This window comes from Hallerella sp. (assembly GCF_022776125.1).
GTDB classification, from domain to species: domain Bacteria; phylum Fibrobacterota; class Fibrobacteria; order Fibrobacterales; family Fibrobacteraceae; genus Hallerella; species Hallerella succinigenes.
Genome location: NZ_JALFIA010000056.1, coordinates 1 through 55,643, shown reverse-complemented (window position 1 = coordinate 55,643; position 55,643 = coordinate 1). Strand labels below are relative to the sequence as shown.

Sequence of the window (55,643 nt, the reverse complement as noted above, 5' to 3'; positions counted from 1 at the left end):
GCAAATGCCGGAGCGCGGGGTGTCGATGCCGAGCTTCTGCATGGTTTCCTTGAAGATTTCACGGTCTTCGCCGCGTTCGATAGCATCGAGGTTTACACCGATGACCTTCACGCCGTACTTGTCCAGCACGCCGGCCTTGCTGAGTGCTGAGGCGAGGTTCAGGCCAGTCTGACCGCCCAAGTTCGGGAGGAGAGCCTGCGGGCGTTCCTTTTCGATAATCTGAGTGAGGCGGGCGACGTTCAGCGGTTCGATGTAGGTGGCATCGGCCATGACCGGGTCGGTCATGATGGTAGCCGGGTTGGAGTTCACGAGCACGATCTTGTAACCCTGTTCGCGCAGAGCCTTACAGGCCTGGGTGCCAGAGTAGTCGAATTCGCAAGCCTGGCCGATTACGATCGGGCCAGAACCGATGATAAGGACTTTGTCGATGCCTTCAATCTTCATATTTCTTGTCTCCATTAGTTAAAATCCTGCACGCAAAAAAAATGTCGAACCCAAAGGCCCGACATTCAAAAAACAACAATCAAAGGTTTTGCAAATGGAAGAAATAGAAACGACCGCGGTGGAATGTTTGCCACCGGTGAACTTGCGCATGGTATTCGTCATCGCGTTCATTTACTTCTCAATCTCGCAAAAGCTTAAACTTGGCACAATATAGACAAAAATGTGGGAATTTTAAATGGTAAAAACCCAAAGTTGACAGAAATGATCTTTTTGTAGAAAAAAAGGCTTTTCGGCGGAAACCGAAAAGCCCACGAGGAAATTGGGATATCAGCTTACTGAATCACAATTCGCTTCATCAAGGAGACTGAACCTGTCGAAACGCGGACCACGTAGAGACCGTTAGCAACGCCCTGCAGCGAAACGGAGCCGTTCACATTTAGAGCCTTCAACACCGGACGGCCCTGCATATCGAAAAGTTCCACCTTCGCGCGGTCTGTGCCGTTCACATAAAGATTCTTGTTTGCAAAGCTCATGCCAAGGTTCGAACGCTTGGAAACTTTCTGGATTGGAGAAAGGTCATCCGGACAGCCGACAGCGGCGATTTTCGTAACGTAGACGCCACTTCCGTTGCTGTTAAAGGTAAGTTGTGTCGGAGCAGCCGCAGAATCACGCACCGCTTGCAAGTCCACAGTCGCTTCGCTCCAAGAGCCGACTTCAGCTGCACGACCATACTGCAAGCTGAACCACGGAGAGTTCACGCCCACATTCACATAGTTCGTTTCTGTCTTGCCACGCATCGTAATGAGCAGGTTTTCGCACTTGGCAAGCACATTCTTCGACACAGCGTCATCCGGAAGCGTGTAAATTGCATGCTGGTAGCCGCAAGATTCTTCGCTCTGATCGCAACCCGCAAGCGGAACATCCATATAGCCCGTCACTCCATCGAGAGCGGTCGAAACAAAGCTAGGCAAGCCCGCAGCCACGTCGCCATTCCAGCTACCCACCGATTCAGCGCCAGCCGTTGTATAATCCACAATCACATAGGTCGCTTTGCCAAAGGTACTGCCGCTTTCCCATTCCACCGGATCCACACTTCCGGCAGCGGTCACGGTCGAAGCGTCGTGCGCCTTCAAGGAAGCGACGAGGCTATCGTAAGCCGGCTTCTTTGCAAAGCTTGAGTCAAAAATCAAACCGTTGTACTTACTCTGATCCTTGAGCCAGCTGTACTTGTCGCTAAAGCCCCAAATCACAAAGGCTTCCATGTTTTCCGCTTCTAGGAATAGGTCCATGAACTGGCGGTACAGATGGCCCTGAGCCGCATAATCCGCATCGGAAATCGCCGTTCCCAGTGCAAATCCAATATCGAGTTCCGTAATCTGCATGGTCATGCCGATGCTCTTTAGCTTAGAAGCAAGCGTGCGAAGGTTCGACGGCGTCGAAGTATGCGTATTCTGGATATGGGTCTGCGTGCCGATACCCGTGATGTAAATGCCTGCATTCTTTAAACGGACCGCAATTGAGTCATAGGCGAACTGCGCCTTGGTGCCCGTGCCCATGCCCCATTCGAGAGCGTAATCGTTGTAATAGAGCTTTGCATCCGGATCCGCCTTGTGCGCCCAGACAAAAGCGGAGTCGATAAAGTCACGGCCTATGTACTGGTACCAAACGGAACCTTCCGAACGCCAGCCATGCGTGCCGTTATCATTAATCGCTTCGTTCACCACGTCCCATTCGCGGATCTTGCCTTTGTAATGACCAACGACGCTGTCGATGTGGGTTTTCAAAACGCTCAAAAGCGTATCGCGTGCGCTGCCGCCCGCGCTTTCAACCTGCTGCGCCAAAGTGCTGACCCAACTCGGCACCTGGCTATGCCAGGCAAGAGCATGACCGCGAACCTGCATACCGTTCGCCGCCGCATAAGCCATGAGCTTATCGCCCTTGGTAAAGCTAAAGCTACCACGGCTCGGTTCCGTCGCATCGAACTTCATTTCGTTTTCTGCAACGACAATGTTGAAGTTCGCCTTGTGCGTCGATTCATAAATCGTCGCATCACTGCCAAGACTGTTGTTGAACCATTCCGAGTTCAAAATGGAGCCGACAAAACGTCCACGCGCAGCGGCAAGTTCGCTCAGAGTACTGTCTGCTGCAAAAGCATCCGTTCCACAAAGAAGAGCCGATCCCAAAACGGCCGCTTTCCAAAAGTTCATTTTTCTCATCACCTAATCCTTTTCAAGTTTTTGTCTTTGAAGGTAATGATAAAATTATTTTGGAAGTTTGATTTTTCCTAGAGCCCTCACCGACTTTTTGTTGTAAAAAAGAACAACGATTCTCCCTGGGTCAAATCCATAGCCGCTAGACTCCAGACATCACGCGTTCCTGTGCGGTAATTCACCGTAATTTGTGCCAAATCTTTTGACCGCAAAACACTTTGCGGAACAGTTCAGAAGTTTTCCGCTTCCGTCGCATCATTATTCGACGGATTCCGCTTTTTTCACCGCAGATTCGACGTCCATATCGACGTAATCCTGTGCACTGAACCAGCGACCGCTCTTCTTATCTTCAAGCAGGACACCGACAAGTGCTCCCGGAATAACCGATTCAACAGCATTCGGCGCCTTTGGACCGCCGAGATCCGTGCGGAGCCAACCCGGATCCATCACGTTCATCATCACATCGGTTCCGTTCAATTTGCAAGCAAAATCCTTCACAAACTTGGTCAAGGCGGCCTTTGCACAAGCATAAGCGGCGAGTTCCGGTTCATTTGCAATACCGCTCGTCGTAAGCTGCATACGACCAAAACCGTTCTGAATCATCTTCGGCAAAAAGTGATAAGCAATCTGGATCGGAGCATAAAAATTCACCGCCATTGCCTGGTGGAAATCTTCAAGCGTATTCGACGTATAATCGACAAAATATTGGCTCATCAAACCGGCATTGTTAAAAACCAATTCCACGTTCAAACTCGTCGAATCGATTTCCGAAAGCATAGCCGCCACAGACTTGGCATCTTCCAAAACGCATTCTACCGAAAGAGCCTGTATGCCCATTTCGCGGACAATTTTTGCGGTTTCTTCAGAATGCTTGCGACAACGGCTCTGCAAAATCAAATTTGCACCGAGCGAAGCCATTTTTTTTGCAATTTCACGACCTACACCACGCGAAGCGCCTGTAATCAAGCACCAACGATTCTGAACATTCAACATAAAATCTCCTCTATATTCTCGAAATTTTACTCTATACCTAAATAAATTCCGGAACGAAAATGTGCAAATCCTATTTCAACTTCCCCGTTTACAAAAATATCCACCGTTTTTAGGGCATCCTCAATTTCCAGCATTCCATTTTCTATTAACCCACAGGAAACCGCCATCAGCGCAAGCCAGATTACCGAAAGCGGCTACGATCTCGGAGCCTAGACGCACATTTCCGTCAAAGATTATCTTGCAAGCGATAAAGAATCCTCTTCGAGCAGCGAATCCAGCAGTTCCGTCGAAATCGTTTCAACCTTGCCTTCTCCGGCAGCGATGTGTACGTCGACAAGGTGAACCTGCTTTATTCCAGCGATCATGCGACTTATGGATCTGCGTTCAGCGATAACGAGCCTTATGTTCTCGGCTTTACTCCGCATTTTGGAGCTCATTCAAAAGAACCTTATGCTGATGGAGCATTAAACGTTTTAGAATTTTTCAACCAAGGCGTCAAAACATTGGCCGCGCACCTTGTAATTCTTAAAAAGTCCAAAGCTTGCGCAAGCCGGGGAAAGAAGCACTGCGGAACCTTTTCCAAGAGAGCAGGCGTCTGCAAAGGCTTCATCGAGGCCCGGGAAAATCTGCTTTGGCACCGAAACACCGGCGAGCTTTAACGATTCGAGCATGCGTTTTGCCGTTGCTCCGATCAAAGAAATTTTCTTCAAATTCGGAAGCGTCGCAAGGAGATTTGAAAGTTCCGTAAAGTCCGCATTTTTTTCCGATCCGCCAAGGATCAAAGAGAACGGGCGTTTCATGCTCCTGACCGCAGCCATCGTCGCATCCGGGCGGGTCGCGTAAGAGTCATTGTAAAATTCAATGCCGCGTTTTTCGCCCTTGAATTCCATGCGGAACTGCAAAGCTTCATAAGACTTAAGCGACTGCAAGGCAGTGGCAACATCCGCGCCAAGAGCCTTCACAGCAAGGAGCGCCGCCGCCATATTTTCAAGCTGATAAGCACCGCGGATTTTGCAATCCGAAAGTTTGAGCGTATAACCGTCGATCGAAAGAGAATCCGGGGTAAAGACCGCATCCGCATCCTTGGAGCCGTAAGAAAGTTTCTGCGCTCCGCTTTCACGAGCAATCGCAGCAGAAGGCGCCGCATCCTGGATGTACACGCAGTAATCGGTCCGTTTTTGCCAACGCACCAGATTTGCCTTTGCGTCGCGATATTCTTCCACGGACTTGTGCCAGTCCAAGTGTTCCGTCGAAACGCGCAGTACAATGCCCACATGCGGTGACGTCGGAAGCGTCATCAGCTGGAACGACGAAAGTTCGAGAATCGAAACACGGTCTGCGGAATCATCCTCCAAAAGATCGAGAGCCGGCACGCCAAAGTTTCCGCCGATGACGCAAGGAATTTTGCAAGCATTCAAAGCATGGCGAATCATGCTGACCGTACTGCCTTTGCCAAGCGTACCCGTTACACCAACGACCGACCTCGAATTCGTTTCCGCAAGGAAGATTTCGATTTGGCTCGTGATCACGCCACCGTTCATCTGGAAGTGGAAAAGTTCCTGCTGCATCGGGTAAACGCCTGCAGAACGCACGACAGTCACGCAGTTATTGAGACCTTCCATATACTTTTCACCGTCAAAGGTTTGCACCTTTGCATCGGACGGAAGTTCAGGAAGTTCCACCGGATTTTTGTCCATCACTACAATGTCCTTGATGCCGTTTCGCAGCAGGTAATTCAAAGTGCTCTTGCCTTCGACACCAAATCCGAGGATGCCCACCGGGCCTATCAAATTCTGTTTCATACATTCCTCTTTATTTTTTCGCCGGTTTCACAATCGCCGTCGCAAACGGAGCGTCCTTAAACGCTTCGCGCAAAAGTTCCACTATACGTTCTTCCGAAAAAGCCTTTACCTGCGCCTCGGTTTCCACCATCGAATAGACAGTTCCCAAATGCAAGCTCTGATCGGCGAGGCGCATTAAACGTTTTTCACAGCTGTCCGCAGCAATGCGAAGGCCACCGATTACATTCATCTTGGTGCGTTCGAGTTCACCCTTTTCAAATCCGTTCTGCAAAAAGTTTTGAAATTCCTTCTGTGCAATGGAAAGGGCTACGTTCATTTTATGCGGAGCGGTCGCAAGCGAAACGCCCCAGCCAAGTGTATCCTTGAAAACGTCCGTCATCGAATAGACGGAATAAGCGAGGCCGCGTTCTTCACGCACCTTTTGGAAAAGGCGCGAACCCATGTCGGCACCAAAAGCGACATTGAAAAGACCGAGTGCTCTTAAAAAATCCATATTCCCGTCTGCAAAGTCAAAGCTCGTTCCCCAAAAAAGATTTGACTGGCTCAGTTCCTTTTTGGTCTTTGTCTTTTGAAGGGCGTTCGCCTTGTACGGATTTGCAAAAGGTTTCTTGGCAGATTTTTTCGCTTCAAAATATTGCTGCACCAGTTCTACGAATTTTTCGTGATCGACTTTACCGGCTGCGCACACCGTGAGCGGCAAATCTTCCAGAACCTGTCGTTCATATTCAAGCAGGTCGGTTCGCGTTAAACCTTTTACGGTCTTGACCGTTCCCGCAATCGGAAATTCCAAGCCGCAGCCCTTGTAATGGATCGCGTTGAAGAGGTCTCCCACGCATTCCTCGGCAATATCGTCGTAGCTGTGCACTTCTTCGATGATGACTTTGCGTTCCTTTTCAATTTCTTTCGAATCGAAACGCGGGTGCATTAGCATGTCAGAGATGACGTCCAAGGCAAGAGGCACATCTTCGCGAACCACTTGGGCGTAAAAGCCCGTTTCCTGTCGCGTCGTATAAGCTTCGAGGTTTCCGCCGCGGTCTTCGATTGTGTGCGCAATTTCAAAAGCGGAACGCTTCTCCGTTCCCTTAAAAACGAGATGTTCGTAAAAATGCGCAAGCCCGTTCGTTTCCGCTGTTTCATGGCGAGAACCGCGGGGAATCCAAGCTCCCACATTCGCCGAATAGGCGCCGGGCATATAATCCGTGAGAACGGTAATCCCGTTATCGAGTTCCGTTCTCAAAATCTTTTGACGAAGCATGCACCAAATGTAGAAAAGGTTCCAGCAAAAAAATCCGTCCGAATCTTGAATTTTCCGAACAGCAACGTCTTCAAAAGGAAATTCCAAAAATACTGACGTCCGCCTTCATCGTGCCAGGCATCCATGTAAACCGTTGAAAGGAATCCCGGAATATCAAAACACAGGACGTTCAAATCTAAAGCGACTAAAAAAGAAAACGGACTGAATTGCTCCAATCCGTCAAAAAGCTTTTTTATTCGGAAAAATTATTGGACACGAATTTTGTGCATTTCCGATTTTTCACCGGAACGAATCTGCACCATATAAACGCCATTCGGGATTTTCGAAAGAGAAACCGTCGAAGTTCCTGCAGCCACATGCGTATTCCAAACTTCATGACCTGTCAAATTAAACAGCTTGACTTGTGCCGCACCCGAAACCTTCAAGTTCAACTGTTTGCCTTGCATCACGACCGCCGAAGAAAGCGCCTTCGGAGCCTTGGAAATCGAAACCGGCAAAGCTCCCGAAGCAAAGTTCGGCATGTTTCCAGAAACAAGAAGACCGTTCAAGATTTCCATCGACTTTTGGAAGTATTTCAAATTGGCATCGCTGTTTGTCGTCGAAACGGCTTCATTCCAATATTCATCGAGCTTCGACTGAAAAGCCGTGCTTGCCGAAAGGGAGGTCATTACCGTAGCCACAAAGGTATTGTTATGATCAGCGCCCATCGTACCGCTCACAGAAATCGAACCTGCCACATTCGAAGCGGACTGCGTACTTGCCCAAGTTCCCATTTTTTGTAGCAATGCCTGGGCACGCGAATCGCTGAACCAGTACCAAGCCTGTCCCAAACGCCACGGAGTACGGGAAGCATCATAGCCGTACATGCTTTCCAAATCGGCACCACTTGCATTTGTCCAGTTGTCAAAAAGGCCGGTTGTATGCGATGCGGAATTCGCTTCGAGAAGCGCATAGTTCGCATCCATCGCCGTCGTATTCCAAAATTCCGCACCATCCGTATCGACCGCCGCGAACAGGTAATAATACGCCGGAGAAATATAACTCGGATTCTTTTTGTCGTTCCAGTTGTCGCCTGGCTTATGCAAACCGTTCGTTTCAAATTCATAAGTGCGCACATTCTGCAAAAGCGTTTTCGCTTCCGACAAGTACGTCTCATCGCCAAATTGGTAAGAAGCCATGATCAAGGCGGCCGCCACATCGACTTCCGCATCGGTCGCCGCGTATTCGCCCCAAACCTGAGTCGGGTCCGCATTGCCGATTTTCCAGTTCATCAAACCGTTCTTGTCTTCCGCCGCCTTGTAAAGCGCCCAGAGCTTATCGAATTCCGCCTGGTAATTCTTTTCGTTATTGCTGAAGTAAACCATCATCAGCATGCCGTAGCCAATCCCTTCCGAGAAGCACTGGTTATCACCCGGATCGGCACGGATACAGGCGTAGTCTCCGTTTTCACGGTAAAAGGTCGTGTAGTAATAATCAAAAGCAGTCTGCAACTGGGTCGCCGCAGTCGCCTTGTCCGTTAGCGTCGCTGCATTTGCGTTCCCATAATCCAAATTCTGCGGAAACGGGAAATGGACTGTCGCATGGGAAAGTCCAACGGCGACAAGTCCAGTTACTGCAAAATGGGAAATTTTCATAAAACCTCTCTAGAAATAGTTTCTTTTGTAAAGTAATTCTTAAACCATAAAATCGGTTTTCTAAATCGGCGAATTCTGCATTATTTTGCGGAATCTCACACTATTTTCGGTAAAATCTTTCCGTTTTCCCTATCCAAACCTCATTTGAAAACTCTATATTTTGAAGCGATGTTGAAAGAGTGAATGGAAAAACTCGTTTCAAACAAGTTTTCGTTTGAAACTGTCATGTTTTGGGCAATTTCATGTATTTGGGGCTTTGCACTTTTATCATTTGTCCGCTACGATGGAGAAGAATTTATCCAGGTCATTGTCGCCGAAAGCGACGAAAAAGCCCTTGCCAAAGTAGAAGCCTTCCGTAATTCCATTGCATCCATTTCTTTTTATCCACTGCGCCAATCCTCCATTCGAAACCCACGGTAAAATTCTAAGATGATTGTCACCTTACTCGGATCCACAGGACTCGTCGGCAAGGAAGTTCTCCAGTTTTTGGAAGCATCTTCCTTTGTCGAAAAAATTATTCTCCCCGTCCGCAAAATCGGAAAAGGTCCCGTCGGCGCTAAAAGCTATCCCGTCGAAATGGACTTCGAAAACTTAAAGCTCCACAAGAACATTTTTCTTTCGGATGCGGTCATCTGTTGCCTTGGAACGACCTTGAAAAAGGCGGGATCGAAAAAAGCCCGCGAGCATGTCGATTTACAGATTCCGCTCGCCGCAGCGGCAATTTCCAAGGTTCAAAAGGTGAAACATTTTTTGGTCGTCAGTGCGCAAGGGGCAAATCCCCATTCACCATTCCACTACAACCGAACCAAAGGCCTTTTGGAAGAAGGTTTAAGCATGCTCGGATTTCCTTCTCTCACGATCGTTCGACCGTCTTTACTGCTCGGAAAACGCTCCGAATATCGTGCAGCGGAAAATTTCTTGCAAAAGATTTCCGAGAAGCATCTGCACTTCTTCCCGGAATTTTGGAGACCGGTCCACGCCAAAGCGGTAGCTGCAACACTCATCGCTTCGCTCGAATATCCGCCGACCGGAAAGCACGTCATCTTCAACCGCACCATTGCACGGAGCGACGCTTTTTAACTTTTCAGTTTTAGAATTTCTTCAGGATATTGCACCAAAAACGCGTTCTGTCAAATCCGCCATTCGGGACAAGAACTCGCGTTTCTCCAATTGCGTGCAGAATCGTTCCCGTTAAAGTAATGCCGTATTCTGGGAAGTTCTGGGATAAAGAAGCGTCCCAGTACCAGCCTCCCTTTACCACATAAGGAACTTCCGTTCGCAGGTTCCACCGAGCGTCGGAGCGGTAACCCCAAGTGTGTTTCACCTGGAAATGATCCCAGAGGTTCCAATTTGCCCCAATCGTAAGCCATTCTTCAACCGGATTTACTTCAAAGCGTTCTTCATCGCCGTCAATCCGTTCAAAGCCTGCACGTGCCGAAAGGGTAAACATTTTCTTATAGTAAAAAGCCGCTTCCGCTTCGCCAGAAATCGCCTTAATCCAAGAATCGATACGACCCACATCGCCTGTGCGGTAAGAGAATCTCTGTTTTCCGTAATACGTATTCGCCGAATCTACAGAAAATGATTCCACGTCAAACGTTTCTGCACCTTTTTCAAACCAGCCAGAGAAATTCATGCCGAGGCCAAAATATTCAAATCGATTTCTCAAATCGAGATAGGCTCTATGCAACTGCATCACGCCATCGACGCGCAAATGAATCGTATCCGAGTTAAAATATTCGTAATCATCGCTCAAAGGATTCAACGTGGAAGCCACGTGATTCTTGAAACCGATATTCGTCTGCACACTAGCAAACTCCGGAAATTCCAAGTTCACACTATCCTTGCTCGCGAATTCACGACCGCTCGTTCCGACATAGCCTGCAAGGCTCAATCGATCCGTGGGGCGCAAAGAATATTCGAGATACGGGAATACGACGTAATCCTCCTTCAATCCTACAGGCATCGCCCCACTATCATCCACCGCGCGGAAAGCGACTCCCAAGCCTAAATTCCAAAGCTTTTTCTTTTGCGCAATAGTATCTTCACCGAGCTTGATCGAGCCGTTTACCTCTTTGCGGTTTCCCATCTGTTCGCCAGCAAGAATCGTATATTCCGCATTTTCAAAAACCATATTCGCATGCACATACTTGGAATCAAAACGCGCTTCCGCTCTCGGCTTATATTCCACCGGAAGCCAACGACCGCTTTCCGCAAAAATCCACAGGTATTCATGCCCAGCAAGGAGCGATACGTCAAACGACCCCACCGAATAGCCAACGCCCGCATAAGCGGTACTCTGGTAAGGCAGGTTTTCGCCAAAAATGGAGTAATCCACCCGTTTCACCATCTTTCTTCGAACTTTCCCATTCGAACTCGAATAATGGTCTACCTGAAAATAACGAGCCGTTGTCCAAATTCCGCTATAAGACTTCGAGCGGAATCCCGCTTCGAGCATCGGCGTTCCGTTAATGCAACAGGATCCCCAACCGCCATAACGCGGGTCCTGGTACATCATGTCGCCCGTTTCGTTTCCGACCGACATCCAAACACTTGGTTCACGCGGCGTCCACGAGGGTATCCCTGAAACACGGTTGTACAAAAGACGGTCTCGCACCTTCGTCGGGCTCCATTCTTCGCTTTCGGAATGAATGCCGCCCATTTGCGAACTGCGGTCATAAACAAAGGTTGGCGAGGCGGTCAAGAAGGTTCCGTCATAACGCGTATCCTGCATGCCTTCGGTTTCGGGTGCGACATCTGCAAAAGCGGAAACCACCGTCAGAGTGCCGAGCATCATCCAAAATTTCATTTGCTTGATCATGCGAGTCTCCTACCAAAGATTCCGTTGCAGATAAAATCCAAACCACGCTGTTTCCGAATTTTCAGGCGCCGTCCAGATCGTTTCAAAATAAATCTTCGCACCCGCACGCCAGGCATCCCAAGTCACGATTGGCAAATTCAAACGAGCATAGAATCCAAATTCCGATTCATTATCCGCAAGCGACGAATTCGCCACATCTCCGTTTTCATCATCGGCACGCATCCACACACAGCTAAAGCCTGCGCCCAAAGCCACCGGTTTCACGAACGGCAACGGATAATCCAAGCCAACACGTCCGCTGAACTGATGAATGCCTACATAGTCTACATCGCCCTTCGTCGTCAAATACGAATAACCGAATTGTACAACGCCGATCCATTTGCGAAAATACGTGTAATCCAATTCTAAAAGACCGTAATAGGAATCGTCCAAATTCCGATTGGCGTCATCCAGCAAATGCAAGGCGCCTCCTTCGATAGCAAGCGTGGCATGGTCAAATTCGACACTCGTCGAATCTTCTCCAGCCCAAAGCGTTGCCAAAGCAAACATCACAGTGATGAGAATTTTTTTCATGATTTTCTCCGAAGGGATGCTGCAAAGAAGTGATCGAGTCCAAAGGCATTCTGGCCGATGCGAATCTCTTCTTTCTTTTCGAAATCGGGATGCTTTTCTAGGAACTTCTGCACAACCTTATCGGTCTCGGCACGGTCCGGGCTACAGGTAGCGTAAACGAGTTCGCCACCCTTTTTCACCGCCGCACTCGAAGCTTCCAAGATTTCAAACTGGAGCTTCGGCAGTTCCTTCAAATCGCTTTGCGTCAAACGGTACTTGACTTCTGGACGGCGGGAAAGAACGCCCAGGTTGCTGCACGGGACGTCGAGCAACACTCTATCAAACTTGTCCACAAATTCACACTTTGTCGCATCGACCGTCTGCACTTCTACATTCGAAAGCTTCAATCTACGCGTCAAATCGGCCATCGGGCGTAAACGTTCTTCTGAAACATCCGAAGCTAAAATCTTCGCCGTCGGATTGTCTTCGGCAAGAAGCGCAGACTTTCCGCCCGGAGCCGCACAAGCATCCCAGACGGTCATATTTTCTTCCACGTTCAACAGGCGCGCGACTTCGTAAGCCGCCGGATTCTGCACAGAGAAGAGCCCTTTTTCAAAGAAATCGCTTTTCAAAAGTTCAACCAGGTGCGGTTCATTCGCGCCTTCGATGACTTCCAAATAACGGTCCTTGTAAATGCGGCCCGAAAGCATCAACTTTTCTTTCAGCTCCGATGCCGAAATCCTGCACGTGTTTACGCGAATCCACTGGCTCGGACGTTCGACCGTTTCCTTTGCAAATTCTTCTGCATGGGCAGATCCGTAGCAGTCGAGCAGCCGACGGACAATCCATTCCGGAAGGGAATATTCAATGCTGATTCGTTGCACGTTCTGCGCCGGAAGTGTAGGTAAGCCCTCTCGTTCGAGACCGCGCAACACACCATTCACAAGCTTCACAGAACCTTCGCCCAGGCTTGCACGCCGAGCAAGCTCCGCACTCGAATCCACCGCAGCATGGCTCGGCACATTCATAAAGAAGATCTGGTAAATGCCCATCTCCAGAACGCACTGTACTTCCACGCTCGGCATCCGATGGACATTCTTTTTGATTGCATGCTGCAGGCGCAAATGGCGTCTGCACACGCCCAAGGCGAGTTCTTTCGCAAACGGCGAAAGAGCATGCTCCCGCAACATGGTTCCGTTCTTGATCCAATCGATCAGAGCATAAAGCGCCGAAAGGCGTTCCTTTAAGCCATCGTCTTGAAGCACAGGTTATCCTTATCCTTCTTTTGAATTCCGCGAAGGAAGTCCGCTGCCGGCATTGCGCGCTTTCCTTCAAGCTGAATTTCTGTCACTTCGAGCACCCCGTTCGAGGTTCCCACATAGAGCTTTTCTTTGTCGCCGCGGGCTTCGCCCGGATTTAGCCAGGTGCTGTGATGCGGAATCGTTTTGCGGAAGTAAGCAGTCTTTCCGTTGAACAAACAGAACCCACCCGGCCACGGATAAAAGGCGCGGATGCGGTTGTGAATTTCGAGAGCCGACATATTAAAGTCGATTTTGCCGTCGTCCTTTTTGAGCTTCGGTGCGGGAGACGCTTTTTCGTGTTCCTGCGGCGAAAGCTCTTCGACATTGCCGTATGCAATACGGTCAAGAGCCTTGTCCAAAGCTTCCGAACCCGGTTCCACCATCTTGTTCAGCACATCTTCCGAAGTGTCAAAAAGATCAATCGAGAATTCACGCTGTTCAAGAAGCGGACCGTGATCCATTTTTTCATCGAGCAAGAAAACACTCACGCCGGTCTTTTCGTCACCCTTCGCAATCGCCCACTGTACAGGTGCCGCGCCACGGTATTTCGGAAGCAGGCTACCATGCACATTCACCGCACCGAACTTGGAGCATCCTAGCACTCGTTTTGGCAAAATGGAAAAAGCGACGACCACAAAAAGATCCGCCTTATAACGTTCTAAATCCAGCGCAAAAGATTCTTCCTTCACCGAAACCGGCTGCAAAACAGGAAGTCCGAGTTCCAAAGCCTTATTCTTTACAGGAGGAGCCGTCAAAACACGGCCACGTCCCACCGGGCGATCGGGTTGCGTCACCACAGCCACCAATTCATGCGGACCTTTACTCAAATGATCCAAAAAATGCGCCGCGAAATCCGGCGTACCCATAAAAACAATTCTCATGATCGTAAAAATAGAAAACCGCCCCAACAAATTTCGGAACGGCTTTACGGAAGAGCTTCGATTACGCCTTGTAAAAAGCGCTCATCAATTTGCGCATTCCATCATGATCGGCGATGGCGCTCATTTCACGAATGCTGTGCATCGAAAGAATCGCTTCGCCCAAATCGACCGTCGGGATTCCGAGTTCCGCAGAAAGGTGCGGTCCCACGGTACTGCCGCACGGCATGTCGTTACGGCTCACAAAAATCTGTAACGGAATCTGATTTTGCTGGCAGAGCATTTTCACCACCGCATTAGACTCGGCTTCGCTCGCATAACGTTTTTTCGCATTCGTCTTCAGCACAATTCCCTTGCCGAGAATCGGGGAATGATTCGGTTCCATCTTTTCCACGTAAGCGGGATGCGTCGCATGGGCCACATCCAACGAAAGCAGAATCGAATCGGAAAGTTTTCCCAAAAATTCCCCATGAGAAATTCCACCGCTTGCCGCCACCCGTTCAAGCATCGCTTCCGCAAAATTTCCAGCCGCACCGGTGCGCGTTTCCGAACCGATCTCCTCATTGTCAAAGAAGAGCGCTCCTCGCACCTGTTCCGAAGCATCCGTCTGCGAAACGAGCCCGTCAAAAATCGCTTCACAAGAAAGCAAATTGTCCAAGCGGCCCGAGTAAATCCATTCCTTTGAAAGACCTCCAAGAGCAGCGGGCTGTGCGTCAAAAAATTGCAGTTCAAAATCGATAACCTTTGCACCGATTTCTTCTTCAAGGCTCGTCACAAACAATTTAGAAGCGGAACCGCTCAAGCAGGCGTTCAAATGGTTCTGCGGATTCACCTGAAATCCGGTCTCATTCACACCGCGATTCAAATGAATCGCGAGTTCCGGCACGCGGCAAAGCGCACTCATCCGCACAAGCTTCTTTTCAAGCTTGTCCCGATTTTGCACCATGGCAATGCCTGCAATTCCCAAATCCCGATCGAACCAGGTATTGATCAAAGCGCCGCCGTAAACTTCCGGATGAATCAAATGAAATCCCGCTACATTTTTATCGGGATTCGGCGTAATTTTCAAGGCGGGAAAATCCGTATGCGCCGACGTCAATCGAAAACGCGTTTTCGCCGTCCACTTACACGGCGTGCGGAACGCAAAAATCGCCGCACCGCGCCGCACAAAATAAGCACTGTTCAAAGCAAGCTCCCACGGCTCGGCTTCCAAAAGTTCTACAAATCCCTGCAATTGCAGTTGCTTTGCCAAATTTGCCGCCGCGTGCCAAGGCGTTACAGAATCGTTCAAATAATTCAACAGATCCATGAATCTTCCTTTCTTGCTGATTTCTCTTTGAAATTAAAATTATTATTGTGCCTATGAATGATATTTTTTGCGTAGAACGTCCTTTCTCCGAATGGGAAATTCACGGTTTTGCAAACCGAAAAGCCCATCTCTACTCCAAACTGACAAGCACTCACCGCTACAGCAAGGAAAACATTTCGGAATTCGACGTTGGCGATGTACTTGTAGCCGACGCGCAGTCAAGCGGACGCGGCAGGCACGAACGCACCTGGCTTTCGCCGGAAGGGAAAAATCTCTACTTCAATATTCTCTTCTCGCTTGAAGGCTTTTTGCCCCTGCAGTATCCGCAGCTGATGCAGATCACCGCCATTTCTCTCGCCCAGTTTTTTAGGGCGATCGGGGTGAACGCCAGCGTCAAATGGCCAAACGACATCCTTTGCGAAAAGAAAAAATTCTGTGGAATGATTTCCGAAATCCTTGTAAAAGACGGCAAAAAAATTTTGACGATAGGCATCGGAATCGACGTGAATGCAACAGCAGAAGATCTAGAAGAAATCGAACGTCCCGTGACAAGCCTTCGACTGATTTTGGGCAAGGCCCTAAACCGCGAAATTTTACTGCAAAAAATTCTTCAAAAGCTTGAAGAATCAATTGAAATCACCCGTGTACAAGGCATCGCGCCGTGGATTGCGGAATGGCGTAAAATGGACCAGTTCATCGGGCATTCCGCAAGAATAGTCGAAGGGAAAGAAGTCGTCGAAGGGACTATCCTCGACATCAACGAAGACGGGAGTCTTCTCTTTCGCAAAAACGATGGTTCTATCGTCAGCCGTTACACGGGCGACCTAGAAATTTAAGCGAGCCTGCCACCTTAACGGCCCTGCTTATTCTTAAAATAAAAGTTCCCGGCGAGTGCAAACGCAAGCAGAAGAATAAAAACGTTCAGCGCCTTATTCGCCGATTCTTCCGGAATAAAACCGAACTCAATTCCCAGCACATCGATCAGGGAGAGAAGAGCGATCCAAATCGCCGTGCGCTGGCAAACTTTGCGCTTATCATCGTAACGCATTGACATCGCCTCCTAAAAGAATCCACACAATCAGTCCAAGCATCACAAGAACACTAATGCCCACATTCGCCAAAAAGAAGTCCCGGTTCATCGCATCCAGATCATCGGATTTGCGAAACAGGTGAATGTAAAGGATCGCTGCCGCCATCAAAGCGAACACGCTCCACCAGGCGATTCCCATCTGCCAATAAACGCCAAAAATAACGCACAGTGCAAGCATCGCCAAATGGCTCGCGAGAGCGATTTTCAAAGCCTTTGCTCGGCCAAAACGCGCTGGCACCGAATGCAATCCCTGCCTCTTATCGATTTCTTCATCCTGCGTCGCGTAAATTATGTCAAAGCCACCCATCCAAAGCATCAGAATGAACATCAAAAAAATCGGAAACGCAGCGAATTCCCCACGTACCGCAATCCAAGCGCCCAAAGGACTCATGCCAATCGCAAAACCCAGATACCAATGGCAAAGCCAAGAAAATCGCTTCCAGTACGAATAAAAAGCTAGAGCGCAAAGCACCGGGAACGAGAAAATTCCCGCCAGCGGATTCAAAAGCCAAGCGAGCAAGCAAAAGAGAGCCGCATTCACCGCAATAAAACCGATGACCGCTTTTTTCGAAAGAGCGCCCGTCACCAAATGACGCTTGGATGTCCGCGGATTTTCCGCATCGAACTTCGCATCGACAAGACGGTTAAACGACATGGAACTATTGCGCGCCGTCACCATGCAGCCGACAATCAGCAGTACAAACTTTGTAATTTGAAGCACATCCATGCCGCGAAAACCGTTTGCCGCAACCCACATCGAACCGATTGCAAAAGGCATCGCAAAAAGCGAGTGGCTAAAACGCACCATGCGACCGTATTCCCCAATCTTTGAAAGAACACTCATCCTTTAGAACCCCATTCAGGAACAATTGTATTCGGAACATTCAAATGATTCAAAATCTTTGCGACCACCGTATCCGCCAAATCTTCGATCGTCTGCGGCTTCGCATAAAAATGCGGACTCGCAGGAATCACTATAGCTCCGGCTAGAGTCAGCTGTTCCATATTCTTCAAATGGATCAAATTGTACGGCATTTCCCGCGGAACAACGACCAGTTTGCGTCGTTCTTTTAAGCACACGTCCGCAGCACGGGTCAGCAGATTATCCGCAATACCGTTCGCCATTTTCCCGAGCGTTCCCATGGAACACGGAACCACGGCCATCCCCGCAAACGCAGAACTTCCACTGGCACAGCTCGCAAAAAAATTCTCTACGTCTAAAATCTCGTCGGCTTTTAAAAGAGCCGCCGTCTGCCCTTCATAATCTGCGACTTCTTTCCCGGCATCCGTTATCAACAGCGAAACGAAATGCCCAGCCTTTTGCAAATAAAACAGCGTCCTTGCCGCATAAACTGCGCCAGAAGCCCCCGTCACGCCTAGCAGATAATGGCTCATGCCAAAACCTTTTTCTGAAGCAATACACGGTACGCAACGCCAAAGAAGCAAGGCTTTACCGACACAACTTCAAATCCATTTTTTTCTGCGACAACGCAAAAATCCTTCACCGATAAAAAGCGCAAAATGGAATTGACTAAATATTCATACGCATCCCGTTTACCGCTAAAAACTGCACCCAGCAACGGAATAAAAAGAGGCGCAAGCCGCTTGTAAAAGAAACGGTTAAAAGCCTGTCGCGGAGAAAAGAATTCAAGCACCATCAGATGACCGCCCGGAGCGAGGACTCGGCAAGATTCCACAAGTCCCCCTTTCGCATCCGGCAAGTTGCGCATACCAAAGCCGTTCAACACCACATCAAACGTGTTGTCCAAAAAAGGCATCTGCATCGCATCGAGCTGCACAGGCTTGGCAGAAGTCCTCTTTCCCTTCGAATGTTGAAGCATTCCAAACGAAAAATCGCCAAGGATCGCCTGAATCGGCTTTCCCACAATGCGTTCAAATTCCACGGCAAAATCTCCCGTGCCACCGCAAAGATCCAAAAGACGTTTACCGGCACCGCATTTTTTCAGTTCACGGCAACACGCCTTTCTCCATAAAATGTCTTGAAAGCAGCTCAGCGTATGATTCAAAAAATCATAGCGTTTCGAAATATCGTCGAACATTTTACGCACAGGAGAAAACATGCAAAGAATCTAGAAAAATTCCGTGCATCGATTTCTACAGGCTTCGACTGTCTTAGTCAAATTGCGCGATGTAAGAGGCGCCGCTCTGCGGCATCACCAAGCGCGGGTTATCCGTAGAGCCGTCTTCCCAAGCAACGAACTTACCCGTTCCCGAAGGAACTGCGGTCAAGAGCATTGCATTTCCACCGAAGAACGTTCCGGTGTAACTCGAAAGACTCGGAAGCGTAAAGCCGTCGAGAGTCACGTAACCGTTTCCCGTCGCAGCGATTGTCACTTCCACATCGCTCGAAAGCCCAAATTCTTCACGGTATTCGTTACGTATCACTTCGTCGCGTTCTAGGCCCCATTCCTTGATGCAGGAGCCCGAATTGCTAAAGCGTCCACCACAAGAATTCGTATGCCAACGCTCGCTCTGCTTAAAGACTCCTTGGTCAGCGGTACGCTGGTCCTCGTCAATCGACTCCGTCATCGATTCAATGATATTCGAGAGGTTCGTCCCGTTTACATAGTTTTGGAAAAGAACCGCCGATCGGTTGATGAACATCCGCTTAAAGTCCGGATTTTCGATCAATTTCACATAAAATGTGTGGAAGCAATCCGCACTCGGCTTATTATAGCACTCGCCCAAAGCATAGCCTCCCTGCTTCACCCAGTCAAACATATTCGTCTCTTGGGTAAAACCGGGAACAGGCCACATCCAATCAAAGCCATGGTCCAAATCATAGATCATAAACTTCCAGAGCGTATTCGGGCTCTTCCACGCTCTCACGTTATTGTTTGGCCAGTCGCCGTTATGCGAGTACATTTCCGCAGCCATATAACTTGCATAATTCGTCACATCCATCAAGGTTTTCAAATATTCATAAGCGGTATTGCCTTCGCCGGCAAACGACGTTTCCGAAACATAGGCAAGCAAAGCCTTGTACTCATCGACAGTGCCGTTGCTTGCTTCGATCGACTTATTCAAATGTTTAATGACCGTCACCGTCGATGCATCGATGCCATAGTTTGTTTCCACGAAGTTCTTGTTATAGCGTTCGCGCATATCATGAACGCCCCAATAGACGCCATCATAAAAGACGATTACCTGACGGCTTCTTTGGTAATCCACGCCGGCACCTTCAAGCATCGCTCCACCGGCAGCATCTGCAATGTAATCGCTGACAAAACGGTTTCCATTGTTGCGCAAATTGAAAGCCTTGAACTTGCTGTTCGCATCTTTACGCGTTTCAAACAGCGGATACTTGAGCCAGCCATCCTGATATTCTTCACGCATCGTAATCGCCACAGACTTCTTCTTTTCCAAACGGCTGTAACCGCCCATCAGAGAAATTCCCGCATCGATTTCCCAAGCCTTCGAATCGCTTGCGCTTCCATTTGCAAAGTATTCCACATGCACCGGGAATTCCACATCGGCATAAAGACTCGTTTCATTTGGATCCACCGAATTCGGAGAAGAACCGTTTGTGCTGCCTGCTGACGCGTAGAGGTAATGGTTCTTAAAGAACTGAGAATCCACGCTGATCGAGACAACCGGCATGTTATGGATTTCTTCATTGATAAAGTACGTGTTCGTCACAATCTTATTCGTGATCAAACCGTCCTTGAAAGCAGCGCAACGGACCACAGTCGAATTTTTCAAGACGACCGCTTCCAACATCGCAGCAGTCGAAGCCGTCGGTTCCGAACCATTGAATGTGCAACGCACCGTAGATCCGTCATCCGTTGTCGGCGGCGTAATCACCACGGAATCCGAGTAGAATCCAGCATTCTGACCAAAAGCAGGCAAAGAAACAAACCCCGCAGAACCTGTGCTGTTCGCATTATCCGCTTCCGGAGTCGACTTTGCAAAATAGAGCCAACCCGAAGAAGTCTTGCCCCAACTAATGCCCGCTTCCAAAGCCGGGTAACTCGCGGAATCCAAAATGCCACAGTTTTCGCTCACCAAGAAAAGCGTACCGCCCTTATCTTCGAGTTTCCAGTCGGTATGAGCACGATAGTGCAGCGAGTCGGAATCCACACCTTCCGGTGGATTTGCCAAACCACGATCCGAAGCAAAAATAATACGGTAGCCATTGGCCGGAATCGTATCGTTTCCAGCGACCCACTTACGCGGACGTGCCTTACTTTCAACAAGAGCAAGGCCATTCAAAGCAACCGGTTCCGAACTCGAGTTGTAAAGTTCAACCCAACCCGGATCCTTGCCTCGGTCATCATACCAGTTCACGTTGCCCGGCATGATTTCATTAATCGTCACTGCGGATTTTCCAACCCACGAAACGACGCAAAGCTGTTCGCTGCTACTGCTCGACAGCGTGGCAGTGCCCGAGGACGATCCGGAAACATTTTCCGATGTACCACCTGAAGAAGTTTCATCCTGCATTTCAGCAGAAGAAAGTTCATCTTCCGAAACCAAGGAGGGATCTTGGCATGCTGCCAAAAGACCTAATGTCAAAGCTAAAACGGCATATTTAATCGGCTTCATCTTATCTCCAGGCCAATCCACTCATCCTGTAACACTACAAATCTACTCGAATGCACACATATTTACACTAAAATTTTGCTTTACAACAAAAAACCCTTGACAGGATTTCTTTTTTGATTTAACTTTGGCTTACCCGATGGCGCTGTAGCTCAGTTGGTAGAGCAGCGGACTGAAAATCCGCGTGTCGTCAGTTCAATTCTGACCGGTGCCACTCCAAAAGCCCTGGATCTTTCTAGGGCTTTTGTTTTGGAGGAATAGGCTAATTGGTAAGTCAGCGGTCTTGAAAACCGCCGCCGTAAGGCTTGGGGGTTCGAGTCCCTCTTCCTCCGCTAAAAATTATACATGCCATTCCATGGCAGTATCCGCGGCAAAATCCACACGCGCCGTCGCACTCTCTTCGTAAAGAAGCGTGCACACTTTCGAAAATCCCCCTAAATTTTCTTTTTCAAAAGCGTAAAGGCATGCTGTTGTCGTCGCCCCGGTCGTAAATACATCATCGACGATCACCGGTATTCTGCCATCCGGCCAGCGAAAGCGCTTTTTCAACCCAAAAGCTCCCGCCACATTGTTCGAACGTTCCGACCTCGAAAGCGTCGTCTGCGAAATCCGGAAGGTTTTTCTTTCAAGCGCAGGCGCCACAATTCCATTCATTCGCCCAGAAATCGCTCTGGCGAGCTTTTCCGCTTGATTGTAGCCTCTTTCTCGCATACGGGCAGGATGCAGGGGAACAGGCACAAAGGCGAGTTTCCTGCCCCATTCCTGCAAAGTTTCCAAAGTTTCCCGTTCCTTGAGCGCTGTCCTCACCAGATAACCTGCAAGGCCCGGCATGTTGCCGTATTTTAAGCCGTGAACCAAAGCCTTTGTCAAAGGCGTCATCGTGTACAGGCAAAGCGTATCGGGATTTGGACGTCGCGGATTCTGGGCGAGCTTCTGCAGTTCTTCCCTACAATCCGGGCAAAGCCACGGATCTAACGGTAAGCCTCCGCGTTTGCAGGTAAGGCATCCGTTCCCAAACAAAAATTTCGATATTCCGGTCCAAAGTTTCATTTTTCTCCTCAACAAAAACGGAACCTTTTCTAAAGGCTCCTTTCTATAGACGCTCCAAAATGCGGAATGGAGAATTTTCGACGATTTTTCAACCGTTTAATCGTAATTGCTTTCGAGCTGACTTCCCTGATAGCGCATGTTCACAAGCAAACCGACAAGCATCATACAAGTGAGCATAAAAGATCCGCCATAAGAAAGGAACGGAAGCGGAAGACCCGTCACCGGCATGAGCCCGAGCGTCATTGAAATATTCACCATCATGTGGAAGAAAAAGATCGTACACGCCCCGGAAACCACGTGATTCACAAACGGATCCAAGTGCAGCCTGCAAATCGACATTGCACGCCACAGAAACATAAAGTAGAGGAACAGCACAAAAACACAGCCTAAAAAGCCAAACTGTTCCCCGAGAACGCTAAAGATAAAGTCCGTATGTTCTTCCGGAAGGAATGCGAGATTTGTCTGGGAGCCTTCGCCAAAGCCTTTGCCAAAAATACCTCCGCTGCCAATCGCCACTTCCGACTGAATTACCTGATACCCGGCTCCCTTCGGATCGCGCATCGGATCGACAAAGGTCATCACGCGTTCACGCTGGTGATGCTCCAAGGAATTCCATGCCATCGTACTCGCATAACCGCAAATAATATTCAGCGAAAGAATCAGAACGACAAACTTTCGAGGCATCTTACGGAAAAGGAGTACAAGGAACACAACGCAAAGCAAAAGTCCCCACAGCACCTGCGAATAAGGAATCTGCGGATAAGAAAGAATCACCGATGCCACTGGGCTCACAATCAAGAAAAGGTCCATAAGCGAAAGCCCTGCCCAATAAAGCCCCACCAGCGTCACTGCCGTAAACACAAGAGCCGTACTCAAGTCAGGCTGCTTTAACACCAACGCAAACGGCACAATAAAAATCAGCGCGGGCATCGCAAAAGTCTTCGGCTTCAAAATGTTCACCCGATGAACAGAAAGCCATTTCGACATCGCAAGCAAAAAGGTGATCTTCGCAAATTCAGACGGCTGGATTTTCAAAAAGCCAAAGTCAATCCAACGCCCCGCCCCTTTCGCACTGTCACCGCCGCCAAACGCCACAAACGCCAAAGCCGCGATCGTCAAAAAATACAGCGGAAAAGCAAAACGTTGCCAATAATCGATGCGCACAAAGGAGAGCGCCGCAGCCAAAAGGCAACCGCCGCCAAAATAAATAATCTGCTTAAACCAACGGGAGGTATACCAGATCGGTTCCGTGTTCACCGTCGCCGAATACACCAAGGCAATGCCAATCGATGTCAACACAAAGACCAGTGCCAAAAAGAGCCAGTCGATTTTCATCGTGTTATTCAAAAAACGTCCGGAGCCTCTCACTCTTTTACCTCCGTCGAGTCCTTTGGATACTTCTTCGCAAAATAGGCTTCCATCACTTTACGGCATACCGGAGCCGACATAGATCCGCCACCGCCTTGAGCTTCCTGGATCACCGCCACGGCAATTTCCGGATCGTCAAGCGGAGCGACAGAAACAAACCACGCATGGGTCTTTTCGCCCTTCTTCCATTCGCCAGAACCGGACTTGCCGCCCACACGAATTCCCGGAAGCGCAGCACGCTTACCCGTTCCTCCCGGATGGTTCACCACGGAATCCATGCCGGCAAGAAGCGTCCTATGCGTGGATTCGCTCATGTTGCCTTCAAAAATCTTTTCCGGAATGTAACGTCCCACCACATTGCCATCCACGTCACGCAATTCCTTCATCAAGTGCGGACGGAAAACGCCCTTGCCTGTCGCAATGGAACCGGCAAGCACCGCTTCCTGGAGCGGCGTCACGAGCTGGCCCTGGCCAATCGCCAAGTTCAAAATCAAACCGCGCGCCCAACGCCAACCGTTACGCTTGTTGCGCGCGTTAAATGAAACGGAATCCGGAAGCCAGCCCGCCTTTTCACCCGGAATATCCACACCGAGCTTATGACCGAGACCAAAACGATGTCCGAATTCATTGATGCGTTCCATGCCAAGCATCAAACCGAGCTGGTAATAATACACGTCGCAAGATAGGCGAAGCGCATTCACCAAGTCCAAATTGCCATGTGTACCCCAGCACTTCTGATAACGCGCGCCGAACGTAAAACCACCCGTGCACGGTTTCGGCAAATGCGTCTGTCCCGTCACGAGCTTATGTTCAAGTCCCGCTCCCGACGTTACCAGCTTAAAAACAGATGCCGGCGGATACACGCCCGCCACCGCACGGTTCATCAACGGGCGCGTCGAATCCAAGGCGACCTTCGCCCAACCCTTATTGCGTTCTCGCCGTTTCAAAGAAAAAATGTTCGGGTCCAAACGCGGCGAAGAAACCATTGCAAGAATTTCACCCGACCTCGGATCAATCGCAACGACAGCGCCACGCACGGAATCCGGCAAAGCTTCTTCCGCCGCCTTCTGAATATCCAAATCGATTGTCGTCACCATTCCGTAGCCCGGAACCGAAGGCACATTCTGCATCCCTTCAATGTTTCCCACTTCACGGCCATAGGCGTCCACTTGAACGTACTTCACACCGTCTTCGCCACGGAACTCGCCATCATACTGCTGTTCCAAACCCTTCTGCCCCACACGATCGCCCGACGAGTATCCCGCATATTCCGGTCGTTCCAACTGCTCATCCGAAATTTCACCCGTATAACCGAGCAAGTGCGCCGCCAAAGTTCCATACGGATACGAACGGCGAGATTCCACCACAGTCGTCACGCTCGGGAACTCAAAAGAACGTTCTTGCACAATAGAGACCTGTTCTTCCGACGCATCTTCCAAAATGCGAAGTGTCCCATGCGACTTCCACGCGGAACGCTGGAACATCGTATCGACCACCGCAGAATCGAAAATCGGTTCTCCCTGGGAATCCTTCAAATGGATCAAGCGTTTAAAAAGCGAGTCCTTTGTTTCCGCATCCATCTTGCGGATTTCCGCAGGCTTGATCACGATCTGATACGAAGGGCGGTTACCCACCAAAAGCGTTCCATTGCGATCGAAAATCAAACCGCGTTCCGCTTTCAGAACAATGCGACGCAGACGGTTTTCATCGGAGCTCTGCAGGTTCTCTTCATAACGTGCATATTGCAGATAAAGTAAGCGAACGGAGAGACAAGAAAAAACAAGCGCTACTGCCGCCATAAAAACAAGCGACCTTAAATTGCGATTTTGCAATTCGTTCTGCGCTTTAAACATTGCAACGTTTCACACGATCAAAACGATTCAACAGGAAGAAGCAAGGAATTCCGAACAGCATCGTATAAATGCATTCCGGGAGCGTCTTCAAAAGGAAGAATGTCGTCACGCTTTCCTGGGAAATTCCGATCAAAGCATAATAGACGAAATCATTCAGCATGAATGCAAGTCCGAGCAAAGCGACCTTCGTCGCGAGGTTCAAACGCAAGAATCTTTCTTCCAACTGTCCCACACCAAAACCGACGCAGGTAAAAGCAATCGTCTGCGCACCGAGCCAATCGACCGAAGCAAAAACGTCTTCGGAAAATCCAGCAAAGAATCCCCAGAGCATGCCCGAAACCGGACCATGCGACAGCGCCATCACCACAATGAAGATTAAAACAAAATCCGGCTGCTGACCGTAGAAACTGATCCACGAAGCGAGCGTCGTCTGCAAAACGATCGTGATGATAAAGCAAACGAGATGTTTAATGAATTTCAGCATTTTTCAACATCTCCTGCAAAACCCAATCCGGTTTCTTCTGCATAATGAAAACTTCTTCAAGATGCGTAAAGTTCTGGAACGGATCGAGTTCCAGTTCCGTCACCACATCCAAATCGCCCTTGTGCATGGAACGGACAACACCTATACCGATACCCTTCGGGTAAATTCCACCAAGTCCCGAAGTCACCACCGTATCACCTTCGTGAACGCCTGTATAAGACGGAATCGAAGCGTTCAAGTAGTTTACCGAACCACCTTCCAAAAAACCCACCACGCGCGTTCTCTGCACCATCACAGAAACGTGCAGCGAAGGATCCGGCAAAAGCTGCACTTTGGAATGGGAATTTGAAACCGCCGAGATTCTACCGACAAGTCCATGCGTTGTGAAGACCGGCATGTTCATTTCAATGCCGTGTTCCGTACCGCGGTTCACCACAAATGTCGTCAAAAAGCGACCCGGGTTCTTGCCGATCACGCGCGCCGTCACAATGGAATAATCCCAGACGTTGTCAAAATGGACAAGCTCACGCAGGCGCTGCAATTCTTCCATGCCTTCGCGCAAATTATCGCGTTCCATTTTCAAGCGAGCGTTTTCACGCTTCAAGCAATCATTTTCGTATGAAACCGAGTGAATACGATTCACCGAAGAAACGACCACCTGTGCCGGATAGTACACAGAAGAAAGCGCTCCGGCGATAACGGTTTCCTTTCCATCTTTTTCCAGATGGCGAATACCGAAGCCGATCATGAGCAGAATGACAAAGAGGACAAGCCCGTGCCCTTTAGCAAGGATGTTTCCAAGAAAACGGAAAATCTGCATTTTCTAGCGGGACTGTCAAAATTAAATCGTGGACGAAATCAAGACCGGGCGGAACTTGTCCAATTCTTCGAGAATGCGAGCGGCACCCTTGCACACGCAGAGCAGCGGGTCGTCGATCACGTTCACCGAAAGACCGGTTTCCTTGCGAATACGAGCGTCCAAACCACGGAGCTTGGAACCACCGCCCGACATGATAATGCCGCGGTCCAAAATGTCCGCAGAGAGTTCCGGAGGTGTCAGTGCAAGAGCCTGCTTCACAGCGTCGACAATCGCCGTTACGGGTTCATCCAAAGCTTCGCGAATTTCCTGGCTCGTAATCGTCATCGTACGCGGAAGGCCAGCCATCACATCGCCACCCTTCACGTCCATCGTCAATTCTTCTTCCAACGGATAAGCAGAACCGATTGCCCACTTGATCTGTTCTGCGGTGCTTTCGCCGACGATCAAGTTGTAGGTCTTACGGAGATAGTTCACAATCGCTTCATCCATTTCGTCACCGCCGACGCGCACCGATGCGTTGCACACGATGCCGTTCAAAGCGATTACAGCGATATCCGACGTACCACCGCCGATATCCACAATCATATTGCCTGCAGGGCCATCCACCGGAATACCCATGCCGACAGCCGCGGCCATCGGTTCATGCACCAAATGAACTTCCTTTGCGCCAGCCATGCGAGCCGCATCCGTCACTGCGCGCTTTTCCACTTCTGTAATGCCCGAAGGAACGCCGATTACAACGCGCGGCTTCACAAGGAACAGAGGATACTTCTGGACGCGCTTAATAAACGTCGAAAGCAGGATTTCCACCAACTGGAAGTCTGCAATCACGCCGTCCTTCATCGGGCGGATAGCCACATTCGCACCCGGAGTACGTCCGAGCATCTTTTTAGCTTCACCACCAATCGCAGTCACACGATCGTTTTTACGGTCCATAGCAACGACTGTAGGTTCATTGATTACAATACCTTGTCCAGCAACGTGAACAAGGGTATTAGCCGTTCCAAGATCAACGCCGATATCGCAAGAGAAAAGTCCGAACAAAGTATGATTTCCTTCTTAATTTTTTGCTAAAAAATATAGTATAAAAAAGTGACAAGATATTCAATTTTTATCCACGTCTGTACCAAAATGCCACCGTTTCAAATAGCGGTCCCATTGCAGGAATCGATTATCGTAACGGTACTTTCGTTCTTCAAACATTTCGATGTCGCGGTAGATAAAAAATTCCACATTCGCATAGGCAGAATACATCTTGGAATGTTCCTTGTCAAAGAATCGCAAATCGCGGATCTTAAAATACGGGGAATCCAGTAAGGCGCCCTTATCGTTGCTCGCCTTGAGCGTCTGCGCCACCATAAACTTCAAATCGTCCTGCAGGTACGCAGAGAGTTTCGCCTCGATATTTTCTTGCGGTTCCGAGCAGCCCCAAAAGAACAGGCTCGCGAATAAAATCAACAAACATTTTCGCATGATTTAAATATAAAAAAGCGCTGTTTCAAAGGAACAGCGCTCTTTTCAAAATCAAGAATTTTTCTTAGAAGGAATAGGTGGCGTCCAAACGGGAGAACCAACGACCTTCACCCTGAAACGGATTGCGGAAGAGAAGGTCTTCTGCGATCGTCACGTCGATCTTCAGCTTTTCTTCGATGTTAATGCCGAAGCCCCAGCCGACATGGTCATCCATCGTGCCGTTGCCAATCGGATTTGTCGAGAAGAAAGAACCGTTGTCCGAGCAGATGCCGCTCTTGCCTGCGTTGTGGGAATCCACGTCACATTCCGTGTAAAGAATGGACTTCTGACCGCCCACGCGGATCACGAACCAATCGTACCAGATGTTGCGTTCAATACCGAAGCTGATCACGCCGCCGATATCCTTGCGCTTATCCCAGTAAGAATGCTCATCGTCCTGAGCGTCATACGCCGAAACACCGGTATCGTAATCGATGCTCCAGTTATGGGCCTTCTTCTTGTTCCAGACGAAGTCAGCGCCCATCCAGAAGAAGCCTCTATCCAAGCCCACGTTAATACCGAGACCTGCCTGAGCGTGCGTTTCGCGAATGCCAGGAGCCTTGATAAAGTGACCGTTCATCGCCGGGACAAGTTCGCCGTCAATGGCTTCGAGAGTCACAAAAGCACGAGAATTGACGAGGTAAGAGAAGTCACCGTCATCAAAGAAGTTCTTGTGTTCCGGACCGTACTGCACACGGGCAATACCCGCAGCAAGTTCCCAGTCCATCGTATTCGTCACCTGGAGGTTAAAACCTCCATCAGCACGGATTACAGAGGCGTAGGAATCATTGTCAACCTGGTAGTCACCGTTTTCCGTTTCATAACCGCCGTCCTGGTGAGCGATATAAATGTGCAAACCGAGAGCGTTACCGTTCGACAGCGTACCGCCGAGGAAACCGTCAAAGTTCGTCACGGTCTGCGGCAAGCTATGCTTGTTACCGTTTGCGTCGATGTAATAATCCGGAAGGAATCGGAACAAAAGCGCATCTTCACGTCCAAAAAGGCCGCCTATCGAAAGACGCGGATCCGGAGATTCTTCGCTGCCAAGGCTGAGCGAGAAGATTCCGCCGAAAGTCGGATGCTGCGGATCTTTATTCGTACCCGTTTCCACATTGTCCAAATAAGAGCCAAAACCACCGATAAGGTAGTTCGGATAAAGGTTGATATTGGCCGGATTGCCAAAAATACTCACGTCGTCCATGATGTACGTCGTGTTCTTGCCCATGGATTCAACACGGGCAAACGTAGCAAACGCAGAACCTACGCCTAAAATTCCAACCGTAAATCCCAGCGCAGCAGCAGTTCTCATGTTCATCAATCAACTCCTGTTTTTTTTGTAAAAGTAATTTGCTTTCACAAATTTCGCAAGAAAAAAAATAAACAAAAAGGGCTGGAAACGGATGTTTCCAGTCCTTTTGTCATGCTTGAATAACGAATTATTCAGAGAAGGTGAACGGAATCGTTACCGTAGTGTTGCCCGACTTGACCTTGCTGAAGGTCCAGCGCTTCACCGTATTCTTCACTGCATTGTCGAATTCACCGTAACCAGTGGTCGAGGATGCAATGGAGATGGAGATGATATCGCCACCCGGAGCAATGGTGAAGCGGAGCGTCACCTTACCGGCAAATCCCGGCTGCTTCTTCAAGTACTTATTGTAGATGTGACGCAGACCCGGCGTACGCTGACGGACAACCTTCATGATGTCTGCAGCAGAACGAGAGCCACCACCTGCACCCATGTCAATGTCACGGGCAGACGGAGTCTTGATCGTTCCCTTGGAGCGGGTAGCAATGCCACCGCCACCACCGCCGAGAAGGCTTCCGAGACCGTCACCGATACCACCGGAACCACCTTCTGCGTAGCCTTCGTTGAAGCCACCGTCAGCCTTACCGCGACGACCACCGAGAACGGTCTTACCCGTCGTCTGGAGACCTGCCACGTCCTTCAACACCTTGTTAATGTCCTTAGAGAACTTCTGGTCCTTCATAAGGTCATAAGCAGCGTAGTTGGACTTCGTAGTCTGAGCGGTGAGGAGCTTCAGCACGCCACGGGTCTGAGGAGCATTCGGCTGACCCTTTCCGCGCGGCTTACCGCCACCACCGGCCTTCTTACGAGGCTTCTTCGGTTCTTCTTTCTTCTTTTCTTCCTTCTTCTCTTCCTTCTTCTCTTCAATCTTCATGGTCGTCGTGAGTTCTTCGGCAGCGGTTTCTTCGAAGATGACTTCGTCAACCACGGCTTCATACATAGACGCCCAAAGAGATACAGAAAGAGCGACAACAAGAGAAATCAATGCGACACCCGCGAAGCGTTTGTCGGATTCCGGCATCAAGGAAGCAACAAACGGATCTACTTGCTTTTTCGTTTTTGCCATGATTATTCCTCCCCGCCGTTCTTCATGTTCACTGCGAAGGCAATGTTCGTATAGCCAGAGAAGCCGCACGTTGCCATCACCTTGTACATCACATCATAAGGGATGTTCTTGTCGATCTGGATAATGATATTACCCGCTTCATCAGCCGGAAGGCCAGCCTTCAAAGCGTGCTCACGTTCCGTTTCACGACGCAATTTCAAGACAGAGTCAACCTTAGCGATCAACAAGTCTTCCTGAGCCATCACGTCCGGAGTCGTCACAATCTTCTGATTATCGACCACCACGTGACCAGCGTCAACAACCACAGAAAGGGAAACTTCCTTCGCCTGCACCTTAGAGGTAGAAATCGGAAGGACAAGGTTTTCCGCCTGGGTAATCAACTGGCCTTCAGCGTCAAGGTTCTTGATAAGGAACACCAGAATGATGGTCATCATGTCCATCATGGAGGTGAGGGAGAACGGGACGTCTTCTGAATATTTACGAGTCTTACGTGCCATTATTAGCCTCCCAACTTTGCAAGGTTAACCTTGACAAAACCTGCGGACTTAGCGCGGTCCATCAGCTGGATGATCTTGTCGAACTGGACGTTATCGTTCGCCACGATAATGATGTTGTCCACGTCCTCAAGGTCAATGAAAGCCGTATGGATCTGGATGAGCTGCTTAGAGATTTCGTCATACGCAGAGAGCGGATAAACGACAAGCTTTGCAGCATCTTCCGGCTTCAGCTTACGGGTTGAGTTCTGTGCGAGAGTAGCGACACCAACACCTGCACCCGGTTTCTTGAGAGCTGCCGGCGGATTAATTCCACCTTCGCCTTCACCCACGAGAGCGAGGAAGTTGCTGTTACCATCGACCAGGACGCTATCCGGCTGGCCTTCAGACTGAGAGGTATAAATACCCCACATCAAACGACCTGCGTCTTCTTCCGAAGTCTTTTCAATCATATCTAATTCAATCGATTCGATGTCATAGATATACTTTTCTTTGTCCATTTCGCTGCCGTCTTTGCACTTCGGAGCAGAGCCGGAACTAATAGCCTTCTTTACGTCGTCTGCCGCATACTTGATAAGCTGGCCATCGGACTTGCAACGGAAAACCCAAAATTCCTTAAAGTAAACGTTGGGTTGGAAACCGCCGCGGGCACCGATAACGAGATACTCATCAGTAATGGCCAAGGACAGATTCAATGCTTGCTCATCTGGAGGTGGAGGAGTCTGGTCATCCATCTGCATCATAGAGCGTTCCGGAAGATTGACTTCAACAATTGCCAACTTCGAGAACGAGGTCATGGAGAGCAGCATCGGAATCAGAATTGTGAACAAGCCCATCGCCGGAAGCAAATCCGGTTCTTCGACTTTTCCTGATTTCTTGATTGCTTTTGCCATTTTAACTCCTATCTAATTAATTGTTCTTAACCAACAACAATTACGACAGGGCGTTGATGATCTTGAGTCCCTTTTCTTCCATTTCCTGAATGAGACGTTCGCTGTTCATATTGAGGATACCAACGATGACGAGCTGCGGAACTGCAGAAATCAGACCGAGGAGCGTGGTACCCATAGCGATAGCAATACCATCGGAAAGAGCCTTCGGACGTTCAGCAGCCGGCTTGTTAGCAACAGCGTCGAACGTGAAGATCAGACCGTAAATCGTACCCATAAGTCCGATCAACGTAGAGATGGAAGCCATAACGGAAATGATGGAAATATAACGAGTGAGACGCGGAGCTTCAGTGAGGAACACAGCATCGCAAGCGTTCACCATCGCTTCACGACCAGCATCGCGGTTGCTAACGATAGCAGCAACGACCTTAGCGATCGGGAGCTTGGAAGAGTTAGCGAGACTCAAAGCCTGGTCATACTGCTTAGCGCTGATGAGCTGGCCGAACTGGTTCAAGAACTTGCCGCGACCCTTTGCGCTCTTGATGAGAATGTAAACGATACGTTCAATCGAGAAACCGATACCGATTGCGAAGACGGCAAGAATGATCCACATAAACTGCCAACCAGAGTTCGCCGGGTTGAACGATTCAAGCATTTTAGACATTAGGATACTCCTTTTATACGAGTGATTTGTGATTGTTTCCTGTAAAGGCATATTTATTTTATTTTTGACGATTTGGGGTGCATTTACGCTGTAAAATTTTCATTACCCCAAATTAAAAAAGAAAAATCCCGCATTTGCGGGACTTTTCTCTTGTAAAAGATCGCTTTACTGAGCCTGAGCCGGGGCAGTAGCCGGAGTTGCCGAAGGCGGAGGAGCCAGCCGAGCCTGGAGTTCCTTGAGTTCAGCACGGAGCTTTTCGTTTTCAGCCTGTGCATCCTTCAAGATTTCCTGGTAAGTCGCAAGCTGTTCCTGCTTGGTCATGACCTTCGATGCGCGAACCTGTTCCAAGCGAGCCTTCATCTTGAAGTAGCTCGGATCCTGGAAGAGCTTGGAAGCATCAAACTTCGTGATCTTGATCTGAAGAGCTTCGTTCTGCTCGTCGAGGTTACGGAGCATGTCGTAGAGCTTCTGAGTCCACTGGTTATCGATACCATAGTGTTCAGAGGCGCGAATACCCGTTGCGCAACGCGGAACAGCAGCTTCGCGAGCAGCCTGAGAACGGCTAGACAATTCATCACGGTAGGCCTGGAGGTCTTCGCCAGCAGCGAATGCAGCGTCTTCCTTCGTCATGCCGTCGTATTCCACATACTGAGCCACGATTTCAGCACTATCCGGAAGCGGAGAGTTAGCGAAAGCATCACCCACTTCGACGAACACGGCACAACCCTGGTAGTACATTTCGATGTAGCCTTCTTCAGCGGCGATGACGTCGGCGTTGTAGAAGCCCTGGTCACGAGCGAGGTCGATGTTCTTCTGGAAGATCGGCTGAGCTTGATCGTAGTAACCCGGCAACTGCTGGACAATGCCGATGCGTTCCGCGAACTGTTCTTCATTCGTCTTACCGTTGAGTTCCTGTTCACGAATCTTGGCGGCCATCGTCACGAAGAGGAAGCCAATCTTGTTCGTGGCACGGAACGTCCACTGTTCAGATGCATAAGTAGCAGACTTCGAGTAGTGACCGACAGCGACCTTCAAGATTTCGGTGAGCTTCTTGACGGCTGCGTCCTTCTGCTTCTGCTTGCCAGAAACGGTGATTGCGTCCATCTTGGCGTATTCCATTTCGCCAAGGTAGTAAGCAGCTTCAGCCGGAACGCCCGGATCGGCATTCTTGATCTGAAGACCGTACTTGTCGTAAGCATCAAGAGTCTTCTTGTAGTAATCAGCAGCGTTCTTATCATCCTTGAGTTCGCGGTATGCACGAGCCGTTCCGATGTAAGCAGCGATGAGCTTTTCCTTATCAGAGGTATAGGTCTTTGCGAAGAAGATGTAAGCGTCAGCAGCTTCAGACCAGCGCTTTGCATTCTGGTAAGCAACCGGGATGCTGAACGCAGCGTCGAGAGCGTAGGAGCTCTTCGGGTAGTCGCGAACAAGGTCCTTCGAGCAGCGGATCGCTTCTTCCGGAAGCTTGGCTTCATCGTAAGTCAAGCAAGCACTATAGAGCATGCCCGGAGTCTTTTCGTGATCGTGATACTTTTTGTAAGCAATTTCGTAGGTCTGAGCGGCCATCTTCTTGTTCGGAATCGAGTCATAGGTAGCAGCGGCGAAGCCGATTGCTGCAAATGCCATCGAATCCTTTTCGAAGTTGTTCGTAATGAAGAGGAACGTCTGAGCGGCCTGTTCCGGCTTACCAGCCTTCTTATAAGCCATAGCCGCACGGAGGATACCCTTGATGGTGAGCGGCGAAGAACCGTAGTTCTTCGGAATCATCATGAAGGTCTGAGCGGCCTTATCGTAGTTGTTAGCCTTTTCGTAAGCGGTACCGGCTTCGAACACAGCCTTATCCGAGAAGGATTCCTTCGGATAGTGCTTGACGAGGTCCAAGTAAGCGACAGCACCCTGTTCGTACTGACCGTTCTTCACCGCCTTATCTGCCTTCTGGAAGAGTACAGCGGCGATGGAAGTGCGGATAATCTTAGCCATGGAGTCATTGCGAGTAGCCTTGACTTCGGTATACTGCTTCAAGAGCCATTCGAATTCCTTCTGAGATTCATCCAGTTCTTCGGATTCGAGGAGTGACTGAGCAAGCATACGGCTGATGAGCAAAATGTATTGGTTATTTGGATAGTTCGTCTTTAAAGCACGGAAGTCGATAACAGCCTGCTTGAACTGCTTAGCCTGATAGCGGACAATGGCTGCGTTGTAGGCAAGCTCCACTGCTTCCTTCTGCTTGCTGAACTTCTTCATGTACTTGTCCATCTGAGCAAAGTAAGCCTTGGTTTCCGGAAGATTGTAAGCCTTCACCGGATCATCGCCAGCCTTGTTCTTCTGGGCATCGGCACGAGCTCTATCCATCATGAGGACAGCGTTGTAACCCGCATCTTCCTTCTTGTACGGAGCAGCGGAACCGAGAGCGCGGCGACCATAGCGGTTCGTGTCTGCGTCCACGATTTTGTTAAACATGTCAGCCGCCTTGGCGAACTGGTTCATTTCCTGATAGACGAGAGCCAGGTTTGCAAAGACCTTGTATTCATCCCAAGACGGTTCAGCCTTGTAATGGCTCAAGAATTCGTTATAACCCTTGATAGCGATGTCATAGCGTTTCTTAGCACTTTCGGTGTCGCCCTGTTTCATGAGCTTAGCAGCCTGAGCGTGATCGTACTGCGGAATGTCGAGCATTGCAGAGCGGATAGCCTTTTCTGCGTTTTCGACAGACTTCGGATACTGCTTGTTCTTCTTGTACCAAGAAGAGTTCTTGCTGTAGCGCTTCACGACGAGCTTACGCTGTTCCTGAGCTTCATCAAACTTCTGCTGAATGATAAGGATTTCAACCATGGCGACGTCGGCGAGCGGAGCGTCCACGTAATCCGGGTTGATATCAAGCAAGTACTTGAAGGACTGCACGGCTTCTTCATTACGGTCGTGGTCCTTGTTTTTCATACCGATACGGTAGTAGAGGGAATCCTTGAACTGGACCTTCTTGTCTTTAAGGAACTTAGCGGCCACGCGGACACCGTCATCGATGTCAGAGAAGGAGGCTGCCATGAAGTCCATAGCTTCAAGACGCAAGTCGTTCGGATATTTACCCTTGTCGGAACCGTCGATGTAAACGAAATAGGTCTTTGCAGCCACTTCGTATTCGGCGATGTTGTAGTAAGATTCTGCCAAGTGGTACATGGCAAGAGCGGCTTCCTTACCCGTGAGGTTTTCAAAGCCGGTCACGCGCTTGTAAGCATCGATAGCTTCGCGGAATTTACGGTTCATGAAGTGGTATTCCGCAATACGGAGCCAGGTCTTCGGAACGAGACCGTTGTCCGGGAATTCCTTCACGAGACGCATGCGGAGCTTGTAAGCCTTTTCTTCTTCGCCACTTGCTTCATAGACGAAGGAAGCCTGATACATCACGTTCGGCGTTCTGGTTTCCTTCGGATACTTATCAATGTATTCGAGGAAGTAGCCGAGAGACTTGGAGTGATCGACCTTCGGGCCCGATCCGAGGTTCTGGCACTTAGCCGGTTCGTTATCACGGTCTTCGCACCATGCCACGTTTTCTTCATACTGGGCCATAGCATCGACCTGGAGCTTTTCTTCCAAGCGATACTGGTAGTTACCGAGCTGCTGAAGCGCGCTAGCGCAACGAGAGCTCTGCTTACCCTTACAGCGATCGACCTGCGTACGCCACTGCTTAATAGCGGCCTGCATTTCGTTTTCATCCATACCACCTGAGCGGCATGCCTGCTGAGCCTGGGTTTTTAAAAGGTTATAGGAACTTGCGCACTGTTTGTAACCAGACGAGCCCTTCTTCATCGCCTTACATTTGGCGAGCATGGTCTTCGCTTCTTTCGTTTTATCTTTACACGGATCTGCGTAAGTCACACCGGCAAAGGTGAAAAGCGTCAAAGCGACCAGAAATAGTTTTTTCATTTGAATTTTCTACCTATCAGCTTTTTAAAACAAGGACAGACCCGGAATGACCAGGTCTATCCCCTTTTGTTTAACTTATTCCAAATCGTCCAACTCTTCCAATTCCTGGAGTTCCTGAGAGTTAGCACCACCAACAGAACCACCACCGCTTTCAGCCTTCTTGGTCTTTACAGTAGCCAAGGTAAAGCCTGCATCTTCGAGGACGCGCTTACGGTTGGATTCAAAGCGATCACTCTGCTGAGAACGAGCCATGAACTTAGCGTAATCGTCAATCGCTTCGTTTGCCTTATCGAAGTCAGGACGGAGCTGATCGCGCTTCATCTGGACACGCGGGGTCGGGAGCTGACGAGAAAGATCGAGAGCCTTGGCCTGCACGCTGTCGAAGTGAGCTTCGTTGTCTTCGTAAGCCTTACGAGCGCTGTCACGAGCAGCCATCGAAACGACCGGTTTTTCGGTGAGCTTTTCAGCGTTGCTCAAAGACTTTTCTGCGTTATTGTAATCCTTCTTCATGTAGAAGCAGTAACCTTCAACAAGGTAAGCTTCAGAGAGAAGGAAGGAATCCGGCATATTCTTGATGATCCACTGAGCATATTTGAGAGCTTCATCCGGCTTGTTAACCTTGAGGAAGGACCAGCCCAGAGCCAGCATCGCTTCATCGTAGACCGGAGAACCCGGCTTCACCTGACCATAGAGACCAGCAGCTTCCGGAATGTTCGCATTTTCGCCAGAGAAGTAGATATGGCCAAGCTTCACCTTAGCAGCATCCTGGAGATCCAATTCAGACTGGTTGGATGCCGGTTGGTCGATGATGTCGCGGAAACAGTTTTCAGCTTCGTCCCATTTACCCATACGGCTGTTAGCAATACCCATTGTGTAACGAGCATAGAAGTAGTTTGCGTTACCCGGAAGAATTGCAGAGAGCAGGTCGATGGTTTCCTGATAGAGACCCTGTTCGAACTTGATCTGACCTGCAATATAGTCAGCGTCAGCCTTGACATCGCTTTCGCTGAAGTGCTGGACGATGTACTGATACTTCACCATTGCGTCGTTATACTTGCCTTCCTTATAGTCGATGTTCATCAACTGGAAGTGATACTTAGCGCGTTGGTCACTCTGCGGATAACGCTTCACAGCGTCATCGTAGACAGCCTTGGCGGCCTTATGCATACGCATATTTTCAAAGGACTTGCCCTTGTAGAAAGCAGCCTGGTCCACCAAGTGGAATGCCGGATACTTCGTCTGAACCTTACCGAAGGCATAAGCAGCTTCGAGGAACTGACGGTTCAAGTAAAGACGCATAGCGGCGCGGTAATCGTTTTCCGGTTCAATCTTCAAACGACGATAACGATCTTCGCCGATGTTTTCTTCACGGGTATTACCGAAGCGGGTCGTGAGCTTCACAGCCCAGATAAAGCCGCGGTTCTTCTTTTCCACGATATCATCGTGAGACATTTCAAGGTCAAGTGCGACATAACGGAAAATCGTCACGTCCTTCACATTCACCGTAGCGCCAAGCACCGGGTAGCCTTCCTTCGTGAAACGAAGACGGACGCCCAAGTGAGAGCTCAAGTAGTAGGTCAACGTGAAGCTCGTTTCGAGATTCATGCCGTCGCCACCTTCTTCATCATCGTGCAGAACGTCGATGACAGAGAATTCAGCCTTCGCTTCGAACATGCGGTTGAAGCCGCGATAGAACAAAGTGAAGTTCAGGTTGCTCGGAACCTTATAGGATTCGTCTGCACCCATGAAAACGAAGTGATAAGAATCGTTATCGGCTTCCGTGCTAATTGCCGGAGCAACCGCGTTCTGGAATGCAATACCGAGAGTCAAGCTACCGAAACGGGAGTTGTTAATCGGATTCCAGCTGATACCCACATCCGCGCCCAAGGTCAACTGCTTGTTCATGTCGAACTGGTTGATCTGGAGGATTGAGAGGTCAACGCCCAAGGCCAAGCAGTGCATGAGGCGGTAAGCGTAACCGAGCATATAGGCGTTTTCAACGTAGGAATAACCACCATCCACATCGGCACCGTTTTCGAAGAAGCTAATACCGAACGTGTGATCGTAGCCAACCGGAATCGTCAAAGATCCGTATTCCTGAGAGGCTTCGCCGCTGATGGTGCTGAAGTAGCCGATAGAAAGTTCAATCTGATCGGTTTCGGCAATACCAGCCGGATTCACATACATAGCCGTGTTGTTGCTTCCAAATTCGCCAAACCAGTCATTCTGCTGGTACTTGTGCGGAGCGTACGACGGAGAAGCAAACGCTGCACTCGTGCAGATAAGCCCAACGGCTGTTGTCTTGATGAAGCTAAAGCGTGTCATCGTCTAACCTTCTCCTTACTTGATATCCGTACGGGTAAATTCAATGCGACGGTTCTGAGCGCGGCCTTCTGCAGTCTTGTTAGAAGCCTTCGGCTGAGTATCGCCAGCACCGCGGGTCACCATACGATTTTCAGCAATGCCGTTGTCAACAAGGAACTTCTTCACTGCTTCAGCGCGTTCCGCAGAGAGCTTCTTGTTCTTTTCAGCGCTACCGACGTTATCGGTATGACCCACAATTTCAAATGTCGTTTCCGGGAATGCTTCCATGATGTCGACAACCTTGCGGAGGGAAACATCGGAATCCTGCGTGATAGAAGCCTTGCCAGATTCGAAGTTCACGCCTTCGAGAACGAAGACCTTCTTCGGCGGAACCGGAACTTCATCCGGGCAACCGTCTTCATCCTTATAACCGTTCAACGATTCTGCGTTATCCGGGCAAGCGTCAGCACCCTTACAGGTGTGAGCGTACTTGTCGAGGAGACCGCTAGCTTCAACCCAAGGATCGCAAACGCCATCACGGTCGTTATCCGGATCCGGGCAACCATCGTCGTCCTGGAATCCATCGACGTCTTCTGCATCTTCCGGGCAGTTATCAATGCCGGCGCAGACTGCGGAATACTTTTCAGACTGGTTTTCTTCGGAAACCCACGGATCGCAAAGACCATCGCCATCCGTATCCGGATTACGAGTTTCGTTCACAACTTCTTCCTTTTCCGGAACGACGTCATGAGCGAGAAGACCGATGTCGAGCTTGCCCTTACCACGCTTGAGCATCGGAGACTTAGAGTTGCAGTAGAAGTTCGGTTCGCCGAGAGACGGGTTGATGAACTTCGGGTCCAAAGAAACGTTCGTGCGGTTCACCTTGATGAAACGGTTGAACGGGTAGTAGTTCTTGTAGATGTTGTTGTATTCGATCTTCGTCTGACCGGCGGCCGGGTCAGCGAACACACCGTAATAGTGGTTTTCCATGAAGATGTTGTTACGAGCCACAATGTTCGACGGGCCCTTCAGAGCGAGGCCCGAGTAACCGTTGCGGAGAACGACGTTCTGTTCGACATACGCATCGAGAGATTTGGCGCCCCATGCGAGAATGCCGGACCAGCGGTTGCCGTAAACAACGTTGTTGCGGAGATTCGGGAGAGAGATGAAGGCTGCGATACCGGTTGCCTTGTTGTCCATCACGTAGCAGTGGTGGATGTACGGGGCTGCGTTTTCGCAAAGGATACCTTCCATGCCGTTTCGGATGGTGAAATGGGACATTTCAGCGCCCGAAGTACCCATCACGGTCGGACCGCGACGGCCACCATCGATGATTGTTGAGAGAGGGTCTTCACCCTTCAGAACAACACCCATGACGAGGGTAATGTTTTCGTTGTAGGTCCCGCGCTTGACGAAAATCGTATCGCCAGCGTCTGCGTTACCGAGAGCGTCCGCAATCTTATCGTAATCGCCCGGCACATTGATCGCCTTTGCCGATGCGTATCCCGAAAAGAGCATAGCCCCAGCAAGAACTACGAATACTTTCTTTAGGGTCATACTGCTAGATTTCTCCAATCATGAAACATAAATTCTTCACATCCATGGGATATGGGACAGGGGAACCACACCCTGTGCACCAAATCACAACGTGGAATATACCTTCAAAAAGAGCTTTAGTCAAACACTTTTAATGATAAATCTTTGAAAAAAAGCGCAAATTAAAGGGCACATCCACGCGTGGAGGCCGTTTTTTAGGATGCAGCACCTTCTTCTTCAGGTTTCTTTCCTTCGCCTTCTTTCTTCACACCTTGAATCGAGACACGAAGGTCTTGGCAAGTACGCTTAATGTCCTGGAGGACTTTACGTGCGCGGGTTCCCGCCGATTTGTTGCCTTTTTCGAACTTTTCATACTCGCGCTTGAAAGCTTCGAGCTCCTGTTCCAGTTGCTGAACCAAGTCCATAAGAAACTCCCTTGAATAAAGATTCTTTGGGAAAATAAATAAAGTTTTGGGCAAAATTCCGCAGCGGAGTAAAAAATTTCTTTACACATAAGGAAAACCGCCCTTGCCAAGGCGGTTTGTTATTCTTTTTTTACAAAACGACGTGTTTTGCAAGAATTTCGAGGGCTTTTCGTCCCGGCACCCCCATGTCGCGGGTAAAGTCCGTGACAAACATGCGAATGTGCTGTTCAATAACGGAATCGTCCGGGATCTGAGCCATTTTCCGAATAAAATCCGTGACGAGGTTCAAACGAGAATGCGCCGAGGCAAGACTTTCGCGAATTTCTGCTTCGACCGCTTGGATCGTGGACTGCCCCAGGGATTTTTTGGCGACGGAGCAGCCGAGCGGTATCGGAGAAGCCGTTTCAGCTTCCCAGAAGGCGCCCAAATCCATTAAAAGTCCAAGGCCGTCTCGTTGCCAGGTAAAGCGTTTTTCGTGGATCACGACGCCCTGAGCGTTTTTGCCGTTCAAAAGGCCATCATAGACCTCGTTGAAGAAGGCGTAAGAGACTTGAGGCGTTTTTCCGCCCTGCGTTTTGGCGTACCAAAAGCGGAAAAGAAGCGAAGCGGTCGTATTTTTGCCCGGCAAGACCGTTTCTTTGTCGTTTTGAAATGCGGCGGGATTCTTCGCGGAGAGCAGAAGCGGGCCACAACCGTACCCCATGGCTCCGCCACAGGGCAAAAGTTGATAATCCTTTTGAACAAGCGGTAAAACGCCGCAGCTGACCTTTGCCACGTCAAGTTCCCCACGAAGAACCTTTTCGTTCAAGGTCTGCACATCGGCAAAGGTGACGTCCCAGGTCAATTTTGAGCCTGGAATACCGTGGACTAAAGCCTCATAAATAAAGGTATCGTTCGGACAGGTAGAAATTCCTAAACGAAGCCGAGTCATTTTACGGCCTCGATAATCGGATTCAATACCGAGCTTTGCAAGTTCAAAAGCGACTGTTCGATGTTCCAACGGGTTTCGTCGAGATCACCGGTCAAGTTGCTGACCGTTCGAATTTCAAAAATCTGAATTCCGAGGGTTTGGGCGAGCATGAATGCGGCGACGCCTTCCATGGCTTCGATTTTTGCTCCGTAGAACTTGGCGCGGTATTCAAGCACCTGCTTGCTCGAAGTCATGGTGTTTACAGACATGCCGCGCACGCCCGGAAGCGAAGCGATTTCTTTGGGGGCGAACTTTTTAGGAGTCGCCTTGACGATTTGCGGTTTTGGGAAATAAGACTGGAATTCATCCTTATTCCAATAGCCAATATCGCCTGTGCATTCTTCATCGACGCGGACGATGTCTGCCGTTTGAAGACCGCTAAACGGCAACGCACCTGCGATGCCCGCGATGATGACCCGAGAATAAGATTTTGTACAAATTAACTTCGTGAGATTTCCGACGAAGTTCACAATGCCGATGCCGACGCAAGCCACATCAAACAAGGCATTCTGCGCGTACGGTTCTTCAACCGTTTTGCTGTACGGAACCTTGGGATAAAGAATTTTCCATTCTTGCGGAGACGGAATCGCGATTAGCGTTTTCGACTTGCGCATGGATTAATCCAAGAAATTTTCGACTTGAGGAAGCAGTTCGGATTCGAAAGAAGAAACGCGTCCGAGATCGATATTCCAGGGGCGGTCCACTTCGCAACGAGCCGATGCAACTGCGGTTGCCTTGGCGAGGCGTTCTGCAACGGAAAGTCCGAGGAAGTCGGCAGCGAGCCAGCCTGCGAGGAAGGCGTCTCCTGCTCCGATGTCATTCACCACCTTTACCTGCGGCGGTTGAAGGCTTACGCCCATGAACTTACCTTCTTCACGGTAGAATGCGTGAATCGGAGCGTCTTCATCGGTCACGACAAGATTTGTAATCGGCAAGCGTTCGAGAAGAGTCGAAGCCGTCATCTTCCAGAACTGCGGACTCGAAGTAATCTGTGGAATGCCGAAGCGCTGCAAGAGCTTGCAGTACTCGTCCAAATTGATTTTGAGAAGTTCCACACCATGTTCAAGCCAACCGTCAATGCCTTCGACGGCGTCGACAAAAAGACGCTTGCCTTCCAGGTCGAGCTTGCAAAGATTTTCCATTTGGAAGCCCACCGGTGACGAGCCACAGAGAGCCACGTTCAAAACGTCGCTCCAAACTTCGCCGACCGTCTGCAAGAAGTCCTTGTTTTCGGATTCGGTGATTTTGGGGGACGGTTCAATGAGTTCCGTGGTGTCGCCCTTGGAGACGATTGTGGTGCACATACGCGTTGCGGCACCGATCCAAATCGGGAGCTGACGAATGCCCGAAGCCGCGACTTCATCGCAGATCGAAACACTGCGGTCTCCGCCGAGGAAATGCGCGAGGATAAAATCCCCGCCAAGCATACGGAGAACACGAGCGCAGTTGATACCCTTGCCCGAAGCAAATTCTTCGACCTTGGAAAGGCGGTTTACTTCCCCAGGCTTGAATTCATCCAGGAGAAATAAACGTTGCCAAGTCGGATTGAGTCCGAGTATCAGGGTATCATGGGCCATTAGAAATTAACCTTGAAGAAGTTGCGCTTACCGACCTGAACCAAAAGCTTGTCGTCACCGGCAATCTTCACTTCGGCCATCGGATCGGCGAGTTTTTCGCCTGCGATCTTGACTCCACCGTTCTGCACCATGCGGCGAGCTTCACCCTTGGAAGCGAACGCCTTGATGGAAACGAGAAGGTCAAGAGCCTTGTAATCACCGGCTTCCACCTTACATTCCTTGGCGTCGGACGGGATAGCGTTACCGCTGTGGATTTCCTTTTCCTTTGTGGCAGCAGCTTCGGCGGCTTCCTTGCCGTAATACTGGGCGACGATGTCCTTGGCGAGACGATCCTTGGCGACGTTCGGATTGAGAGCGCCGGAAGCGACATCTGCCATCATCTTCTTAATTTCTTCCATCGGGATATCGGTCAAAAGTTCGTACCAGTTTTCGACGATGGAATCGGCGAGATTGTAAATCTTGTGGTACATGACGTCAGCCGGTTCGTTCACGCCGACGTAGTTACCGAGGCTCTTGCTCATTTTGGACTTGCCGTCCGTGCCGAGAAGAATCGGCATGAACATACCTATCTGGAGAGGCATGCCTTCGTACATCTGAAGGTCACGGCCCCGGCAAACGTTAAACTTCTGGTCGGTACCGCCGAGTTCGACGTCGCTTTTGATGGCTACAGAGTCATAGCCCTGCATCATCGGATACATGAATTCATGCAGGCTGATCGGGCTGTTAGAAGCATAGCGGTTGTGGAAGTCTTCGCGTTCGAGCATCTGGGCGACCGTAAACTGGCCCATGAGTTCCGTCACCTTGGAGAACGGAAGCTTGGAGAACCATTCGCCGTTATAATGGATTTCGACGCGGTCTTCACGGACAACGCGGAAGAACTGCTGCTGATATTCCTTTGCGTTTTCCAAAACCTGTTCGTGAGAAAGACGCGGACGAGCTTTGTTACGGCCTGACGGGTCACCGATCTGGGCTGTATAGTCGCCGACGATCAAAACGACAGTATGGCCTAGATCCTGGAACTGGCGAAGCTTGCGCATCACGACGGTGTGGCCGAGATGAACATCCGGAGCGGTCGGATCGACGCCGAGCTTGATACGAAGAGGAATTCCCGTTTCATAAGACTTTTGGAGCTTCTGTTCGAGTTCGTCGGCCGGGATGATTTCCGCAACGCCGCGGAGCAAGATGTCCATTTGGTCTTTTACAGGAGGAAATTGCATAGTTGTTTAATCCTTTGGAAGATTTCCATTTTTAATGTAGAAAAATTTTGTTCTGAGAATCCCTTTGGGGCAAAGGACGGAAATTTCGCCAAATTTTGCGAATTCGTTTAAAAAAATTCCATCAAAAAGGAATAGTTCTTCATTATGTGACTCTTTTTGGGCTCAATATAAAAATCATTGAAACGACATCTCGACCATTTTAAAGAGAATCGTGCGTTTTTAGTATTTTAAGCGCCATGACACAGTTTGAACGTCTTCAATTTTTAACGGATCTTCTTTTAAAAGAATATCCGAGCGATATGCTCCAAAAAAATCCCGACAACGAGCAGGAATTGTTTCAGGTGTACCGTTCCCTCGTGAACGTGCGCCAGCCGAAAAAGGCTCCCGATGGATTTTTGGAAGTTGAACGCGGCCAACAATCAGATGCTCGGCTGTTTTTCGCCCTGTCACCTTTGCATAGACAACTGCATTCACACTTTTGCAGGGATTGAACTACGCAACGCCTGTTTTCGCGTGATTCAAAAGCTCGGACACGAAGAAGAAACCGGAGACGCGCAGATGACGCCCGCTTACAACCTTCCCGCCAAGTTCGTTCTGCTCACGCCAGGCCCGATTGTACACGGCATTTTAACGCCCACGCACAAGGCTTTACTCGCGAGTTCTTACCGCAACTGCATCCAGCTCGCCGAGAAAAACGGCTGTAAAAGCATTGCATTCTGCTGTATTTCGACAGGCGTCTTTGGGTTCCCCAAAAATGAAGCTTGTAAGATTGCCGTGCGCACGGTTTTAGAGCATAAGAAGCCAGAAACCCAAGTGATTTTTAACGTTTTCGGCGACGACGACTACGCCCGTTACAAGCAGGAACTTTCGTAAGCGATGATTTTGCAAACGGGCATGCACATGGACATTCCGGCGTTCTTTTCCACATGGTTTGTGAACCGTTTGATAGAAGGCTTTGTGCTTGTCCGCAGCCCGTACAATCCACAGCTCGTAACGAAGTACATCATTTCTTTATCGATCTTTAGGCAAAGGTTTTGCGGAACTTTCCGGAAACTTCGAGCGTTGCGTTAAACGACCCAGTTACCCTTGCAAAAGAATTTGTGCGGATCGGGAAAAAGTTTGACATTCGCATTCAGAGCTGTGCCGAAGGAAAGCATTTGGCGTCTTACGGCGTGGACATGAGCGGTTGCATGGAAACTGCTTTTGACGGATAAAATCCATACAGCGAGCCAATCTTCATGGAAACATTTGCAAACAGGACTTTTTAATTAGGCATTTCCAAGATTCTTTTTTTTATTAGATTATTTCTATGAAAATCAAGCACCTCTTTTTTGCAGCGAGTCTGATTGCCTGTGCAACGGTCGCTTTTGCCGAAGGTTCTCGGGAAATTCCGGTAAACCGTGGCGCAAACGAGACCGCCGTTTCGTTTGGATATTCCGCAGAATCTAATTCGCAGTTTTATCCCCGTTGGTTTACAGCCGGTGTCCGTGTTTCTGGTGGCTTTTTTAGCTTTATCGGCAAAGAAGCGGATTATGTCGGCTGGAAGCATCCGGGTTCCGCTGTGGATGTCGGACCCGTTTTCCGCTTTCGTTTGAACCGTATTTTTGAAATCGATCCGGCCATTTCTTTTGCCTATCGCTATCACAAGTACAATAGGGACGAATATTCCTTGAAATTTCAGGAATATTTGATCCAGATTCCGGTGGTCGCCCGTGCAAACGTCTATGACGGATTCTTTGTGGGTGCAGGCATCCAGCTTTCCCCGATTGTTTATTCGAAAAATAAAGCGACCTCTTACGGATTCCCGACGGAATTCAATTCTTCGAATCCGGAATTCGGCGGAATTTTTGAACTGGGCTATGCCTTTACGCATTTTGCGATTGATGCGCGCCTTTATGCAGCGGCAACGGATTATTCCGATAATGATATCATCGGTGTGTGGAAAGGTTTGACTTACCGTCCACTCGTCGTTTCCCTTGGCGCCACCTATCTCTTTTAATTTGAGGAAATCATCATGGAAAAACTTTGCATTACCTCTCTTATCGCCTCTTCCCTCGTATTTTTCGGATGCGCCGCATCTGTCGTGGAACAGAAGGGTGCCGAACTCCAGCAGTTTCCGCAGGCTGAACAGCTGAAGGTTAAGACGGCTCGCACTTTGATGCTCCGCACCGAAACCCAGAACAAAAACTGCGACGTCACCACGTTCCTCCAGATTATGTCGGAACGCAATCCAGACATTCAGAACATCATCGACGTGCATTATTCCCAGACGGAAATGAACGATAAAACCGAATGTTCTTACTGGGGCATTGGCGTGACCTATGAAGGTGTTGAAACCTCTATCGCTCCGATGGCTTCTTTTGCAAAACCGATCAAGGATACGACTGCGGCTCAGTCTGCAGATACCACCAAAGTCACTGAAGGCGCAAAGGAAGAAGTGAAGGAGGCTCCGGCAAAAGAAGCAACCCCAACGGATTCGTTGAAGGCTACAACCGCCCAAGCAAAAGAAGAGGCTCCGGCAGAAGCGCCCGCTGACAGGGTGAAGAACGAAACGGCTCCAGTCACAGAAGCTGCCCCGGCGGATACCGCTAAGGCTACGGTTGAAACAGCACCGACAACGACTCAGCCCGCCGCTCCGGCCGATTCCACGAAGAAATAATTTTTTGAAGTTCAAAAGAAAAGATCTCGCAAATGCGAGGTCTTTTCTTTTTGAACTTAAGGATACTTTGGAGATTCCGTAATAGAAGTCTGACGCTATTAAGCAAAACGTTTGGGGTTAATACCAAGCATTTTAATCTTATAGCCGAGGATTCGCTGGGTCGTTGCCAAAGCTCTTGCCGCAGGCGCCACCTTACCTTTCGCGCTCTTGAGAGCGTCACAGATAATGTCGCGTTCATAGGTTTCGACCATGCTTTTCAAATCTCCACGGACCGGTGCGCCTGTCGATTCTGCGGTTTGCAATGTCGATGGCAAATGGTGCGGATAAATGACGTTTCCTTCGGCGACAAGAACAGCTCGTTCTATACAGTTTTCCAGTTCACGCACGTTACCTGCCCAATGATAACTCATGAGCATGTCGATCGTACCCGTGGAAAGACGGCGAATGTCCTTGCCGAGCATCTTGTTGTAGCGATCGAGGAAGTAGTCCGCGAGGAGCACGATATCGCTCTTACGCTTGCGCAGAGGCGGAACGTAAATCGGGAAAATGTGCAGGCGGTAGTAAAGGTCTTCTCGGAACTTTCCTTCACGGACCATCTGCTGCAAATCCTTGTTCGTAGCCGCAACGACGCGGATATTCACACGGATTGTTTTATTTCCTCCGACACGCTCGAATTCATGTTCCTGAAGCACGCGGAGAAGCTTGATCTGGAGCGATGCGGAGATTTCCCCGATTTCATCGAGGAAGATAGTGCCGCCGTCTGCCATTTCGAAGCGGCCCTTGTGTTCAGCGATTGCACCGGTGAACGCTCCCTTTTCATGACCGAAGAGTTCACTTTCGATGATGTTTTCTGGGAGAGCGGCACAGTGCACGCGGACAAACGGACCATTGGCGCGGTCGGAGTTGTAGTGGATTGCCTGGGCGACGAGTTCCTTACCGGTACCCGTTTCGCCGAGGATCAAAACCGTTGAGGGGCTTTTAGCAACGCGAGCGATCTGATCGTAAACCACTTGCATTTCGCGGGAGTTTCCGACGATGTTCGACGGGCGAAAACGATCTTTCAATTCCGAACGGAGTCTTTCGTTTTCTGCCTGGAGAATTTCCGTTTCTTCTTCTGCCTGTCGGCGAAGCTTCACAGCAGAGGCAATCATCATGGCAATGATTTCGAGCAGTCGAAGGTCGTCATCGAGCTGGTCAGAAGTCGGATTGAATTCGTCAACACTCAAAGCTCCCACGACTTCTTTTTCAATCGAAATCGGAACGCAGATAAAGCCTTTTTCTGCAGACTTTCCACGTCCTGTACGGTCGAGGAAGCGAGGATCCTTGGTCACGTCTGGAACAACAATCGGCTTGCCGGTTTCCACGACTTTACCCGTGATGCCTTCACCCACTTTGTAACGTCCCTTCTTCGTTTGAAGCGGAGAAAGTCCCGTAGCGAGTTCGATAGAGATTTCACCCGTTTGACGGTTGTACAAAGTCACCGTCGCATGTTTGAATCCCATGTAATCGCCGAGCGTGTTCATCACCGGACGCAGGACATTGCGCATGTCCATGCTTTCGTCAAGGATTTGGCCTACTCGATAAAGTAATTCCAGTTCCTTTATCTTTTGATCGTCTTTCGTTGCCATTTATCCTCTCTTAGTTTAAAAGTGTTCTGATGATACCGTTTGCAACGTGTTTGCCATCAGTAATGGCTCTCACGACAAGCGATTGTCCAGTAGCACAGTCTCCTGCAATATACACACCTTTAGCCGAAGTCATACCTGTCGAATCGCGGAAAATGCGTCCACGTTCGTCGGTTCTGAGGTTAAATGCGTTCACAATTTCCGGAATGGCGTGTCCGACGAAGCCCATAGCAAGCAAAACGAGGTCCGCCTGGAGAATAAATTCGCCATCCTTCTTCGGAACATTGTACATGCGACCATCTTCACCCCGGAGCCATTCGATTTCGGAGCAACGAAGCGCTTTGACCTTTCCGTTTTCTCCGATCGCTTCGAGAGTGTTGATATTCCACTTACGGCTGCAGCCTTCCTTGTGGGAAGCGGATTCCTTGAAGATGCGCGGCCATTCCGGCCACGGGTTGTCCGCAGCTCGCTTCATCGGAGCGTTTGGCATGATTTCAATCTGCATCACGTCGGCAGCACCCTGACGGATGGCTGTACCGATACAGTTTGCACCCGTATCACCGCCACCGATGACAACTACGTGCTTATCCTTAGCGCACTTGGTTTCATCGAATTCAAAGATTTCACCGCCGTTGATGCGATTCTGCTGAGTCAAGTAATCCACGGCAAAGTGGATGCCCGAAAGTTCGCGGCCCGGAACCTTCAAGTCTCGCGGCGCGCGAGAGCCGCAGCAGAGAACGATCGCATCGTTTCCGCGCAAGAGATATTCCGGAGAAATGTCCTTCCCGATGCGGACGTTCATTTCAAAGCGAACGCCTGCGGCCTTCATCAGTTCCACGCGGCGTTCAACGACCGTTTTCGGAAGACGGAAGTCCGGGATACCATAGCGCATGAATCCGCCGACATGTTCCGCAACTTCGTACACGGTCACGTTGATGCCGGCACGGTTCAAATATTCTGCGCAAGAAAGGCCGGAAGGACCCGAGCCGATGACGGCGACGCGCTTGTTTGTGCGGACCAGCGGAAGGTTCGGACGGACCCAACCATTTTCGTAACCGGTTTCGATTACGCGGTGTTCAATTTCACGGTTCGTCACAGAGTCACCGTCCTTGCCGTTCACGCAAGAGCCTTCGCAAAGGGCCGGGCAGACGATACCGGTGAATTCCGGGAACGGGCTCGTGTCGAGCAAAAGGTCCAAAGCCTTGTGCCATTGTCCACGGGAAACCGCATGGTTGATTTCTGGAATCACGTTCAAAAGCGGACAACCATAATTGTGGCAGAAAGGAACGCCGCAGTTCATGCAACGCTTTGCCTGTTCCACAACCTGTTCCTGGGTCATTTCCTTAGCGGTCTTGTTGTAGTCGCGAATTCTTTCTTCGACCGGGCGTTCTTCCGCATTGCGACGCGGAATCTCCAGAAACGGTTTTGATAAAGTCGTCATCGTTTGTCTCCTTATCCGCGATTCTGATTCTTCATGTTGCTAAGTGCGCGGCGATATTCCATCGGGAACACCTTCACAAAGAGTTCGCGTTCCAGATCCCAGTTGGCGAGAATTCTCTTCGCCTTCGGGCTGCCCGTGTACTTTGCATGGTTTTCAATCAGCTGCTTGAGCTCCGTTTCGTCTTCTTCGTTCAGCGGATCTAGGTCGATCATTTCGGTGTTGCAGACGCTGTCAAAACGACCGTCTTCATCGTAGACGTAAGCGATACCTCCGCTCATGCCTGCGCCGAAGTTGATGCCGGTCGGTCCAAGGACCACCACGCGGCCACCCGTCATGTATTCACAACCGTGATCGCCGACGCCTTCGACAACAGCGAGAGCACCGCTGTTACGGATACCGAAACGTTCGCCAACTCGACCGTTCAAGTAAACTTCACCCGACGTTGCACCGTACAGAATCACGTTACCACCGATTACGTTATCTTCCGGAGCGAAGGTGCTTTCCTTCGGCGGACGCACAATGATCTTTGCACCAGAAAGGCCCTTGCCGATGTAGTCGTTCGCTTCACCTTCCAAATCGATCGTGAGACCGTGAGCGGCGAATGCACCAAGGCTCTGGCCTGCAGAACCCTTGAGGTGGATCGTAATCGTATCATCCGGAAGGCCCGCGTAGCCGTACTTCTTTGCGATGCGGCTCGAAATGATCGTTCCAAAAGTACGGTTCGTATTGTGAATCGGAAGATTCAGCGTCACCGGCTGCTTCGTTTCGATGGAGCTTTCGACCGTCTTGAGAATTTCGTAGTCGAAGGCACCTTCGAGGCCCGTTTCCTGCCGCATCGTGCAGCGGACTTCGTCGCTCTTTTCCGATGCGCGGTAAAGGATTCCGGAGTAGTCCAAGCCCTGAGCCTTCCAGAAGTCGATCGCCTTGTTCATTTCAAGAAGATCGCTGCGGCCAATCATTTCGTTGAAGGTGCGGAAGCCGAGCTGAGCCATGTAATGACGGACTTCTTCTGCGACAAAAGTCAGGTACTGGATAATGTGTTCCGGAGTGCCCTTGAAACGCTTGCGGAGTTCCGGATCCTGCGTTGCAACGCCGACGGGGCAAGTGTTCGAGTGACATTGGCGCATCATCACGCAGCCGAGAACCACGAGAATGGCCGTTGCAAAGCCAAATTCTTCTGCACCGAGAAGCGCACCAATCACCACATCACGACCCGTTTTCATTTGACCGTCGACCTGAAGGCGCACACGGCTACGAAGCTTATTCAACACGAGCGTCGTCTGGGCTTCGGAAAGACCAAGTTCCCACGGAACACCGGCGTGCTTCACGGACGACACCGGAGAAGCACCCGTACCGCCATCGTAACCGGAAATCAAAATCATATCGGCACGAGCCTTGGCAACACCAGCGGCAACCGTACCCACGCCCACTTCCGACACGAGCTTCACAGAAATGCGAGCCTTGTCGTTTGCATTGCGCAAGTCGAAGATCAACTGTGCAATGTCTTCGATCGAGTAAATATCGTGATGCGGAGGCGGGCTGATCAGGGTCACGCCCGGAGTCGAATGACGCACGCGAGCGATCTGTTCACTGACCTTGTGACCCGGCAGCTGACCACCTTCACCCGGTTTTGCACCCTGAGCGATCTTGATCTGAAGTTCGCTTGCATTCACCAGGTATTCGTCAGTCACGCCAAAGCGGCCACTTGCCACCTGCTTTGTAGCGCTCGAAAGGGAGTCTCCATTCGGCAGCGGAATGTAACGCGCCGGATCTTCACCACCTTCTCCGCTATTGCTACGGGCACCGATACGGTTCATCGCGATTGCGATCGATTCGTGCGCTTCATTCGAAATAGCACCGTAGCTCATCGCGCCCGTCACAAATCGTTTCATGATTTCCGAAGCCGGTTCCACTTCATCGAGAGGAATCGCAACCGTCTTCTTGAACGTGAAGAGGCCGCGAAGAGTACTCTGATACTTTAACTGATTATTGATCCGTTCTGCATAGGAATCGTAACGTTTCTGATTTCCAGTGCGAACTGCAATCTGCAAATCCGCAATCGCTGCCGGAGTCCAAAGGTGACGTTCGCCATCCTTGCGCAAACGGTATTCACCACCAGGCGGAAGAATCGGGCTGTGGCTTTCGATTGCCGCACGCCAGCGCATCAGCACTTCCTTCGCAATTTCTTCCATACCGACACCGCCAACGCGACTTGCCGTACCCGTAAAGTACTTGTCGACGACATCCTTCGCGATACCGACAATTTCAAAGACCTGAGCGTTTCGATAGCTGCGGAGCGTCGAAATGCCCATACGACTCATGATTTTCTTCAAGCCCTTGTTCATCGCATCGATGTAATGTTCCACGGCTTCCGTCACACCGAGCGGCTTATCGAGTTCCTGCGAACGGCTCATGTGAGCGATCGATTCGAAAGCGAGATACGGGTTGATCGCCGTCGCACCGAAACCGAGCAGGCTCGCCACGTGCATCACTTCGCGAGCTTCACCCGTTTCAAGAATCAGGCCGCAGCTCGTGCGGATGCCCTCACGGGAAAGATGCTGGTTCACCGCTGACACGGCGAGGATCGCCGGAATCGGGGCGAATTCATCCGGGAGATCCTTATCGCTCAAGATAATGATCTTATTTCCATGGCGAACTTCTTCTTCTGCCTTTTTGCAAAGATCCGTCAAAGCCTGTTCCAAAAGCTTTCCTGCAGAAAGGGAATCGGAAAGCACCGGGAAGCCCATCTGCACCGTAGCGCTCTTGAAGTCCTGCTGCGACAGGGAGCGAAGGCGTCCCAAGTCTTCGTTCGAAAGCACCGGATAACGGAACTTGAGCAAGCGCGCCTGGGAAGGTTCTTCGGCGAGGAAGTTGTCATGAATGCCGAGAAACGTCATGAGGCTCATCACGAGTTCTTCACGAATCGGATCGATCGGTGGGTTCGTCACCTGGGCGAAGAGCTGCTTAAAGTACCAGTAAAGCAACTGCGGTTTTTCGGAGAGAACGGCAAGAGGCTGGTCAGCGCCCATTGAACCGATCGGTTCCACGCCATTCGAAGCCATGGAATTCAAAATGAAGTCCATATCTTCACGGGTGTAGCCAAAAAGCTTCTGACGCTTCATCAAAGTTTCTTCATTCACAGCAACTTCGCCGACTGCGTTGAAGAAGCCGTGGATGTCGATGTGGTTTTCCTTGACCCAGCGGCGATACGGTTCCTTGCGGGCAAAGCGAGTCTTTACTGCCTTATCCTTGTAGAAACGACCCGTCTTGAGGTTAATGAGGAGCATCTGACCTGGACGGAGAGAGCCCTTTTCCGCCACGTCTTCCGGAGCAATGTCCAAGACGCCCGATTCCGAAGCGAACACCATGAAGTTGTTCTTCAAAATCGTATAACGTGCCGGACGGAGACCGTTTCTGTCGAGAGTTGCACCGACCCATTCGCCATCGGTAAAGGCGACGGCTGCCGGGCCATCCCACGGTTCCATGATACCGGCATGGTATTCGAAGAAGCCCCGCACATCCGGGCCCATCGCATGCTTTTTGCCCCAAGCCTGCGGCATGAGCATCATCATCGAATGACCGACTTCACGACCGCCGAGAGTCAAAAGTTCAAGGACATTATCCAAGTTGCCCGAGTCGCTCGAACCCTTTTCGAGAATCGGCATGAGCTTCTTGATATCGCTTCCGAAGAGCGGCGATTCCAAATTCTTTTCACGAGCCTTCATCCAGTTGCGGTTACCGCGGATCGTGTTGATTTCACCGTTGTGCGCCATGTAGCGGAACGGCTGGGCAAGCGGCCAGCTCGGGAAGGTATTCGTGGAATAGCGCTGATGCACAACAGCAACAGCACTTTCAAAATTTTCATCGTTCAGGTCCGGATAAAAGACCGGAACCTGCGGGCCTGTCATCATGCCCTTGTAAACGATGGTGCGGGCAGAAAGGCTTGCCACGTAGAAACCGTCGGCGCCATCGGCTTCGAGACCCGATTCATGTTCTGCGCGCTTGCGGATCACGAGAAGAGCGCGTTCCAAAGATTCGCCCGTCAAATCCTTTGTGGACTGCAAGAAGATCTGAGCGATGAACGGCATTTCTGCGCGGGCAGATTCTCCGATCGAAGAAGCCACCACTGGAACGTCTCGGCTTTCGAGAACTTCGAAATTTTCTTCCTTCGCAATCTTTTCGATGAGAGCCATTACATCGCTGCGCTTCTTTTCGTTCTGTGGAAGGAAGAGCATACCGACACCGTAATGGCCGAGTTCCGGAAGATTCATCTTCAAAGATTTCTTAAAAAAGTTATCCGGAATCTGGACGAGCAAACCGGCACCGTCACCGGTATTGACGTCTGCACCCGTAGCACCTCTGTGGAGGAGGTTGCAAAGTACCTTCACGCCTTTCTCAACGATTCCGTGTTCTCGATTGCCATTCATGTTCAGGACAAAACCGACACCACACGCGTCGTGTTCGTTCTGCGGGTTGTATAGACCTTGAGCCTTCATATGTCTCCTTCGTCATCAAAGTGGCTACATCGCCACCTCAATCGTACAGGAAAAAATTATTCGCTCAAAGATTTCGGGTAAAGGGTTTTGGAAATTTTCAACCGACAAAAATGTAACACAAGTATCAGAATGTTACAAAAATGTTGTTTCATTTTTGGAAAAATTTTTGCGTGCTTTTTAAACAAAATCGGCGAAATTAATATCAAAATCGCCAATTTTTAAATATAGAATTATACGTAATAGTCTTTTTTGTCGAATATAACAGTCCCCCCAAAAAAATTTGTCGACTTCTCAGTACACGAATTTCGCAATCAAAAATCCGACTCTTGTCGACACAATCACGCGCGTCAAAACGCCCAAAAGAACCGGGCCTTCAATGTCCAGAGTATAAGCCAGCGGAAGCACCGAAACGACCAAATTTACCCCATTTCAATCTACTCTTTTTTGAAAAAGGAAAAGGCTTTTCTTGCATTCCCTACAAACCCCTCTAGAATTGATGCTTGTAAGCCACGAAATCGCCGTCAAAGGTCGCATAGTTAGTGGCGAATATATGGCTTAATATAAGACATAAATTCAGCGCGCGTCTTTTCGTCGGTCTTAAAACGTCCCAAAAGTTGCGTCGTGACCATCGATGCGCCCGGTTTTTTGACGCCACGCATGGTCATGCACATGTGGCTCGCTTCGAGAACGACCGCAACGCCTCTCGGTTGCAGGACCTTCTGGATGAGTTCCGCTATCTGGCGCGTCATCCGTTCCTGAATCTGCGGAAAGCGCGCATAGAATTCAACGACACGAGGAATCTTGGAAAGGCCGACCACGCAATCGCCAGGGATATACGCCACGTGGGCGCAACCCGTAAACGGCAAAAAGTGGTGTTCGCACATGCTTGCAAATTCGATGTTCGGCACGACGATCATTTCGTCGTATTTTTCATGGAAACGGGTCTTGAGAATATCTTCCGCCTTGGTGTCGCCGGAAAGACCCGTCATGAGCTCTTGATACATCTTCGCGACACGCTTCGGAGTATCAATGAGACCTTCACGGTGAATGTCTTCGCCCATACCTTCCAAAATCATGCGGAAGCCGTCTTCCATCATCTTTAGATTCATCATG

Annotated in this window: 49 protein-coding genes, 2 tRNA genes and 1 pseudogene; 9 read left to right on the top strand and 43 right to left on the bottom strand. The window is 49.9% G+C overall.

Annotated features, from left to right (window positions below; genetic code table 11):
* From MR847_RS07425 to MR847_RS07390, 8 genes are all read right to left on the bottom strand, one after another.
* Positions 1-444: carbamoyl phosphate synthase preATP-grasp domain-containing protein (locus MR847_RS07425; RefSeq protein ID WP_502798509.1), on the bottom strand; the 444-nt coding region annotated here is incomplete at its 3' end.
* 332 nt (positions 445-776) lie between these two features.
* The gene (locus MR847_RS07420; RefSeq protein WP_277001583.1) at positions 777-2,651 is read right to left on the bottom strand and encodes an endo-1,4-beta-xylanase; all 1,875 of its coding nucleotides are present in this window, start codon (positions 2,649-2,651) and stop codon (positions 777-779) included.
* A 261-nt stretch (positions 2,652-2,912) separates the two neighbouring features.
* A complete protein-coding gene (locus tag MR847_RS07415) occupies positions 2,913-3,647 on the bottom strand; it encodes an SDR family NAD(P)-dependent oxidoreductase (RefSeq protein ID WP_100424743.1) in 735 nt (244 codons plus the stop codon).
* A 26-nt stretch (positions 3,648-3,673) separates the two neighbouring features.
* Positions 3,674-3,814 (bottom strand): hypothetical protein, encoded by a 141-nt coding sequence (locus MR847_RS07410; RefSeq protein ID WP_287723399.1) that lies wholly within the window; start codon positions 3,812-3,814, stop codon positions 3,674-3,676.
* A gap of 66 nt (positions 3,815-3,880) precedes the next feature.
* Positions 3,881-4,012 carry a hypothetical protein gene (locus MR847_RS07405; RefSeq protein WP_287723397.1) on the bottom strand — a complete coding sequence of 44 codons (132 nt, stop codon included), beginning with the start codon at positions 4,010-4,012 and terminating at the stop codon, positions 3,881-3,883.
* Positions 4,013-4,120: 108 nt separating this feature from the next.
* The gene (gene murD / locus MR847_RS07400) at positions 4,121-5,449 is read right to left on the bottom strand and encodes a UDP-N-acetylmuramoyl-L-alanine--D-glutamate ligase (RefSeq protein WP_287723395.1); all 1,329 of its coding nucleotides are present in this window, start codon (positions 5,447-5,449) and stop codon (positions 4,121-4,123) included.
* Between the two features lie 10 nt (positions 5,450-5,459).
* The gene (locus MR847_RS07395) at positions 5,460-6,704 is read right to left on the bottom strand and encodes a M16 family metallopeptidase (RefSeq protein WP_106519981.1); all 1,245 of its coding nucleotides are present in this window, start codon (positions 6,702-6,704) and stop codon (positions 5,460-5,462) included.
* Positions 6,705-6,949: 245 nt separating this feature from the next.
* Positions 6,950-8,338 (bottom strand): T9SS type A sorting domain-containing protein, encoded by a 1,389-nt coding sequence (locus tag MR847_RS07390; RefSeq protein ID WP_287723393.1) that lies wholly within the window; start codon positions 8,336-8,338, stop codon positions 6,950-6,952.
* Positions 8,339-8,563: 225 nt separating this feature from the next.
* Here MR847_RS07390 and MR847_RS07385 point away from each other — a divergent pair, with 225 nt between their 5' ends.
* Both MR847_RS07385 and MR847_RS07380 read left to right on the top strand, forming a co-directional pair.
* Positions 8,564-8,758, top strand: coding sequence for a hypothetical protein (locus MR847_RS07385; RefSeq protein ID WP_287723392.1), 195 nt, complete (start codon positions 8,564-8,566; stop codon positions 8,756-8,758).
* 9 nt (positions 8,759-8,767) lie between these two features.
* A complete protein-coding gene (locus tag MR847_RS07380) occupies positions 8,768-9,418 on the top strand; it encodes a Rossmann-fold NAD(P)-binding domain-containing protein (RefSeq protein WP_287723391.1) in 651 nt (216 codons plus the stop codon).
* Positions 9,419-9,428: 10 nt separating this feature from the next.
* On the opposite strand, the gene MR847_RS07375 is transcribed toward MR847_RS07380, so the two are convergent.
* The 5 genes from MR847_RS07375 to MR847_RS07355 all read right to left on the bottom strand — a co-directional run bounded on the left by MR847_RS07375 (position 9,429) and on the right by MR847_RS07355 (position 15,199).
* The gene (locus tag MR847_RS07375; protein ID WP_287723390.1) at positions 9,429-11,159 is read right to left on the bottom strand and encodes a hypothetical protein; all 1,731 of its coding nucleotides are present in this window, start codon (positions 11,157-11,159) and stop codon (positions 9,429-9,431) included.
* A gap of 9 nt (positions 11,160-11,168) precedes the next feature.
* A complete protein-coding gene (locus MR847_RS07370) occupies positions 11,169-11,732 on the bottom strand; it encodes a hypothetical protein (protein WP_100424751.1) in 564 nt (187 codons plus the stop codon).
* Positions 11,729-12,976, bottom strand: a complete 1,248-nt coding sequence (gene rsmB, locus MR847_RS07365) for a 16S rRNA (cytosine(967)-C(5))-methyltransferase RsmB (RefSeq protein ID WP_287723388.1) — start codon at positions 12,974-12,976, stop codon at positions 11,729-11,731. Before rsmB ends, MR847_RS07370 begins: the two co-directional genes overlap by 4 nt.
* Positions 12,955-13,893: a methionyl-tRNA formyltransferase gene (gene fmt / locus MR847_RS07360; RefSeq protein ID WP_287723386.1), complete on the bottom strand. Its 939-nt coding sequence runs from the start codon at positions 13,891-13,893 to the stop codon at positions 12,955-12,957. The genes rsmB and fmt overlap by 22 nt, the downstream gene beginning before the upstream one ends.
* Before the next feature lie 61 nt (positions 13,894-13,954).
* Complete coding sequence (locus MR847_RS07355) at positions 13,955-15,199, bottom strand: M18 family aminopeptidase (RefSeq protein ID WP_100424754.1); 1,245 nt, start codon at positions 15,197-15,199, stop codon at positions 13,955-13,957.
* A 53-nt stretch (positions 15,200-15,252) separates the two neighbouring features.
* Here MR847_RS07355 and MR847_RS07350 point away from each other — a divergent pair, with 53 nt between their 5' ends.
* A complete protein-coding gene (locus MR847_RS07350; protein ID WP_287723384.1) occupies positions 15,253-16,035 on the top strand; it encodes a biotin--[acetyl-CoA-carboxylase] ligase in 783 nt (260 codons plus the stop codon).
* 14 nt (positions 16,036-16,049) lie between these two features.
* Here MR847_RS07350 and MR847_RS07345 read toward each other — a convergent pair whose 3' ends face one another.
* Genes MR847_RS07345 through MR847_RS07325 form a run of 5 tightly spaced genes read right to left on the bottom strand, consistent with a single transcriptional unit; the run spans position 16,050 to position 20,855 of the window.
* Positions 16,050-16,247 carry a hypothetical protein gene (locus MR847_RS07345; RefSeq protein WP_287723382.1) on the bottom strand — a complete coding sequence of 66 codons (198 nt, stop codon included), beginning with the start codon at positions 16,245-16,247 and terminating at the stop codon, positions 16,050-16,052.
* Positions 16,234-17,133: a 4-hydroxybenzoate octaprenyltransferase gene (locus MR847_RS07340; RefSeq protein WP_100424757.1), complete on the bottom strand. Its 900-nt coding sequence runs from the start codon at positions 17,131-17,133 to the stop codon at positions 16,234-16,236. Before MR847_RS07340 ends, MR847_RS07345 begins: the two co-directional genes overlap by 14 nt.
* The gene (locus MR847_RS07335; RefSeq protein WP_100424758.1) at positions 17,130-17,684 is read right to left on the bottom strand and encodes a UbiX family flavin prenyltransferase; all 555 of its coding nucleotides are present in this window, start codon (positions 17,682-17,684) and stop codon (positions 17,130-17,132) included. The genes MR847_RS07340 and MR847_RS07335 overlap by 4 nt, the downstream gene beginning before the upstream one ends.
* Positions 17,681-18,370 (bottom strand): ubiquinone/menaquinone biosynthesis methyltransferase, encoded by a 690-nt coding sequence (locus MR847_RS07330; protein ID WP_287723381.1) that lies wholly within the window; start codon positions 18,368-18,370, stop codon positions 17,681-17,683. Before MR847_RS07330 ends, MR847_RS07335 begins: the two co-directional genes overlap by 4 nt.
* Positions 18,371-18,422: 52 nt before the next feature.
* Positions 18,423-20,855, bottom strand: coding sequence for a CotH kinase family protein (locus MR847_RS07325; protein ID WP_287723379.1), 2,433 nt, complete (start codon positions 20,853-20,855; stop codon positions 18,423-18,425).
* 138 nt (positions 20,856-20,993) lie between these two features.
* Here MR847_RS07325 and MR847_RS07320 point away from each other — a divergent pair.
* Together MR847_RS07320 and MR847_RS07315 are read left to right on the top strand one after the other, a co-directional pair.
* Positions 20,994-21,066: transfer RNA gene (locus tag MR847_RS07320), tRNA-Phe, on the top strand.
* A gap of 37 nt (positions 21,067-21,103) precedes the next feature.
* Positions 21,104-21,184 (top strand) — tRNA-Ser (locus MR847_RS07315).
* A gap of 7 nt (positions 21,185-21,191) precedes the next feature.
* On the opposite strand, the gene MR847_RS07310 is transcribed toward MR847_RS07315, so the two are convergent.
* From MR847_RS07310 to tyrS, 20 genes are all read right to left on the bottom strand, one after another.
* A complete protein-coding gene (locus tag MR847_RS07310) occupies positions 21,192-21,902 on the bottom strand; it encodes a ComF family protein (protein ID WP_287723378.1) in 711 nt (236 codons plus the stop codon).
* Positions 21,903-21,998: 96 nt separating this feature from the next.
* The gene (gene rodA, locus MR847_RS07305) at positions 21,999-23,270 is read right to left on the bottom strand and encodes a rod shape-determining protein RodA (protein ID WP_277001543.1); all 1,272 of its coding nucleotides are present in this window, start codon (positions 23,268-23,270) and stop codon (positions 21,999-22,001) included.
* Complete coding sequence (gene mrdA, locus MR847_RS07300) at positions 23,267-25,123, bottom strand: penicillin-binding protein 2 (protein WP_100424762.1); 1,857 nt, start codon at positions 25,121-25,123, stop codon at positions 23,267-23,269. Before mrdA ends, rodA begins: the two co-directional genes overlap by 4 nt.
* A complete protein-coding gene (gene mreD, locus MR847_RS07295) occupies positions 25,116-25,607 on the bottom strand; it encodes a rod shape-determining protein MreD (protein WP_100424763.1) in 492 nt (163 codons plus the stop codon). Before mreD ends, mrdA begins: the two co-directional genes overlap by 8 nt.
* Complete coding sequence (gene mreC, locus MR847_RS07290) at positions 25,591-26,427, bottom strand: rod shape-determining protein MreC (protein ID WP_106519967.1); 837 nt, start codon at positions 26,425-26,427, stop codon at positions 25,591-25,593. The genes mreD and mreC overlap by 17 nt, the downstream gene beginning before the upstream one ends.
* Positions 26,428-26,448: 21 nt before the next feature.
* Complete coding sequence (locus MR847_RS07285) at positions 26,449-27,471, bottom strand: rod shape-determining protein (protein WP_100424765.1); 1,023 nt, start codon at positions 27,469-27,471, stop codon at positions 26,449-26,451.
* 60 nt (positions 27,472-27,531) lie between these two features.
* Positions 27,532-27,888 (bottom strand): hypothetical protein, encoded by a 357-nt coding sequence (locus MR847_RS07280; RefSeq protein WP_287723375.1) that lies wholly within the window; start codon positions 27,886-27,888, stop codon positions 27,532-27,534.
* Between the two features lie 76 nt (positions 27,889-27,964).
* On the bottom strand, positions 27,965-29,254 hold the full coding sequence (locus MR847_RS07275) for a hypothetical protein (protein WP_106519966.1): 1,290 nt from the start codon (positions 29,252-29,254) through the stop codon (positions 27,965-27,967).
* 121 nt (positions 29,255-29,375) lie between these two features.
* Positions 29,376-30,311, bottom strand: coding sequence for an AgmX/PglI C-terminal domain-containing protein (locus tag MR847_RS07270; protein WP_100424768.1), 936 nt, complete (start codon positions 30,309-30,311; stop codon positions 29,376-29,378).
* Between the two features lie 2 nt (positions 30,312-30,313).
* Entirely contained in the window at positions 30,314-30,808 is a 495-nt protein-coding gene (locus MR847_RS07265; protein ID WP_287723374.1) for an ExbD/TolR family protein, read from the bottom strand.
* 2 nt (positions 30,809-30,810) lie between these two features.
* Positions 30,811-31,698: an ExbD/TolR family protein gene (locus MR847_RS07260; protein ID WP_100424770.1), complete on the bottom strand. Its 888-nt coding sequence runs from the start codon at positions 31,696-31,698 to the stop codon at positions 30,811-30,813.
* A 40-nt stretch (positions 31,699-31,738) separates the two neighbouring features.
* On the bottom strand, positions 31,739-32,359 hold the full coding sequence (locus tag MR847_RS07255) for a MotA/TolQ/ExbB proton channel family protein (RefSeq protein WP_100424771.1): 621 nt from the start codon (positions 32,357-32,359) through the stop codon (positions 31,739-31,741).
* 165 nt (positions 32,360-32,524) lie between these two features.
* The gene (locus tag MR847_RS07250; protein WP_100424772.1) at positions 32,525-36,280 is read right to left on the bottom strand and encodes a tetratricopeptide repeat protein; all 3,756 of its coding nucleotides are present in this window, start codon (positions 36,278-36,280) and stop codon (positions 32,525-32,527) included.
* Positions 36,281-36,355: 75 nt separating this feature from the next.
* Positions 36,356-38,605: a tetratricopeptide repeat protein gene (locus MR847_RS07245; RefSeq protein ID WP_100424773.1), complete on the bottom strand. Its 2,250-nt coding sequence runs from the start codon at positions 38,603-38,605 to the stop codon at positions 36,356-36,358.
* Positions 38,606-38,620: 15 nt separating this feature from the next.
* A complete protein-coding gene (locus tag MR847_RS07240; RefSeq protein ID WP_241899422.1) occupies positions 38,621-40,141 on the bottom strand; it encodes an OmpA family protein in 1,521 nt (506 codons plus the stop codon).
* 194 nt (positions 40,142-40,335) lie between these two features.
* Positions 40,336-40,545: a BF3379 family histone-like protein gene (locus MR847_RS07235; RefSeq protein WP_100424775.1), complete on the bottom strand. Its 210-nt coding sequence runs from the start codon at positions 40,543-40,545 to the stop codon at positions 40,336-40,338.
* A 130-nt stretch (positions 40,546-40,675) separates the two neighbouring features.
* Positions 40,676-41,545, bottom strand: a complete 870-nt coding sequence (locus tag MR847_RS07230) for a 1,4-dihydroxy-6-naphtoate synthase (protein WP_287723371.1) — start codon at positions 41,543-41,545, stop codon at positions 40,676-40,678.
* Positions 41,473-42,129 (bottom strand): phosphorylase family protein, encoded by a 657-nt coding sequence (locus tag MR847_RS07225; RefSeq protein WP_106519963.1) that lies wholly within the window; start codon positions 42,127-42,129, stop codon positions 41,473-41,475. Before MR847_RS07225 ends, MR847_RS07230 begins: the two co-directional genes overlap by 73 nt.
* Before the next feature lie 3 nt (positions 42,130-42,132).
* Positions 42,133-43,092 carry a 1-phosphofructokinase family hexose kinase gene (locus MR847_RS07220; protein ID WP_100424778.1) on the bottom strand — a complete coding sequence of 320 codons (960 nt, stop codon included), beginning with the start codon at positions 43,090-43,092 and terminating at the stop codon, positions 42,133-42,135.
* Entirely contained in the window at positions 43,092-44,309 is a 1,218-nt protein-coding gene (gene tyrS, locus MR847_RS07215) for a tyrosine--tRNA ligase (RefSeq protein ID WP_106519962.1), read from the bottom strand. Before tyrS ends, MR847_RS07220 begins: the two co-directional genes overlap by 1 nt.
* Positions 44,310-44,545: 236 nt before the next feature.
* Between tyrS and MR847_RS07210 the strand changes: the two are divergent.
* The 4 genes and pseudogenes from MR847_RS07210 (at position 44,546) to MR847_RS07195 (ending at position 46,968) form a co-directional block, all read left to right on the top strand.
* Positions 44,546-45,182 (top strand): annotated as a pseudogene (locus tag MR847_RS07210) (macro domain-containing protein).
* Positions 45,183-45,185: 3 nt separating this feature from the next.
* Positions 45,186-45,380 carry a DUF1848 family protein gene (locus MR847_RS07205; protein WP_287723368.1) on the top strand — a complete coding sequence of 65 codons (195 nt, stop codon included), beginning with the start codon at positions 45,186-45,188 and terminating at the stop codon, positions 45,378-45,380.
* 238 nt (positions 45,381-45,618) lie between these two features.
* On the top strand, positions 45,619-46,308 hold the full coding sequence (locus tag MR847_RS07200) for an outer membrane beta-barrel protein (protein WP_287723367.1): 690 nt from the start codon (positions 45,619-45,621) through the stop codon (positions 46,306-46,308).
* A gap of 15 nt (positions 46,309-46,323) precedes the next feature.
* A complete protein-coding gene (locus MR847_RS07195) occupies positions 46,324-46,968 on the top strand; it encodes a hypothetical protein (RefSeq protein ID WP_287723366.1) in 645 nt (214 codons plus the stop codon).
* 98 nt (positions 46,969-47,066) lie between these two features.
* On the opposite strand, the gene nifA is transcribed toward MR847_RS07195, so the two are convergent.
* From nifA to folE, 5 genes are all read right to left on the bottom strand, one after another.
* Positions 47,067-48,596, bottom strand: a complete 1,530-nt coding sequence (gene nifA / locus MR847_RS07190; protein WP_287723364.1) for a nif-specific transcriptional activator NifA — start codon at positions 48,594-48,596, stop codon at positions 47,067-47,069.
* A gap of 10 nt (positions 48,597-48,606) precedes the next feature.
* Positions 48,607-50,034, bottom strand: coding sequence for a glutamate synthase subunit beta (locus MR847_RS07185; protein WP_287723363.1), 1,428 nt, complete (start codon positions 50,032-50,034; stop codon positions 48,607-48,609).
* A gap of 11 nt (positions 50,035-50,045) precedes the next feature.
* On the bottom strand, positions 50,046-54,530 hold the full coding sequence (gltB, locus tag MR847_RS07180; RefSeq protein WP_287723361.1) for a glutamate synthase large subunit: 4,485 nt from the start codon (positions 54,528-54,530) through the stop codon (positions 50,046-50,048).
* A 291-nt stretch (positions 54,531-54,821) separates the two neighbouring features.
* Positions 54,822-54,947: a hypothetical protein gene (locus MR847_RS07175; RefSeq protein ID WP_287723360.1), complete on the bottom strand. Its 126-nt coding sequence runs from the start codon at positions 54,945-54,947 to the stop codon at positions 54,822-54,824.
* A gap of 119 nt (positions 54,948-55,066) precedes the next feature.
* A complete protein-coding gene (folE, locus tag MR847_RS07170; RefSeq protein ID WP_407718848.1) occupies positions 55,067-55,639 on the bottom strand; it encodes a GTP cyclohydrolase I FolE in 573 nt (190 codons plus the stop codon).
* Positions 55,640-55,643: the final 4 nt, after the last annotated feature.

Excerpts from the sequence above, each read along its gene's own strand:
- folE (WP_407718848.1), bottom strand. The coding sequence starts at position 55,639 with ATGAATCTAAAGATGATGGAAGACGGCTTCCGCATGATTTTGGAAGGT.
- MR847_RS07385 (WP_287723392.1), top strand. The coding sequence starts at position 8,564 with ATGTTTTGGGCAATTTCATGTATTTGGGGCTTTGCACTTTTATCATTT.
- MR847_RS07195 (WP_287723366.1), top strand. The coding sequence starts at position 46,324 with ATGGAAAAACTTTGCATTACCTCTCTTATCGCCTCTTCCCTCGTATTT.
- MR847_RS07390 (WP_287723393.1), bottom strand. The coding sequence starts at position 8,338 with ATGAAAATTTCCCATTTTGCAGTAACTGGACTTGTCGCCGTTGGACTT.
- MR847_RS07340 (WP_100424757.1), bottom strand. The coding sequence starts at position 17,133 with ATGAGTGTTCTTTCAAAGATTGGGGAATACGGTCGCATGGTGCGTTTT.
- MR847_RS07265 (WP_287723374.1), bottom strand. The coding sequence starts at position 30,808 with ATGGCACGTAAGACTCGTAAATATTCAGAAGACGTCCCGTTCTCCCTC.
- MR847_RS07250 (WP_100424772.1), bottom strand. The coding sequence starts at position 36,280 with ATGAAAAAACTATTTCTGGTCGCTTTGACGCTTTTCACCTTTGCCGGT.
- MR847_RS07325 (WP_287723379.1), bottom strand. The coding sequence starts at position 20,855 with ATGAAGCCGATTAAATATGCCGTTTTAGCTTTGACATTAGGTCTTTTG.
- fmt (WP_287723386.1), bottom strand. The coding sequence starts at position 13,893 with ATGAGAATTGTTTTTATGGGTACGCCGGATTTCGCGGCGCATTTTTTG.
- MR847_RS07255 (WP_100424771.1), bottom strand. The coding sequence starts at position 32,359 with ATGTCTAAAATGCTTGAATCGTTCAACCCGGCGAACTCTGGTTGGCAG.
- murD (WP_287723395.1), bottom strand. The coding sequence starts at position 5,449 with ATGAAACAGAATTTGATAGGCCCGGTGGGCATCCTCGGATTTGGTGTC.
- MR847_RS07260 (WP_100424770.1), bottom strand. The coding sequence starts at position 31,698 with ATGGCAAAAGCAATCAAGAAATCAGGAAAAGTCGAAGAACCGGATTTG.
- MR847_RS07205 (WP_287723368.1), top strand. The coding sequence starts at position 45,186 with ATGATTTTGCAAACGGGCATGCACATGGACATTCCGGCGTTCTTTTCC.
- mreD (WP_100424763.1), bottom strand. The coding sequence starts at position 25,607 with ATGCTGAAATTCATTAAACATCTCGTTTGCTTTATCATCACGATCGTT.
- MR847_RS07420 (WP_277001583.1), bottom strand. The coding sequence starts at position 2,651 with ATGAACTTTTGGAAAGCGGCCGTTTTGGGATCGGCTCTTCTTTGTGGA.
- MR847_RS07270 (WP_100424768.1), bottom strand. The coding sequence starts at position 30,311 with ATGGCAAAAACGAAAAAGCAAGTAGATCCGTTTGTTGCTTCCTTGATG.
- tyrS (WP_106519962.1), bottom strand. The coding sequence starts at position 44,309 with ATGCAATTTCCTCCTGTAAAAGACCAAATGGACATCTTGCTCCGCGGC.
- MR847_RS07370 (WP_100424751.1), bottom strand. The coding sequence starts at position 11,732 with ATGAAAAAAATTCTCATCACTGTGATGTTTGCTTTGGCAACGCTTTGG.
- mreC (WP_106519967.1), bottom strand. The coding sequence starts at position 26,427 with ATGCAGATTTTCCGTTTTCTTGGAAACATCCTTGCTAAAGGGCACGGG.
- MR847_RS07200 (WP_287723367.1), top strand. The coding sequence starts at position 45,619 with ATGAAAATCAAGCACCTCTTTTTTGCAGCGAGTCTGATTGCCTGTGCA.
- MR847_RS07355 (WP_100424754.1), bottom strand. The coding sequence starts at position 15,199 with ATGGATCTGTTGAATTATTTGAACGATTCTGTAACGCCTTGGCACGCG.
- MR847_RS07330 (WP_287723381.1), bottom strand. The coding sequence starts at position 18,370 with ATGTTTTCTCCTGTGCGTAAAATGTTCGACGATATTTCGAAACGCTAT.
- nifA (WP_287723364.1), bottom strand. The coding sequence starts at position 48,596 with ATGGCAACGAAAGACGATCAAAAGATAAAGGAACTGGAATTACTTTAT.
- MR847_RS07235 (WP_100424775.1), bottom strand. The coding sequence starts at position 40,545 with ATGGACTTGGTTCAGCAACTGGAACAGGAGCTCGAAGCTTTCAAGCGC.
- MR847_RS07375 (WP_287723390.1), bottom strand. The coding sequence starts at position 11,159 with ATGATCAAGCAAATGAAATTTTGGATGATGCTCGGCACTCTGACGGTG.
- MR847_RS07240 (WP_241899422.1), bottom strand. The coding sequence starts at position 40,141 with ATGACCCTAAAGAAAGTATTCGTAGTTCTTGCTGGGGCTATGCTCTTT.
- MR847_RS07350 (WP_287723384.1), top strand. The coding sequence starts at position 15,253 with ATGAATGATATTTTTTGCGTAGAACGTCCTTTCTCCGAATGGGAAATT.
- MR847_RS07185 (WP_287723363.1), bottom strand. The coding sequence starts at position 50,034 with ATGACGACTTTATCAAAACCGTTTCTGGAGATTCCGCGTCGCAATGCG.
- MR847_RS07395 (WP_106519981.1), bottom strand. The coding sequence starts at position 6,704 with ATGCTTCGTCAAAAGATTTTGAGAACGGAACTCGATAACGGGATTACC.
- MR847_RS07310 (WP_287723378.1), bottom strand. The coding sequence starts at position 21,902 with ATGAAACTTTGGACCGGAATATCGAAATTTTTGTTTGGGAACGGATGC.
- MR847_RS07220 (WP_100424778.1), bottom strand. The coding sequence starts at position 43,092 with ATGGCCCATGATACCCTGATACTCGGACTCAATCCGACTTGGCAACGT.
- MR847_RS07345 (WP_287723382.1), bottom strand. The coding sequence starts at position 16,247 with ATGCGTTACGATGATAAGCGCAAAGTTTGCCAGCGCACGGCGATTTGG.
- MR847_RS07275 (WP_106519966.1), bottom strand. The coding sequence starts at position 29,254 with ATGAACATGAGAACTGCTGCTGCGCTGGGATTTACGGTTGGAATTTTA.
- MR847_RS07405 (WP_287723397.1), bottom strand. The coding sequence starts at position 4,012 with ATGATCGCTGGAATAAAGCAGGTTCACCTTGTCGACGTACACATCGCT.
- MR847_RS07335 (WP_100424758.1), bottom strand. The coding sequence starts at position 17,684 with ATGAGCCATTATCTGCTAGGCGTGACGGGGGCTTCTGGCGCAGTTTAT.
- mrdA (WP_100424762.1), bottom strand. The coding sequence starts at position 25,123 with ATGTTTAAAGCGCAGAACGAATTGCAAAATCGCAATTTAAGGTCGCTT.
- MR847_RS07410 (WP_287723399.1), bottom strand. The coding sequence starts at position 3,814 with ATGGCGGTTTCCTGTGGGTTAATAGAAAATGGAATGCTGGAAATTGAG.
- gltB (WP_287723361.1), bottom strand. The coding sequence starts at position 54,530 with ATGAAGGCTCAAGGTCTATACAACCCGCAGAACGAACACGACGCGTGT.
- MR847_RS07225 (WP_106519963.1), bottom strand. The coding sequence starts at position 42,129 with ATGCGCAAGTCGAAAACGCTAATCGCGATTCCGTCTCCGCAAGAATGG.
- MR847_RS07380 (WP_287723391.1), top strand. The coding sequence starts at position 8,768 with ATGATTGTCACCTTACTCGGATCCACAGGACTCGTCGGCAAGGAAGTT.
- MR847_RS07245 (WP_100424773.1), bottom strand. The coding sequence starts at position 38,605 with ATGACACGCTTTAGCTTCATCAAGACAACAGCCGTTGGGCTTATCTGC.
- MR847_RS07415 (WP_100424743.1), bottom strand. The coding sequence starts at position 3,647 with ATGTTGAATGTTCAGAATCGTTGGTGCTTGATTACAGGCGCTTCGCGT.